The sequence below is a fragment of the Streptomyces flavofungini genome, assembly GCF_014650815.1.
GTDB classification, from domain to species: Bacteria; Actinomycetota; Actinomycetes; order Streptomycetales; family Streptomycetaceae; genus Streptomyces; species Streptomyces flavofungini.
On the sequence record NZ_BMVR01000026.1, the window covers coordinates 1 to 43,697 of the forward strand.

Below are 43,697 nucleotides of genomic sequence, written 5' to 3' on the forward strand. Positions count from 1 at the left end.
CCTGCCTGATCACCCACCGCCACGTCGAACGCCTTTGTTAGCACCTCTTAGAGCTGAGACCCCATGGAAGGTTGCTCCGGCAAGGCGCGCTGTTGAGCATCGGGGTCTGTCCGGCTAGCGTACGGGCTCTTTTTCGCTCAGCTAATGTGCCTGGTCAGTTCCTGTGGTCCCCGCACCCGCGGGGGTGGCCCCAAGATGACTATCTTTGCCATCGACCCCAACGCGTGGTCCCTGCGCCTGCAGGGGGTCCCGAGGCCGCTCTCAACGGCGACCGAGCCGCGCCGTGGTCCCCGCGCACGGGGGTGTCCCCCCGACTGAGGTCGGACTCGACGTCTGCCTATCGGTGGTCCCTGCACGCGCGGGGTGTTCTTACGTCCGTCTGGTGCCAACTTCGCCCGCCGGGCCTCGGAGGTAAGCACCGACGGGCAGGGGATGGGTGGGTGGTGGGATGGATACTGCTCAGGCGTATGGCGGCACGCGGTGTCGGGGGTGGTCGAGCCATAGGACTTGGTCCTCGGGAGTGACCGTGATGCCGAACCGGGTGCGTGCGGGTTGTCCCCAGGACACCCATTGCAGGTACGCGTCAGACACCTGCGCCCACAGGTTGTGGTCGCCCCACCAGGTGACTGTGTAGGCGTCGAGTCCGGCGGAGTAGTCGACTGCGGCCCATGCGCCTTCGGGGGTGTCGGCCTGGGACAGCAGCAGTGACACGTCGCCGCCGGGTTCGGTGATCACTGTCTGTGTGACGCCGGGTGCGAGCGCGGCGATAGCGAGTGCCGCTCCTTCGGGGGCGTTGATGATGGTGCGCGGGTCGAGGGTTGTCAGCTCAGCGGTGGCGTCCTCTGCGTCGTGCGGTGTCCAGCCGATCGCCCGCTGTTGTGTGCGCAGCATCATGAACGATGCCGTGCGTTCGAAGCGGCCGATGGCCTGGCCGTTGTTGTTGACGACGAGGCGGGCGAGTAGTCCGTGGCCGTAGGTGGGGCGCCAGGGGAGGACGATGACGCCGCCGGGGCGCGTGTCTCGTACCCATGCGTAGGGCACTCGTTCGACTGCGCAGGTGGCGTGCACACGGTCGTACGGGGCGTTCGGCGTGTAGCCGTCTGCTCCGTCGGCGGTGATCAGCTGGGGTGTGTATCCGGCTCGCGCCATGGCCTCGGCGGCGCGTGCGGCGACGTCTTCGTCGACCTCGATGGACGTCACGCGGTGGGAGCCGAGGCGTGCGGACAGCAGGGCTGCTGTCCAGCCGCTGCCCGTACCGATCTCCAAGACCTTGTGGCCGTCGAGCAGGTCGAGTGCGCGGAGCATCGGGAAGACGATTCCGGGGGCCGAGCAGCTCGACGTCGGGGTGCCCTTGCCGGTGCGCAGGTCGCCGGTTCCGGCGTCGAGTTGGATGACGATCGATGCGTCGGAGTAGACGGCCTGGAACCACCGGGGCGTGTCCTGGTTGCGGTCGATGGCGTACGGCTCGGCGCCGGTTTCGTCGGGGACCACCCATGCCACGTCGGGGATGAAGTGGTGTCGGGGTACGACGGTGTAGTGCTCGTGCCAGGGGGCGGTGAGGTTGCCGGATGCGGCGAGGTGGGCGGCGAGTGCGGAGGCGAGGTGTTCGCTCATGCGGGGGCCTTTGCGGTGAGCACGTCGGCGAGGGCTTCGGCCACGGGGATGCCCGTTTCGGAGATGAGCCAGTCCCATTCGCCGGACTGGTTCGTCTCCAGGAACACCCATTGCCCGTCGGGTCGGCGGATGAGGTCGACGGCGCCGAAGACGAGGCCGAGGTCGCGGTGCAGTGCGACGAGCTTGTCCGCGACGTCTTCGGGGAGGGTGATGACGCGGTAGGACAGGTGGTCGTAGTCGGAGCGCCAGTCGCCTAGTCCGCGTGCGGTCGCGGCGTCGATGGCGACGGCGAAGACCCGCTGCCCGACCACGATGGCCCGTGCCTCGTGGTCCTTGGGTACCTGTTGCTGGAACAGGTGGGCGGTGTAGCCGAGGGACGGGGCGAGCAGGGAGCCGAGGTCGTCGACTGCGTTGGTGTAGATGACGCGCACCTTGTCGTCGTCGGCGTGCCAGATACCCGAGAGCGGCTTGTAGATGATCGGGCCGTCTTGCTGCTTGGCCCACTGGTAGGCGCGATCGGGCTCGGACGTGATCAGAGTGTGGGGGATCGTGAGACCGAGGCGGGATGCGGTCGCGAGTTGCAGGGGCTTGTACTCGGCGCGGGCGGCGGCGACGCGGTCGTTGACCCACCGGGCTGAGTCGAGGGCGCCGAGGACTCCGCCGAAGCCGCGCCGGGCCTCGCCGTAGGCGAATGCCTGCTCGGCGCGGTTCATGCCGTCGGGTAACCGGAACTGTGTCGGACGCCGGTAGTAGACGGCGCCGACGGCGGCCAGGTCGATGGCCGTTCGGCCTTCGGCAAGGTCGGTGAGCGCGCCTGACCACGTCGCGCCGGTGGCGATCTGGGCGGACATGCTCAGGCGTGTGGGGAAGTCGGCCGGGTCCACTCTTACGAGCGGTACGCCACGGACGGCGAGTTCGGCGGCGACGCGACCGGCGGTGATGTCGGTTTCGTCGGTGAGGATGAGAACGCTGCTCGTCATCGTCGGCGGCCCCTAGTCGTCCTGCGTCTCTTCGCCGTGCGGCGCGTTGCCGTCGGGCGTGTCGCCGGTCGTGGTCTTGCTGCCGCCTTCGTGCTTGCCGCAGGACGGGCGGGCGATCTCGGCGAAACGCAGCCCCCACGGGCGGACGGGGGATGGGGCATCGGTGATCGCGGTCAGGATGTGGCCCATGGGGTTGAGCGGGAACAGGCTGCCCGTGCGCTCGAACACGCCGCGGGACTCTCCGTCGGGGGAGTGCGTGACGAGGTCGAGTTCGGTTGCCGGGGTGTCGGTCGTCGGTATGGACACTGCTGTCTCCTCGTTCCGTGTCGGTAGCCGGGCGCCCCTTCGGGGTCTGGGAAGGGACGTCCGGTGCTGAGGGTGCCGTGCGTTGCGGAACTGCGGCGGGGGGTGTGCCTCGTGCCCGATTGCTCCTTTCAACGAGAGCACAGGCGGCGTGCAGTTGGTGCTTGTCGTACGAGGTTGGCGGCCGTACGGCGCTGACCTGCGTCTGCCGGTGGTCGCTAGGCGGGGCGTCTGCGTGTGGCGAGGGTGGGGGAGCCGGAGGCGCGGTTCGCGCGCTGGTGTTCGGGGTGGTCTGCGGGCGCTCCGCGGGGCGGGTAAATGCCAGTGACCGCAGGTTTCGCGCTGTCCTCGCTGGATGCCGTGGTGATGCTCCAGATCAGGCCGGAACTGTCCTGCACGAAGTGGTGGCCGGGGGTGGTCTCCCAGCGTCCGTAGACGGTCAGGGCTTCGTCAGCCATGGCGTGGAAGGTGTGGGCGAAGGTCGCGGCGCCGACGTCCTGGTGTCCGAAGTGGTACCGGCCGTAGAAGGCGACTGCGGGAGGCAGGAAGGCGAGAGGGAGGGAGGCCGCCCGGCGGAGGATGCCGCGCCATCCGTGCGGCGTGCCGGACGGGGGGAGGGGCGGGCGGTTGTCGAAGTGCGGGAGCCACGCGCTGGTTTCACGCGGAGGATCAGTGAGCTTGGGGCACTGGTCGTCGGCGTGGCCTGCCTTGTAGTGCTCGACGATGGCGCCGGTGTTGTTCCATTCGAAGGTGTGGCACTGGCCGTCGGTGAGCCGGTAGTAGCCGTGCGTCGTGTGGCGCTCCCACAGGCCCGTGCTGGCGAGGTCGTAGAGCATGGGGCGTAAAAGGCGTGGAGCGACAGCGAGTTGTATGTCGTGGTGGTGGTTGAGTTCGTGGGTGACACGGCCGCGGATGGGGCTGTTGAACGCCTGCTGCGGACTCATGGGCGCGCCGGTCAGTTCCCAGCGGGGGTACCAGGCGTTGCCCTTGGAGCGCTTCAACGGAGAGTTCCCTTCCGGGGAGGTGTGGGCCTGTTGGGGCCCGTGCGACGGGGTGGGAGGTCTGCGGCCAGGGGACCCGAGGCGATGTGGGGTGCGCAGTCCGGGCACGCATAAAGGGTCAGGGCCTGGCCGCTGGGGCTGACGATGTCGCGCACGGGCACCGCGGCGGCAGTGATGCGTCCGCATCTGCAGCAGGTGGCGCTCATATCGCGACGGCGGTGATGTCGTAGTCGATGCCCATGCTGGCCAGGGCCGCCGCCGTGCGGCGCTCCCGCTGGAGGTGTCGGTGCATGCAGTGTTCGTGAGCGAGCAGGTAGGGCCGGACGAGGACGACCTCCTCGCCGGTGAGGTGGCCGTGCCGCTCCTGCACATGCCGAGGCAGAGACAACTTGGCGGGGGCCGCTGTGGGCGGGAGGCGAGCTGCCGTATGCGCCGGGGCGCGGCGCCTGGGGGTACGGGGCCTGATCAGGGCTCTTAACGTACAGTAGAGCAGGGCGATAAGATCGCGCATTGTGTCGTCAGTTCCTGTGTAGCTGGTGGCCTTGCCTCGGCGGCCGGTCCTACGCGGTCGCCGAGGCTCTTTCTGGTGGACCCGCACCCCTACCGCGGGCTATCCGGCCGCGTGGGGAGAGCTGAGACAGGGCGTCCGCGGCAGGGGGCGGGGGCATAGCGCGCGCAGCCGTGGGCTTCGGCGCGAGTCAGGAGCGGGCGGGCCGAGAGGCTGTAGCAGCCATGCCGGTCCATGACCGTGAGGCGGAAGACAGCTCCCTCGCAGAGAGCAGCGAGGGCCTGGTCGTGCAACTCAACGTCGGACGGCCACGCGCGCAGCGGAGTGGCAGGGTCGCACCGTTCGTGCTCGACCACACGTATGGCGCCGATCTTGTGGGGGCCTTCGAACCATGCGATGTCGAGGGGCGGGTCGATGTGGTTGGCCAGGCGCGGCGCCCACACGTCGAACCACCTCATCGCCAGGCGCGGGGAAGGAGCGGTGTAGCCGTCGAGAACCCATTCCCGAGCCGCGGTGTTGTCGCGTGCCGCGCCGATCGTGCACTCGCACCACACCGCTACGGGCCGCACCATGGGCGCGGGAGGCGGTAGCAGGCTGGCGCGGTTCATAGCCACGGCCCGGGGAGGACGAGGTAAGGCAGCGTGACGTGCTCCCGGTAGTCGAGGTGCGCGGGAAACTCGCGGACGTGCCCCAAAGTCCAGTCCTGGGGTTCGACGTGGTCTTCGCTGACCGGGCTCGTCTCACCACACACCGTGCACTCCATGGACCGGGTAATCGGCTCGGCGTCCGGCTCCCGGTTCGGTGCGATGGTGTGCTCGCGCGGGCGGTAGACAGTGCCCATCACTTCCGCTCCTCGCCACGCAGAACCGCCTCGTGCTCAGCAAGCCGACGCTGCAACTCGGCTGAGCGGGATAAGAGTTCGTCGGTGGTGGCGGAAGTAGCCGCGGTGGGAGGGCTGGCCCTCGGGGTGTCATCGGGAGGCGTGGTCGTGGGAGCCTTGACGTGCGCCTGAGACACGCTTCTGTGGCGACTGTTGCTCATGGTTCTAACTCCGCGACTCATACGGTTAGTTCGTCCATCAAGGCAACAGCGCTGGCAGACCTGGGGGTACCGTCGGTAGGGGTGTCGAAGGGTGTTACTTCCACTACCGTCCGTGGGCTAGAGGTAGGGCAGACATGAAACCAGCCAACACGCGACTCGCTCATTGGTTGATGCGGAGCGGACTCAGCAACAAGGAACTTGCACGCAGGGCGACACGCGCAGCTCAGACCTGGGGGCAGCCGCACATCACCCCGAACGCAAGCGCCGTACGACGCTGGCTGGCAGGCGACGAACCGCGCCAACCGACACCCGAAATCATCGCCGATGTGATCTCGGCAGAGGTTGGATATCGGGTGACAACCTACGATCTCGGCTTCGGTGAGAGCCGCACGGCCGAGCGCTCCCTCGTCTACAACCGCTCATTCACGGCTACCGTGGAAGCAGTTGCCGACCTGGGGAGAGCCGACGTGGAACGTCGTAAGTTCATGGCAGCAGCACCCTTCGCCGCAGTGGCGGCGGTAGGCCCTTCACGTGACTGGCTGCTCAGCACCCTGGATCAGGAGCCCAACACAGGGGGCCGCGTCCGGCTGGAAGACGTCACAGCCGTGCGGAACATGTTCGGCGAGTTCCAGAAAATGGATGTTCTACAGGGAGGCGGCTCCGGGCGCCTCATTCTCGCCGAGTACATGAACCAGCACGTGTTCCCGCTGCTCCGACGTGCGAACACCGAATCCGTTCGCCGAGCCCTGTGCGAGGCCGCCGCCGAGCAGACGTACTTGCTCGGGTGGATGGCGTACGACAGTGGTGAACACGGGACTGCGCAGCGCTACTTGATTCAGTCGTTGCGGCTGGCGGAGGAGTCGAAGAATTCCGCACTGGGCGCGCACGTGCTCGCTGGGATGGCAGATCAGTCAACCCTACTGGGCAACCCGGAGGAGGGGCGGCGCCTAGCTCAGGCTGGCCGCGCCGGTTTGGGCAAGAGGACGTCCCCGGCTTGCCTCGCTGATCTGTGGGCTTTGGAGGCGCGCGCCCTGAGCAAGTTGGGCGATAGGACCGGTGCCGAGCGCGCAGTCGTTCAGTCCGAGACAGCAGCAGAGCGTGTTCGGCCGGAGGAAGAACAGGAGTGGGCGGCGTTCATCGATGTCGCCTACCTGCACGGCGAACATGCCAACACCTTCCGGGATATGGGTGAGGGCAAGGCGGCGGAGCAGCACGCCCGACGGTCGATCGACCATGCTCGTAGGCAGAAGAGGGCGCGACGTGGCGCCATGTCACAGGCCGCCCTCGCAGCGTCGTTCTTGCAGCGAAAGGACTTGGACGCCGCGTACTCGGCGGGTCTGCGCACCTTGACCCTGTCGAAGCAGGTGAAGAGCACGAGGTGTGTAGAGGCCGTACAGGACTTGCAGCGACGCATGGAGCCGTTCGGCAACAACCGACTTGTGGCCGACTTCAACGAACGGGCGCGGGAACTCGTCGCTGCGTAGCGGCGCAAGGAAACGCGTGCCCCTGTCCGGCCCGAATGGGCCGGACAGGGGCCACTATTCGACTAGAGCGTGTCTCTTTGATCGGTTGGTCACTTGATCGGATGTGTCCGTCCGGTTAGTGATCACTGATGCGATGTGGGGCCGGATCGAGCCGCTGATGCCGACTGAGCCGGTCCATGGTCGGCGGTGGGCAGATCACCGCCGGACTTTGGAGGCCATCGCATGGAAGTACCGAACCTGCTCGCCTTGGCGGGACCTGCCCGACGAGTTCGGCTCGTTCCAGACCGCCCGCAAACGGCTGATCAGGCGGGCCGTGGACGGCACCTGGGAACGCATCCTTGGCGCGGTCCTGGAAGCGGCCGAGGGTGCTGACGACATCAGCTGGACCGTGTCGGTGGACTCCACCCGTCTGCCGGGCTCACCAGCACGCCGCCGGAGCCAGGAAAAGGGGGCTCCAGGCCGGGCCGAACCCGACAACCACGCGCTCGGACGCTCCCGCGGCGGCCTGAGCACGAAGGTCCACCTCTCCAGCGACGGCCCTGCACGACCCCCTAGCACTCCGCATCACCGCAGGCCAGGCGGGCGACGCCCCAGTCTTCGAGACGGTCATGGCCGGTGTCCGTGTTCCGCGAAGCGGCCCCGGAAGACCGAGGACCCGACCGGATGCCGTGCTGGCGGACCGTGCGTACTCATCCCGCGCGATCCGAAACCACCTCCGCCGACGCGGAATCCGCGCTGTCATCCCCAGCCGTCCGACCAGATCGGCCACCGTCTGCGGCGAGGCCGCGCCGGCGGTCGCCCACCGGCTTTCGGCACCGAGGCGTACAAAGCAGTGCAACGCGGGCGAGCGATGCATCAACCGGCTCATACAGTGGCGCGGCCTGGCCATGCGAACGGACAAGCTCGCCATCGCCTACCAGGCCGCACTCCACCTCGCCGCCATCCTTATCTGGGCACGGCGATAGCCCGCTCAGCGATCGACCACCCAGCGCGCGTCCATCGGCTAGGATCCCGTGTCAACGATCTGCCTCACGAGCCTGAACGCCTCACGGATGGGGACGGTGTCCTCATTCGGGTACTTGTCGTCCTGCCCGTTGGAGAGGATGAACCCGTCGCTCGACCCCTGAGCCCCGGGGTCCACGGCATGCTTGCCAGGAACATCCTCGCCTTCGAGCAGCATCACCATCGCGCGCTCGGTATTCGTCACGAAGGCCAGCGATCGTCCGGACGAACTGGTCAGCCACGTCTCAAGCTGCCCGCTGTCGAACCTCGACTGAAGGGCCTCCAGCACCATCTCGGACGACACAGGGACAGCGCTGTTGTCGTTGACCACCCAAGACTCGATCACAAGCACGACGATCTCGCGGACGGATCTAAGAGACAGTCCCTAGTGCTGGATTCCTCAAACGATGTACACATATCGGCGCCGTAGCGAGCGGGGTGGTGGTGCGGGTCTGCCCCAGACCCAGGGGCTGGCACGGGAGTTGAGCTGGTTGGTCGCAGGGGTGGTGGCGTGTTCGATGTCGTCGCGGTTGGCGAATGACCGGCCGGCGAGGGCGGCTTTGCGGAAGATGCGCCACCAGCCTTCCCGCAGGTTGAGCCAGCACGCACCGACGGGGATGAAGGCGTGGTGGATACGGGGATGGTCCTCGAGCCAGGTCCGGGTGGACAGGCTGTTGTGACTGGACAGGTTGTCGGTGACGATCCAGATCTCCCCGTCCGGGTTGGCCTCCTCGACCAGTTGCAGGAACTGCTGGTAGAAGACGCTGTTGCGGGAGGACGCGGTCATGGCGATCTGCTGGCCGTCCCGGACGAGTAAGGCCCCGTAGACCCAGGTCTTCTCCGGCCCGCGGCTGTAGTCGATCTCGGACTTGATCCGGTGCCCGTCGGGTGACCAGGCGGGTGCGGGCGGGAAGGTCCGTGGGATCACCGGCCCCAGCTCGTCGGCGCAGATCACCGTCGCACCGTCGGGTGGCTGTGTGTAGAGGCCGACGATCCGCGTCCTTTTGGGACGAAGTCCGGGTCCTTCGAACGCGTCCAGGACCGAGTGCGGCGCCAGCGCACGCCTTCGGCAAGCAGGATGCGCCGCACCTGTGAGCGCCCCACCTCGATCCCCTCGGCCCGCGCTGCCGCGGCCAGGGAATCCAAGGTCCACTCGGCCGGCCCGGACTCGTCGAAGGCCCACAGCTCCCCGACGGGCTCCCACCTCAACCGCCCCGGCGGCACGGTCTTGACCAGGGCGATGATCCTGGAGCGTTCCTCCTCAGTGATCTGCCGCTTACGGCCCTGCCCACCCAGATCATCCAGCCCTTGCACGCCCGAGCGGTTGAAACGGTGCAGCCAGCAGCGGACCGTTTTCTGGCTGCAGCCCAGCTCCTCGGCTATCGCCGGCACCCGCGGCCCCGACCAGCTCAACTCGATCATCCGGGCCCGCATCACCACATCCCGCGGAGCCTTCCGTGCCCGCGACAGCCGACGAACGAGGGCCCGTTCGTCCTCATCACGCCCCGGCCGTGCCCATAACACCATTGCCCAGCACCCGCCCCCGAACACCACCAACTAACCCGCCACCAGCACATATACCCAACGAAAGCGGAATCCAGCACTAGGGCAGCACCTTAGATTCTGCACAGAGTCCAACTGCCGCTCTGGATAACGTCGTCGCGGTTATAGCTCACCCACCTACCGCGCATTTCGCTCCCGGTTCTGGTCAGGAGAAATTGGAATACGCCGTGGTACTGACGCCCCGCTAGAGACGTCTCCTCCCACTCGCCTGAGAGGGCACCAGTAGCTGAGACAGCCCCCTGAAGGCGAAATCGCGACGGCGTAGCACTATCGGGATCTTTGGCCGTCACGCGCCTGCCCCGTTGCGATACGCGGAGCGTCCGCTCCTCGACGATCACGCTTCCGTCGTCGTCGGAGATGTACTCAAAGGCGCTGCGCCACTGGCCCCTGAGGTTGACAGCAGCAGTACGACGGCGGATCAGTAGCGAGTAAACGATCGTTTCGATGGACTCACCGAAGACGACATCGCAGATTCGCTGCACGGTGGCGCCGGCGATGGCGAGCAAGAGCCAGATGAGCACTTGATCGAGCATCGTCCCCTCCCCGCGCCCCGAGCTAGTCGCTACGGTGTTCCACTTCCCCCTCGGTGAGAGGCTGTTCGTCAGAGCGACCTATAGGCCCCCGTCGACTGGCGTACAGCTACGCTCTCAGCGTCCTACCGCAGGAGGACGCGATGGAGGGGCAAAGACTAGGGAAACTCGTATGGGCGAGACGCATGGTGGGGCGGTCTCCCGTGGCCGTTCGGCCGCAGTGTGGCCATCCGAGGTGAGATTCGGCCACGGGATCTGAGATCCCACAGATGTCTGTGGGATCTCAGTGGGCGTTGTGTGAGTCGCCGGTGGTGTTGTCCGGTTTGAGGGCTTGCGGTCGGCCGGGTCTGCGGTCTGCTGGTAGGCATGGGCGGGCGGCAGCCGTACCCGAGTGATCTGTCGGACGAGGCGTGGTAGCTGATCCGGCCGGTCATCACGTCCTGGAAGGGGCAGCACTGCTCGGTCAGCGGTCATGAGGGCCGGTACGAGATGCGGGAGATCGTCGACGCGATCCTGTACCAGGCCCGGGTGGGCTGCCAATGGCGCCACCTGCCGCATGACTTCCCGCCGTACACCGCGGTGTACTACTACTTCGGCAAGTGGCGCGACGACGGCACCGACCAGGTGATCCACGACCTGCTGCGCTGGCAGGTGCGCGAGAGCCGCGGCCGCCGTGAGGACCCGTCCGCGATCGTGATGGACACCCAGACCGTGCACGCCTCCGTCAACGCGCCCAAGGCCACGACGGGGCTGGATCCCGGCAAGAAGAGCCGGGGCCGCAAGCGGGGCATCGCCACCGACATCCCCGGCCTGCTCATCGCGGTGATCGTGGTTGCGGCGGGCGTGCACGACAATGCCATCGGCATCACGCTGCTGGACCAGGTCGCCGCGGACAACCCGTCCGTGACCAAGGGCTGGGTGGACGCCGGGTTCAAGAACGCGGTCATCGACCACGGCGCCGCCCTGGGCATCGACATCGAGGTGGTGCGGCGCGATGCGGGCGCGAAGGGCTTCGCGCCGGCACCGAAGCGGTGGATCGTCGAGCAGGCCTTCGGCACGCTGCTGCTGCACCGCCGTCTCGCCCGTGACTACGAGACCCTCCCGGCCAGTGCGGCCTCGTGGATCCGCTGGTCGATGACCGACGTGATGACCCGCCGACTCACCGGCCACGCCGCGCTGACCTGGCGCGATCCGCCGCCGACCGGCGAGGCGGCGCATGCGTGAACTCCTGGCCCAGATCGACGAACGACAGGCCGCCGGCCGCGAGGAAGCAGCCCGCCTGCGCGAGCAGATCACCCAGCTCGGCGAGCAACTCGCCGCCTTGGAGCACCGGCTGGAGCGCCTCGAAATCACCCGGGAGACCGTCCTGGAGATCGCCGAGGACAGCGATCCCGGCGGCTTGGAGCCGCTGCCGTCCACATACCGCCAGATCCTCGCCCTGTTCGAGGACGACGAACACGGCCTACGGGCCAAGGACATCTGCGAAGCCTTGGGAACCGGCACCGAGAACCGCCACGTCGAAGGCGCCCAGGCCAAGCTCAAACGCCTTGTGAGTCGCGGCATCCTCCCGAAACCGAACCCGGCCTGTTCACCATGCCCCGACCGACAAGGTGAACCCGCGCGAAGGCTCACACAACGCCCACTCAGGAGTAGATTTGCCCTCAGGCGGATCCGTCTCGCCGGAGAAGTTCAGGATCAGGAGACTGAACTGAGGGGTCTCCTAATCGATCTGCGAAATGCACTCCTCGTTGGACCGGCTTGATCTCGCTGTTCAGCTCGCTGAGCAGCCCTTGGTCGTGGGTCAGGGGGGGCGCACCCGACCTCGTCGAGCGAACGGCTCGGACCGCCGGATCCGGGCGCATAGCGGCGTCTCCGTGTGCGGGTCGACGGGGGCCAAGTACCCGACGACTGATCACCGTGCGGAGGGGCAGACTTGACCATGTCTTCGGGGCGACCATGGGGCATGACGTACTGGCGGCGGGTGTGTTGGTGGGGGCTTGCTCTGCTGGGAAGCGGTGCGGCGGTGGGGTTGCTGGTGTGGGTGACAGCCACGCACCCGGAAGGGTCCAGTCAGACCTGGGGCGTCGCCGGAGCGGTGGCCGGGGTCGCCGCTCTGGGGGTGTCGCTGCGCCAGCTGCGCGCGCCAGCCCCCGGCCCCGCCCCGGCGGGCGCCCCCCCTGAGGCACCATCCGTCCTCCCTTCGTCGCCCGCATTGGTGGAGCCGGCAACCGGAGAGCGGGGGGCGATCGTGGCACGGGGGAACGTGACCTGCTCCTCGACCCAGTACACCGGACTGGCACCCACCGCCGCCGCGACGCCGCCGCCCGGTGGGCCACCGGGGCTGACGGGCAGCGGCGGAGCCATCGTCGCGGGCGAGGACGTCAACGACTCCCACACCGAGTACCGGCCATGACCGGGGAACCCGTGCCGAGGCGGCCGGTAGCACCCGACGGGCTCCACGGGAGCGAAGGCGCGATCGTGGCTGGCGGCGACGTGACCGCCTCGTCGGTGCAGTACATCAGGGCGGAGCAGGCCTTTACGGTCCCGCCTGAGGCGTATGCGCCGATCCCTGACGACGCTGCGGAGCTCGGAGTGTCGAACATCGGGACCGGGATGTTCGTCGGCCGCAGCAACGAACTCCTAGTGCTGGACGAGGCGTTCGCCCGCCACGACGAAGCCGTCGTGCACGCGGTGCACGGGCTGGGCGGGGTCGGCAAGTCGGCACTCGCCGCGCATTGGGCGGCCCGACGACACGAGAAGGTGCGGTGGTGGGTCACCGCCGACAATGCGACCGCGGTCGACGCGAGGTTGGCCTCCCTGGCGCAGGCCCTGCAGCCCGGATTGGCCGCACTGCCCGCCGAATTGCAGACTGAACGCGCGGTGGCTTGGCTCGCCAGCCATGATGGATGGCTGCTCGTGCTGGACAACGTCGAGGACCCCCGGCACATCCGCCTGCTCCTGGACCGTGTGCCGGGCGGCCGATTCTTGATCACCACCCGCCGCGCGACCGGCTGGCACCACGACGCCACCGCTATCCGCCTCGGCGTGTTCGACCCCGCCGAAGCGGTCGACCTCTTCACCCGCATCCTCACCCACCACGGCCCCCGCAGCACCGACGGCAGCGATGCCGTTTGCGAGGAACTCGGGCACCTGGCCCTGGCGGTGGAACAGGCCGCCGCGTACTGCGCCGAAACTGGCACAGACCCTCTCGACTACCTGGACATGCTGGCCCAGTGGCCCGCCACGATGTTCGCTGCCAGCGCCACGGGGGGCGACTCCGAGCGCACCATCGCCCGGATCTGGCACCTCACCCTGAACCGCCTGGACGACACCCCCCTGGCTGGAGACCTCCTGCGGATCCTGGCCTGGTACGCCCCCGACAACATTCCCCGCGACCTGCTTCATAGTCTCGCCCAGCCACCCCACCTCGCCACGGCGATCGGCCGGCTCACCGCCTACAACATGATCACCGACAACCACGACGCCACACTGACCGTCCACCGCCTCGTCCAGGCCCTCGCCCGCACCCCCGACCCAAACGACCCCCACCGCCAGCCCGGAGCCGTCGATCACGCCCGAGACCAGGCCACCGCATGCCTGTCAGATGCCTTCCCCACCGGCGGCATCGATCAACCCGAGACCTGGCCCCGGTGCGCGGCACTCCTCCCGCACGCCGACGCCCTTACTCACCACCACATTCCTGACCACGACACCATCCAAACTGCCCGTGTCCTCTACCGCGCCGCCGCCTACCGAACGGGGCAGGGCTCACTCACCCCCGCCATCCAGGCCCTTCAACGCGCCCTTATTACCGAGACGCGGCTGCTAGGCGGGGACCACCCCGACACGCTGGCCTCGCGCGGCAACCTGGCCTATGCGTATGGGGCGGCAGGGGATCTGGGGCGGGCGATCTCGCTGCACGAACGCACCCTGCAAGAGACGGAACGGGTGCTGGGCGAGGACCACCCCGACACACTGACCTCGCGCAACAATCTCGCCAGCGCGTATGGGGCGGCAGGGGATCTGGGGCGGGCGATCTCGCTGCACGAACGCACCCTGCAAGAGCGGGAACGGGTGCTGGGCGAGGACCACCCTTCCACGCTGACCTCGCGCAACAATCTCGCCAGCGCGTACGAGGCGGCGAGGGACTTAGGCCGGGCGATCCCAATGTTCGAACGCACGCTGCAGGACTACGAGCGGGTGTTGGGCGGAAGCCACCCCGACACACTGACCTTGCGCAACAATCTCGCCGGTGCGTATGAGGCGGCAGGGGATCTGGGGCGGGCGATCCCGCTGCACGAACGCACCCTGCAAGAGGCGGAACGGGTGCTGGGCGAGGACCACCCCAACACGCTGACCTCGCGCAACAACCTCGCCACCGCGTTTGCTGCGACGGGAGACCTGGGGCGGGCCATCCCCCTGCTCGAACGCATCCTGCAGGACCGCGAGCGGGTGCTGGGCGGAAGCCACCCCGACACACTGACCTCGCGCAACAATCTCGCCGGTACGTATGAGGCGGCAGGGGATCTGGGGCGCGCGATCCCGCTCCACAAGCACACCCTGCAAGAGCGGGAAGAGGTGCTGGGCGGAAGCCACCCCGACACGCTGATCTCGCGCAACAATCTCGCCTATGCGTATGAGGCGGCGGGGGATTTGGGCCGGGCGATCCCTCTGTACGAGCAGAACCTCCAAGATCGGCAACGGGTGTTGGGCGGAAGCCACCCCGACACACTGGCCTCGGGCTACAATCTCGCCTGCGCGTATGAGGCGGCAGGGGATCTGGGGCGCGCGATCCCGCTCCACAAGCACACCCTGCAAGAGCGGGAAGAGGTGCTGGGCGGAAGCCACCCCCACACTGTGGCCTCGCGCAACAATCTCGCCTATGCGTATGAGGCGGCGGGGGATTTGGGCCGGGCGATCCCTCTGTACGAGCAGAACCTCCAAGATCGGCAACGGGTGTTGGGCGGAAGCCACCCCGACACACTGGCCTCGGGCTACAATCTCGCCGGTGCGTATGAGGCGGCAGGGGATCTGGGGCGCGCGATCCCGCTCCGCGAGTACACCCTGCAAGAGCGGGAAGAGGTGTTGGGCGGAAGCCACCCCGACACACTGCTCTCGGGCAACGCCCTAGCCGTCGCGTACGCAACGGCGGGAGACCTAGGTCGGGCGATCCTGCTACTCGAACGCATCCTGCAGGACTGCGAGCGGGTACTGAGCCCGGGCCATCCGACCATCGGGCTGGTACGTGCGAACCTCGAACAGGTGCGATGCATGTGACGGCCTAGCAACGCCCGCGTACAGCGCGGGTGTTGGCGGCGATCCAGGGTTAGTTTGGGTCGCCCTGGGTGCTGACGATGACGGTCACGTCCCGCGAGAAGCCCGAGGCGGGGAGCTCGGTGTCGGCCCGGCGAGCCACTTCGGCTGGAAGCGCTCGCGTCGAAGATCGCCTTCGCTGGCATGCTGACTGGGCCGAGCATCAGACGGAACCCCAGGGGGACTGCGTGATCGTGAACCGGTACTGCGGCAGCAAGCAGCCTGATGAGTACGATGAGTTGGAACAGCACCTCGTTCAGAACCTCAACACCCCGCTCGACTGGCCCGAGGACGGCGGTCTCACCGTCAGCCACGTCGCCAACATCGCCTCTGCCGCAACCTGCGACTCCGCTTACAGCCGAGCGGCCAATGGCCACTTGATCGACCTGTTCGCAGCTCTCCCGTTGCCGGGCACCCCGGAGGGGAGCACCTTCTGGAGGCGCATCCTCGACGCCGCAGGCGAGGCCGCATGGAACATCGTCCCGGCTAGAGGGTGTCTGAGAAGCCCCGTTCAGGGCAGGGCTCTTGCGGAACGGTGCAGCAGGAGCATGATCGTGGCCAGGTAAATCGCGTTCTCCTGGCTGGCGGCCAAGTACTCGTAGTCCCTGGAGAGCCGTCGGTAGCGGCCTAGCCAAGCAAAACTCCGCTCGATCACCCAGCGGCGTGGAACCACCGCGAACATCGGAACCTCGCGCGGGGGCGCGTCGACCTTGGCCCAAGTGCCGCGGAAACCGCCGTCCTTGCGCTGCACGATCTCGATGGTGATCCCGATCTCCTCGCGTACCCAGTCCAGGAAGTCCCGGCCGCGATAGCCCTGGTCAGCCCACACCTGCCGCAGCCGGGGGAACTTCCCGGCACACCGGGCCAGCAACACCGAGGCGCCATCTCGGTCGCTGACGTTCGCCGGACTGACGCAGACCGCCAGGACCAGGCCGAGCGTGTCGACCAGGAGGTGGCGCTTGATGCCCAGCACCTTCTTGCCGCCGTCGTACCCGTGCCAGCCGCCGCGCTCGGTGGCCCTGACACTCTGGCTGTCCACCACGCCGGCGCTCGGGGTGGGTTCACGGCCCTGGCCAGTACGCTCCCTGGCCCGCAACGCCGCGAGGATTTCCTCCCACTGCCCCTCGATCCGCCACTTCCTCCAGTAGTGGTAGACGGTCTGGTACGGCGGGAAGTCGTGCGGGAGCAGCCGCCAGGCGCAGCCGGCCCGCACCCAATACGCCAGGGCGTCGATGATCTCCCTGTGAGGGTGCTTCGGCGGCCGCCCGCCCGGTTTCGGCGGCGGCACAAGCGGCGCCAGCACCGCCCACTCCACGTCGGACAGATCAGTCGGATACGCGCGCCGTTCCCCGGCCATCTCGGCCTCCATCAGCGCATGGACTATCAACTCGCCTGCCCTGAACGGGGCTTCTCAGACACCCTCTAACCGGCCTACAGACGTGCCGTCGCGTCTTCGGTGCCTTCCACCGAGCCGCAGTTCCCGGCGTGCGCACGGTATGTCCGAAGGGTGGGTCGCACAGGAAGAATGCCGACTATGGACGCCTGGGTGACGTTGCTCGCGACGGTTGTCGGTGCTGCCATCGCGTTGATGGGGCAACACTTCATGAAGCGCGCTGAAGACAGATCACGCCTATCGGAGTTGCTCTTGGAACAGTGCGCCTTGGTCGCCGCCTCTGCGGCGGACTTCGAGGGTCGCATCTGGGAGGAGCGGGTCCTCGGCCTAGAGGGCCGCGTCAGTGGCTTTGATCTCTCGGCTAACCAGTTGGCGTTTGTTCGGCTACGAATCCTTTCTCGGGACCGGGCTTTGTCCTCGGCCCTTGAGGAGCTGAACGAGGCCGGCGAAAAACTGGGAAGCTACTGGAGGCGTGGCGGCGGGGACGACGCCGAGGTCACCAGGCGCTGGACCCGGCACCACAGCGCCCTGGTCGAGTTCATCGCGGTGAGCGGTGAGGTGGTACCCCGCCGTCTTGCCTCGGCCTAGAGGTTGTCCCGCATGGGGTGTGAGTTATCGGGTGAGGGCCAGGTTGTGTAGCCGGGCGATGCCGAGCATGGCCTGGTGAACGCCGTTGCCCTTGAGGCGGCAGTCGCGCTGGATCTTCCAGTTCTTCAGCCTGGACAGGGCGTGTTCCACGCGGGCTCGCGCCCGGCGATGGACGGTGTTCTCCGCCTCCTGCTGCGGGCTGAGGTGCGTCTGGCCACGTCGTCTGCGGTGCGGGATGAGAAGGCCGGTGCCCTGGTAGCCGCCGTCGGCGATGACCGGGGCACCGCGGCAGGCCCGGTCCACGCCGGACTCGGTGAATGCCCGGCAGTCGTTGCGGCTGCCGGGCAGCGGGAGGCCGATCGCCACTACCAGGCGGCTGTTGGCGTCGATGACGACCTGCATGTTCGTCGAGTAGCGGTAGTTCTTGCTGGAGGCGGCGACGTTCCGGTCTCGGGTGGGCACGAGGGTGCCGTCGACGATGTAGACGGTGTCCTTGCGCGGCCGGCGAGCCGGCGAGATGGCCAGCAGCGGTGCGAGGTGATCGAGGATGCGGTCGGCCGCAGACTTCGAGACCCCGAACAACGGCGCTACCTGCCGCAACGTCAGGTTCGTGCGCCAGTACGTGGCCACCAGCAACACCCGGTCCTCCAGGGGCAGCCGCCAGGGACGGCCGCGCTGAATGTCACCACCGCGACGTCGTACCAACGCGACCAGCCTGGTGAACTGCGACTCGGTCAGCCCGGAGAACGGCTCGATCCACTTCGGATCATCCGCTGAGATCACCCCACCCATGCCCAGCTAACGCACCAACCGCCCCACCGGTTGCGGGACAACCTCTAGTCCCGCGCACTCTCGCGTCCGAGGCCAAGCCCGGCCGTCCCTCAGCAGCTCAACTTCGAGGAAGCCGCGCAACCAACGTCATGAGATACCACATCTAGGCTCCCTGCATGCAAGGAGTCCGGAGCATTCACACCTTGTCATTCGGCGCCCTGCTGACAGGTTCCAACGGTCAGTGCGTGTTTGAGAACAGAGCAGAATTCGAGAACTGGCGCTGTCAGTGGGCAATGCCAGGGTGTGCGTCGTGGACGAACTGGTGGAGCGTGTCGATGATCGGGATCGTGTCCTGGGTGTGGTGAGCCGCCGGCAGGCGGTTCGGGAGGCTTGGCTGCACCGGGTCGCCGTGACGGTGTGTCGTGATGAGGGTGGGCGGATCATCGTCACCCGGCGGTCGGAGCAACTGTCGCGTTTCCCCGGGCTCTATGAGGTCGTGGTCGGTGGCGCTGTTGGTGTCGGTGAGTCTTATGAGCAGGCCGCCGCGCGGGAGCTGGCCGAAGAGCTGGGCGTTCGCGTGCAGCCCCGCTTGCTGTTCACATTCCTCAACCGCAGCGGTTTGAGCCCTCACTGGCTCGGCGTTCACGAGGCCGTGATGCCGAACGCCGTGGCCTCCGATCCTGATGAGATCGCTTGGCATGGCTGGCTGACCGAGCCGGAGCTGCGGTCGGCCCTGGTGGAGTGGCGCTTCGCCCCCGACAGCCACGAAGCCTTCAACCGGTATCTCGCGTTCCGACTCCGTCCCAGAAATGCAAGGTCGTAAGCCAGGAGGTAGGCAGGACAACCGTTGTAGAAACAAGACTGCCGGGCATCGAGGAGCCCATGGGGGACCGGGCCTGTCGGGCTCTCGAAGTACAGGGCGCTGCCGGAGAACTTCGCGCAGGGCCCGGCCGACCGGTGCGCTACGTCAGGTTCGGGGTCGAGCATCCCGCGCACTTCCAGGTCATGTTCGACCCGGACTTGCTGCGCGGCGACGACTCGGCCCTGCTCGCCGCCCGCGCCCGGGCCGGGGCCGAACTGCGGGCCGGGGTCGCCGGGGTACCGGCAAGCGGGCGCGGTGAGGACGCCCGACTCGCGGGGATCGCCGCGTGGTCGCTCGCCCATGGGTTCGCCACGCTGCTGCTGAGTGAGAACCTGCGGGATCCTGTGGGCGAGCGGGATCCTGAGGATGTGTTCCGGGCGCTGGCCGAACTGCTGTTCAACGGCGATCAGTAGCTGGGCCGGGTGATTGCAGGAATGGGCCGAGCAGCAGATACGGCTCCCCGGCACCGATCAGCGCAAGGAGGTGGGAGCCAGGCGAATTGTCTGTGGCTGCTTCCGGATTCGGATCGGTGTGGGCTTGCCGGGCGTTTTAGCGGACCGCGCCGTCCCCGACGACCTGCATCACGCGATCAGTCAGGCGAGCCGCGTCGGCCGCCACACGGAGGCCGCGTCCATCGCGGCCGCGTGGGAGCAGACTGCCCTGCGCCAGCACGGCACGTGGCTGCCCGAGCATCGCGGCCTTTGTCGCCGTGGTGTTGGCCTTCGTTTCTCGACGCGTTCTCCCTCACCGGCGCACGCACACAGCGCCTCGTGCGCGGCCTACACCCGCGCGCCCGCCTGGGGCTGCGGCCCCTCCGATTAGGAGGTGTCCTCGAACAGCGGCGCCCGATGCTCGAGCGCCGGCTTTCTCTGTTGGCGACGCGCGAGCGGGGCACCTGCCGGAGCTGCCTCTCCGGCCCCGGGCGCACGTCGCACCGAGCCGCTACGCTGTCCGCCGTGCGCGAGCGTACTTGCGGACCTTCCTGGCATCCATTTCCCGGCCCGAACGCCGCCGCGCACCGGCGTAGAACACGGCCGTCACCGTGATCGCGAACATACCTCCCGTGGCCGACAGGCTGACGGTGTCGAGACCCCGGTCCCTCGTGGCCTCGGCCCACGGATCGAGTCCGCCGTGCGGGTCCTTGAACAGCGTGATGTGCTGTTTGGACTTGAACTGTCCGTAGCAGTTCTGCCGCTCGCCGAGATCCGTCACCGCGCCCGAGGTGTCGACCACGCGGCAGATGTCCCGCTCATGGCCCTTGGCGTTGTACCGCTTCGCGGTGTCGACCACCAGGGCGTCCGTCCTCTCGCCGAACTGCTTGAGGTAGGTCTCATGCAAGGTCGGCCCCGAGAAGAAGCCGGTCCCCATGACGGCCGCGACCGCCAGGAGGGCGGCGCCCGCCCGGTTCCAGAGGCCGCCGACCAGGATGCCCGCGACGGCGGCTGCGGCCAGGACAGTGACGACGCTGGCCCAGATCCCGAGATACAGGCCGATCACCGTGCCCGCGACGGTCCCCAGCGGAATCAGCACAGCCCACAGCAACGAGTTCAACGTGCGTGGGCGCGTGTACGCGGGCACCGAAGCGGGCGCTGCCGGTACTGCCTGAGTTGTCTCGTCCGTCCCGGCAGCCCCGGTCGAGCCCACAGTTCCCCCTGTCACAGCCAGCTGACGAATTCGCCTCAGCAACCCTACGGGGTAGCTGAACCTGGCACCTGAACGGCCGTCTCATCGTGCGCCCGCTCGCCTCGGAATGGGTGAGGGTGCCGTCGCGTCCTGGTCCTGTCCGGCGATCGTGGGTCGCAGGGTGCTGTGCGCAGCCGGCCTGCGCTGGCTCGGGCGGTCGGTTGGGCACACGGACAGCGCCTGGGGGATCCAGGTGGGCGGGGTGGGGTCAGAGATGTCCCAGCCACACCATCGTTCGTCGAAGAGTTCACCGGTGTCAGGGGCGACGACGCCTGCCGGGACGAGGACGGGACGCGGCCTGACGGGGCGGAACCCCTTTGGCACGTTCAGTGAGCCAGCGCTGGTAGTTGGCGCGTTCGAGGGCGTGCCGCGCGCCTGTGCTCTCCTATGCCGGTGGCGCCCTGCTGTTCGACGGCTTCGTCGAGGACCTGGTCGTCGGGGTGCAGGCGGACCTCGCTGGCGAGGTAGGAGCCAGGTAGTACCGGCCCTCGCACTCGAGGGCGAGGCCGTGGGCGAGGAGCCTCTCCAAGCGGCGGGTGACGGTGGTGCGGTGCAAGGTGGTGGCCTGCTGCAGGACCGCCAACGGCGACCTCGACGCCTACTGGAAAGTTCATCTCGCCAGAGAGCATCAACGCCTCTACCCAACCAGTGACCAGGACAGATACGTCCTCACGGCCTGACGGCTGCTGTTCCTTCCGGAGATCGGACCCACCGGGAATTCCCCAGGCTGGCCCACCCGGCTCACCCCCGCCCTGGCATGCCATGATCCCGAGATGACTGACAACGACCTTCTCCTTCAGCAGTTCACAGCACCGCACCAGGTCACGCCTCAACTGAGGCAGGCGCTCGTCGAATGCTGGGTCGAGGTCACCAACTCCGGAGGAGCAGCAGGGTTTCCGTTCCCTCCGATCGACGAGAAGCAAGCAGCACCGGCGGTGGACCGGATCGTCGGCTCTCTCGCACCGCAGACCAGCCGCTTGCTCACCGCAACTGTTGAGGGGGAACTGGTCGGCTGGCTCAACGTCCGCCGGGATACCTTCGAGCTCATCGCGCACTGGGGCACGCTCCACCACGTCCAGACGCGACCCGCACGGCGGGGACGAGGCTTCGGCGTCGCTCTCATGAGCGAACTCCGCAAGATCGCCCGCGACGAGATGGGCCTGGAGCAGCTCCATCTCGCCGCCCGGGGCGGCGTGGGCCTCGAAGAGTTCTACGGACGCCTCGGCTGGAAGGAGGTAGGCCGATGGCCCGCCGCACTCCGCCTTGCCCCAAGCGACGACCGTGACGAGATCCTCATGCTCCTCGCCCCGCTCTGACACCTCACAAACTGATCGACACGGTCACTCAGGAGGAGCCGCACCCGTTGCTGCAGCAGCCCGCCCTCGCTCGTGAGCTGCAGGCCCTCAGACCGGTCCCGGTCCACGAGCATCCCGATGAGCTGGTCGTCGACCGCAGCTGCGGCCTCAACCTCGGGTATCTCAGAGCCCTTTGTCATCACGTCAGTCACTTGGTGGCTCCACTTCTCCAAGCCAGCGATCAACCCAACCTGACATAGGTAGGCGATCCGCCGTTAATCAGACACTCCCTCGCTGGTCGGAGTGGGCGCCGAAGTTCGGCTCTCAGGCAGCGGCTGCAAAGGTGGCCGGCAGCACCTCGATCTGGCGGCGGGTCGGGCCAGGCGACCGGTCATGAGGGTGATGAACGCCTACTGGCGAAGGCGCGGCCGCGCCCCACGGACCGTCGTCTCTGAATGCCTTGGCGAGCCGTACGTCGCCTTCGACGACGCGGGCGAGGAAGCCCAGCTGGTTGCCGGTCTCGCGCACGATCGCCGCGGTGGACCGCAGAGAGTCGATGACGTCCGCGAGCTCCGCCGCCCAGCGGGCAGGCACCTGCCACCTCGCTTCGCTGTGAGTGGTGGCAGCGACAATCCAGGCATGACTTCACCCGAGCGCCTTGACGCTTTCCTCACCGGATTCGGACTTGAGCAGGCGGCCACGTTCACGGCCGTGCGCGGCGGCGACGAGGACGCCGTGATCCGGCTCTTCGGCGGTGACCCCGGAAGGGCCCGCCCCATGAACCTGGAGGAACTGCGCGACCACTACGACAGGGACTACATCCTGGTCTCCCGTTCGGGACCGGCGGTCGTCGTCGTGGAGAACAACGCCTATCAGGGGTCCCGCGAGGAGGTGCTGCGCCCGCTCTCCCGCCTGGGCCGCACTGCTAGTGCGTACTGGAACGTCAACGCGGTGTCCCGGCTGAGTCTGGCCGAGGACGGACTCGTGCTGTCGGGGCTTGACATGGTCGTGCCCGAGGACCCGTACGGGGCTCGCCCCGAGGCCTGGGAACCCCTGCTGGAGGGCCTGACCCTGGGGGTCGGCGGCAGCTGGGGCTCGGGCCTCGCGGCTGTCGAGCGCGCGACGGGTGCGCGGTTCGACGACGCGTGGATATCCGGTCCGCACCGTGTCGTGGAGATCACGCCGGTACCCGAGTACCTGCTGGGTCAGGGGCTCGTCGATTCACCCCTGCTCCAGCGGGAGCCCTTCGTCGGCTACCTGGCGGACCTGGGACCCGCGCTGCTGGGTCGGATGCGCCGCCATGCCCTGGAACTGGCCCTGGCTCACGCCGGCTTACGCGATCACCCCTTGGCCGTCGCGGCCCTCACGGCGGACGAAATCCCGGCCACCGCGAGAGAGCGGCTGCGGGACGCACTCACCGCCGCGGACGACACGGCTCTCTCCCAGTCCCACGCACTGAGGGCCGAGGAGGCTACGGACTTCGAACCCGAGTGGGAGCGCCCCTCCCACCTCGCCTTTCGGCAGGCCATCGTCTTCGGCGTCCTCGCGTGGTGCGTCGAGGCGCACTTGCCCACCCCGACGGACTGCCTCCCGGACATCACGAGCTCCCTGGTCATGGCGATGACAGGGGACAGCGAACGGGTCGTGGAGTTCTGGATGGTCGACCATCTGCACGACGCGGTACGACGTGAAGCCTGACTGGTTCCAACGGTCAGTCAGAGGCTGATCCCGGAGAGCCGAGTGAGTCGCAGCAGCTGGGGGTTTGAGCGTCGGTTTCTCGCGGATCTGGGACAGGGAGGTGGCCCCGCCGTGGCGTCGGCAGTATCGACGCCGGACGGGGCGGCTGGACTGTCGCCTGGTGCGGTACGCCGACGACTTTGTCGTGCTCGTGCACGGCACCAAGTCCGAGGCGGAAACCAGGGCCGCGGCATCCGGGAGATCGCCCGGGAACTCCACATGGGTGGCAACACGGTCCGCCGGGCCGCCCGCGCCGAAACGCCTGAGCAGATGTTCAACGGCCGTCACCAGCCCCGCCCCAGTCAGCTGGACCCCTTCAAAGCACACCTGGACCGGCGCTGGGCGGAGGGCCACACCAACGCCATTCATCTCCATGCTGACCTCAAGGAACGCGGCTATCAGGGCAGTTACCAGACCATCAGCGACTACCTGCGGCCCCGCCGCCGACGGCGCATCCTCATCGTCGGTCCGGCACCACCGGGCGTCCGCCAGGTCACCGGCTGGATGATGCGGCACCCCGACCATCTGAGGGAGGAGGATCGGGAGCAGCTCGCCGACATCCTCGCCCGCTGCCCCGGGCTGGCCGCCGGCGAACAACTCGTCCGGTCCTTCGCCGGAATCCTCACCACCCGCTCCGGCCAGCACCTCAAGGACTGGGTCATCGCCGCCCAGGCCGAAGACCTCCCCGGACTCCACACCTTCGCGCACGGCCTGGAGAAGGACTGGGACGCAGTGCTCCAAGGACTGACCACCCGCTGGAACTCCGGCCCCGTCGAGGGCCGGGTCAACCACAACAAAATGATCAAGCGTCAGATGTTCGGCCGAGCCAAGCTCCCCCTGCTCCGCAAGCGGGTCCTGCTGACCGCCATCCGGCATCCGGCACGAGCGGTCACCGACTCGGGCACCCGGTGATCGTCCTCACGGAATGTGTGCCTGATCTCGTTTGCAGTGAACGACGCCACCCTGGGCATCCCCCGCACCACGCTCAACGCCCGGCTGAAGATGCTGGAGACGGCCGCCGGATTCGCCGTCTTCCAACACCGCACCCGCCCCGTCACCGCGACACCGCGCGGACAGGCGCTCCTCGACGAGGCGCGCCTGCTGTTCGACCGGATCGACGGCGCCGCCCGGTAGCCGCTGCGTCGGCTGGAGATCCCCGAGGACCGGCTCCACCAGGAACGCTGCACCGCCATCCAGGCGCTGGCTGGCGCGGTGAGGCAGCCGCAGGAGATGACCGTCTCGGACGAGGGACAGCCGCCGGTCACCACCACGGTCCAGACGCTGCTGGAGGCAGGTCTGGCTACGGGCGTGGCCATGGAGCACTCCTGCACGGTGGGCACCTGCGGCGAGTGCATGGTGCGCCTGCGCGCTGGCCAGGTCACCCAGGCCGAACCCCACTGCCTGACCGACCGGCAGAAGGCGGACGGGTACGTCCTGGCCTGCACCAGCTGCCCGCTCTCCACCATGGTCGTCGACATCGCTCCGGAGCAGCACGGCACCTGAGACGGCTCGCCTCCCGGCCGCCGGGCCGGACCGCTCACTCCACGGCCGCTTGGCACGCGCCCGCCAAGGCGCGTGCCGAGCAGCCGTTCGCCGTTCCCGCGCCGGCATGCGGCGCGGCGCGCTACGGTGCCGGGCCGGTGCGCGGGCGGGCGGGGGGCGGCTGTGGCACGCGGGCGAAGCCGGTCCGGTAGGCGAGGGCGACGAGCTGCCCGCGGTGATGGGCGCCGAGCTTGTGCATGATGCGCTGGACGAAGGTGCGGACGGTGAGCGGGCTGACGCACAGGCGCTCGGCGATCTCGTCGTTGGTCAGGCCCTCGGCCGCGCACAGCAGGACCTCCTGCTCGCGGGGGGTGAGGTGGTCCATCTCGCGCGGGGTGGCCTGGGGGCGGTCAGGGCTGGATGCGGCGAGGTAGCGGGTGACCACCGTGTGGGTGGCGAGGGGGGAGAGCACCATGTCGCCGGCGGCGACGGTACGGATGGCGGCGAGGAACTCGGCGGGTCCGACGCCCTTGCCGAGGAACCCGCTCACCCCCGCGCGCAGGGCGCGGGTGATGTAGTCGTCGGTCTCAAAGGTGGTCAGGATCAGCACGCGGGTGCCGTTGAGCTGCGGGTCGGTGGTGATCTGCTCGGCGGCGGACAGGCCGTCCTGGCGGGGCATGCGAATGTCCATGACCACGACGTCGGGCGTGGTGCTGCGGGCCAGGCGCACGGCCTGTTCGCCGTCGCCCGCGGTGGCGACGACTTCGAGGCCGTCGGCGGCGTCGATGAGGACCTGGAAGGTCCCGGCGAGGAGCGCCTGGTCGTCGGCGAGCAGCACGCGGGTGGTCACGGGGCGTCCCTGGGTGTGGTCGGCGGCGGGCCGTGAGCAGTGAGGGTGGGCAGGTCGGCCCGCACTTCAAAGCCGGCCCCGCCGCGGGGGTGGGCGTGCAGGTGTCCGCCGACGGCGTGGGCCCGCTCGCGCATGCCGATCAGCCCGTACCCGGATACGCCCCGCGACCGGGGGGATGTGGGGGCGGGGCCGTCGTCGGTGACGGTCAGGGTCAGCCGGTCGGCGGTGTAGTGGAGGTGGACGGCGGCGGCGGTGGTCAGGGCGTGCTTGGAGACGTTGGTGAGTGCCTCCTGGGTGATGCGGTAGGCGGTGAGACCGACGCCGGGCGACAGCGGCCGGGCCGCGCCCTCGCGGGTGAGGGTGACGGCCAGGCCGACGCTCTCGAAGGACGCGAGCAGGTCGGGCAGCTGCGCCAGCCCCGGCGCGGGATCGGTCGACCCGGTGGGGTCGTCGTGTTCGCGCAGCAGGCCCACGGTCGCCTTCAGTTCGCCCAGAGCGGCGGTGAGGGTGGCGGTGAGGTTGCCGGTGACCTCGGCCGCCGCATCGGGGCGGGTGGCGAGGAGATAGTCGGCGGTGGCGGCCTGGGCGTGGGCGAGGGTGATGTGGTGGGCGACGACGTCGTGCAGCTCGCGGGCAATGCGCATCCGCTCGGCGCCCACCCGGCGGCGGGCCTCCTCCTCGCGGGTGTGCTCGGCCATCTCCGCGCGGGCCTCGACAGCCGTGACGTAGTCGCGGCGGCTGCGCAGTGCGTCAGCCACGGCCGCCGGCAAGAGGGTGAAGGCGGCCAGGCCCACCTGCTCCGGCCGCAGCTGCGCTTGGCCCGGCGGCCACAGGACGGACGCGGCCAGCAGCACCGCCACTGCGGCGGCGGTGCCACGGGCTGCGGTACGGCCGTCGGTGCGCCAGGCCAGCGAGGCGAGCGCCGCCATCACGGGGCCCGTGAGGGTGGAGCCGAACTCGTAACCGTGAGAAGGGCCGAGCACGCCGAGGACCGCGGTGCACCCGGTCGTGATGATCACGGTCAGGCGCGGGTGGGTACGGCCCAGCAGCAGCGCGGTGCACGCCAGGACAGCGACCGCGGCGGGGGCCGGCGGAGGCCAGCGCACGATGCGGGGCGGCTGCGCCATGGTGGTGGTCAGCACCGCCAGCACGCACAGGGCCGCCGCGACGGCCATGTCGAAGGCGCGCGGGTGGCACCGGGCCCACGACCGGATCTCAGCGATCATCCGCTCCTCCTTTCTCAACAGGTCCTCGACGGTTGGCGGCGGGCACCGGCCCCCGGGCACCCGCAGGGTCCGCGGGCGCCCGGGGGCCGGTGCGGCTGGTCAGACGTTCACTGACTCCTCCCGGGCCGAGGCGGCCCGGGCGGTGGTGGGTTCTGCGGCGAGGGTGCGGGTGAGCTTCTCGCCCTCGATGTCGAGGTCGGGCAGGATCCGGTCCAGCCACCTCGGCAGCCGCCACGCGGCCTTGCCCAGCAGGGCGAGCGCGGCGGGGACGATGGTCATGCGGACGACGAACGCGTCGAAGAGGACAGCGGCGGCCAGGCCCAGACCGAGCATTTTGATCATGGAGTCGGTCATGCCGATGAATCCGGCGAAGACGGCGATCATGATGACGGCTGCGGCCACGACGACGCGGGCGCTGTGACGGAAGCCGGTGACGATGGCCTGGGCAGGCGATGCGCCGTGGACGTACGCCTCGCGGATGCGGGTCACGAGGAACACCTCGTAGTCCATGGCCAGGCCGAAGACCACACCGATCAGGAAGATCGGCATCATGCTCATCACCGGGCCGGTCTGGGCGACGCCGAGCAGGTCGGCGAGCCAGCCCCACTGGAAGACCGCGACGATCACGCCGAAGGACGCGACGACCGAGAGCAGGAAGCCGAGTGCGGCCTTGAGCGGGACGAGGACGGAGCGGAAGACGACCATCAGCAGCAGGACTGCCAGGCCCACCACGACCGCGAGGTAGGGGATGAGGGCGGCGGTGACCTTGTTCGAGACGTCGATGTTCATCGCGGTCTGCCCGGTCACCCACATGGACGCGCCAGCATCGGCCTTCAGACCGGGGGCCTGGGCGCGGATGGTTTTCACCAGGTCCTTGGTCGCGCTGGCGGCCGGCCCGGTGCTGGGCACGGCGGCGATGATCGCGGTGTCGCCGACCTTGTTGAACGTGGCCGGGGACACCTCCACGATCCCCTTGGTGGCGGACAGGGCGGTGCGGGCCCTGGCGGCGGCGTCCTTGGCGTCGTCGGCGTCCTTGGCGTCGACGACGACGGTCAGGGGGCCGTTGAAGCCGGGGCCGAAGCCGTCGGCGAGCGCGTCGTAGGCGCGGCGCTGGGTGGTCGAGGTGGGCTGCGCCTCATCGCCGGGCAGGCTGAGCTGCAGGTCCAGGGCCGGGACCGCGACGATGCCCAGGCCCGCCACGCTCAGCAGGAGCGTCGCCAGCGGGCGGCGGATGACCAGGCGGGCCCATCGGCTTCCCGCGGGCTCCTTCCCCCGCCCCGGCGCGAGCACGGTCGTGGGTGTGGTGGGGGTACGGCGCTGGGCGCGGGGCAGGACGGCCTGCGGGAAGAAGCCGAGCAGGGCGGGCAGCAGCGTCAGGGCGACGAGCACGGCGATGACGACGGTCCCGGCGGCGGCCAGCCCCATGTCGGTCAGCATCGGCACCCCGGCCACCGACAGGCCGACCAGCGCGATGACGACGGTGGCGCCGGCGAAGACGACGGCAGATCCGGCCGTGCCCACCGCCCGGCCCGCGGCCTCCTCCGGGCCCTGCCCCTCGGCCCGCTCCGCGCGGTAGCGGGAGACGATGAACAGGGCGTAGTCGATGCCCACGGCCAGGCCCAGCATCAGCGCCAGAGTGATCGTCGTGGTGGACATGCCGACGGCAACGATGGCGCACACCCCGGCGCCCAGCCCGATCAGCGCGGTGACCAGGGGAAGCCCGGCGGCGACCATCGCACGGAAGGTGATGAACAGCACCAGCGCGGCGACCGCGATGCCGATCAGCTCGGTGATCCCGCCAAGTTCGGGTCCGCCGTCGACGGCGGACCCGCCGACCTCCACGGTCAGCCCCGCCGCCCGTCCGTCCTCGACCGCGTCCATCAGACCGTTGGTCGTCGCCTCGCTCAGGTCGTCGCTGGAGGCGCTGTAGGTGACGGTCGCGAATGCGGTGCTGGCGTCCTTGCTGACGGCCTCCGGCGCGAACGGGCTCGAGGCGTCCTTCACCTGCGTGCCGCGCGCCACGGTGTCGACGACCTTCTCGACGGCCGCCCGGTTCGCACGGGCGGTCACCTTCTGCCCGTCGGGCGCGGCGAACACGATCCGTGCGTCCGCGCCCTCCGCGTTGTCACCGGGGAAGCGCTCGTCGAGCAGGTCGAACGCCTTCTGCGACTCGGTGCCCGGGATGGAGAACCCGTCCTCCTCCGCGGCCGGAGCGCTGAGTGCGGCGAACGAGCAGGCTGCCAGGATCGCCACCCACAGCAGAGCGAAGTAGCGGCGTTGCCGGAAGGACAACCGGCCGAACCGATAGAGCAGGGAAGCCATGAAGGCACTCCAGTCGATGAGGAAGAAGAGGTCGCCGCGGCCAGCCGGTGCGCGCCGAGCGCGCAGGGGGCCGAGGCTCGCCCTCCATCGTTCGCGGCGAGCACCCCCGCGTCGTCCCGCGCCTGCCGACACCCGCCCGTACTGCAGCCGCAGTACGGCAGCCCCGCGACGAGACCCCGGCAGGACCGGCCGGGATCACTTCCGCCCCGGGCGGGCCGTACCCCTCAGCCGCAGTGCCGGCTCAGGCGGCGTCGGTGTAGGCGGGGAGCTGCCAGTCGCCGCCGCGGTCCTCCTTGGACATGCGCGCGACCAGGTCGGGGATGCGCAGGAAGCAGGCCAGCGCGGTGACGTTCTGGAACGCGGCGATCGCGTGCTTGTTCAAGGGCATGCCCACCCGCAGGATTCGCGGGTTGACCTCGCCCTGGATCTCGTCGACGAACGGGCGCAGGACGCGCTCGTAGTCGGCCAGCGCAGCCGGCAGGTCACCCGGGCTGCGGTTGATCTCCCCGGCCAGGACGTAGGCGCCGACCAGGCCGCCGGAGATCCCCATGCCGCTGTAGGGGGAGGCGCAGTGCGCGGCGTCCCCGGCCAGGGCCACCCGGCCCTTGGACCAGCTGTCGATGCGCACCTGGGCGATCTCCTGGGAGTAGAAGAACGGGCTGTCCTTCATACCCTCGACGAACCGCTCGGTCTGCCAGCCCGCGTCACTGAACCGCTCGGCCCAGAACTTCTGCTGCTCCTCGATCGGAGCGCGGTGGATCGCGGAGGCTTCCGCCGACTCCTCGCGCATCACGAAGTACACCTGCGTCTCAGTCGCGTTGTGGCTGCGCCGCATGATCTGCCGCCCGCCCGGAACCATGTAGGTGTCGCGGATGTTGGTGTCGGAGGCGATGCGCGGGACGAACCAGTACGCCATGTGGATGCCCACGCGCCAGTACGGGTCGAAGCCCTCGGGCAGCAGTGCCCGGCGGGTGCGCGACCCCTGCCCGTCGGCGCCGATCAGCAGGTCGTACTCGCCCGAAGTCCCGTCCGAGAAGTGCGCGGTGACCCTGTCGGAGTGCTGGTCGAAGCCGTCAACGCTCTTGCCGAAGACGTACTCGGCGTCGTCCTTCGTCGCCTCATGCAGGATGCGCACCAGGTCACCGCGCATGATCTCGTACTCCGAGGTCAGGGTCTGACGCCCCGTGCCGGAGGTATTGGCCATGATCGTCGCCTTCGGACTCCCGCGGGAGTCGACGAACGCCACGCCCGCCTCGTCCACCAGCTGACTGCGCACCTCCTCCAGCAGCCCCATCCGCGCCACCGCGTCGATGCCCTGCCCGCGCAGGTCCACCTGCGCCCCCGCGGCGCGCAGCGCCGGGAACCGCTCGACGACCGTCACCGCATGACCACCGCGGGTGAGCCAGAAGGCCAGCGCCTGCCCCGCGACACCGCCGCCGGCCAGCAGGATCCGCAGGGAACGCTTCGCGATCTTGTTCGTCATGACCCCACCCCAAAATCTATCGGTGATTGAATCCTCTCCAGATTCTTCTATCACCGATAGATTGTCAATGTGACCAAGATGAACCGCGAGACCGTCGTCACCGAGGCGCTGGACCTGCTCGACGACGTGGGCCTGGAAACCGTCAGCACCCGGCGGCTCGCCAAGCGCCTCGGCGTAGAGCAACCGTCGCTCTACTACCACTTCAAGACCAAAAAGGACCTGCTGGCCGCCATGGCCAAGGCGGCCATGGCCCCGCACGCCCACGCCCCCCTGCCGAAAGACGAGGACGACTGGCGCACCTGGTTCCTGGACAACTCCCGCAGCTTCCGCCGCACCCTGCTGATGCGCCGCGACGGCGCCCGCCTGCACGCCGGCAGCACGCCGACCGGCGACCTGGACCGGATCCTCCACAAAATGGCCTTTCTCGTCGCCTCCGGCGTACCCGAGCGGCAGGCACAGATGGCGATGCTGGCCGCCAGCCGCTACACCGTCGGCTGCGTGCTGGAGGAGCAGGCCGACGCCGACGCGCCGGACCCAGCGGACCTGCCGGACGACGTCCCCGCACTCGATCACGAGACGGCGTTCGAGGCGGGCCTCGCGCTCATCCTCGGCGGCCTCGAACAGCACACCGCCGCCCCCGACGCCGCCCACTGACCGCCGGCGGGCGAGGCCAGGACACGGCGCCTCGGGGGCCCCTCTCGTCGCAGGTGAGGCGCCCCAGGTAATCGCGCAGCCCCCACACGGCCGCCGCGACGAGCAGCCACACCACGGTCCCCGCCGGAAGCCGCCCGCCGAACGCACCGGTGAACAGGGCCACCGCCGACGGCGGCAGCGAGTGCGTCAGCAGGGCGCCCCAGCGCAGCCCCGCACCGGCCGCGGTCTGCGCGGCCACCGCTCCGGCCAGGCCGACGAGCACGTACACCGCGAAGCACGCGCACAGCAGCCAGCGCACGCTCGCCGGAAGCTCGTCGTGCCGGTGCTCCGCCAGCGCGCCCAGCCCCGCCGCCAGGGCGCCGAGCGCGCCGTTGGTCACGCTGTGCAGGAGCAGCACGATCCGCGGCGGCAGCGCCGACGCACGCAGGTTGGGCACCCCAAACGACCACCGCAAGACGGGCTCCGTTCGCGAGAGCCCACCGTCGCCCGCGGGATAGCCGGAACGGGCAGGGCGCAGCCGCCCGGAGCAGCATGCCGCCTGGATCGGGGACGGTCGAGCATTTCCCCGATCCAGGCGGCAACCGTGCCCGCACCGGCCAGTACGGGATCTGGGCCTTCAACTGCACAGAACCGCAGGTGGTCCTCGACCGCCCGCCCGTACGCGTCGATCGTGTGGGAAGCTCGACCGGTGCTCGCCATGAACTGCAGCCCCTGTCAGCCCAGTTGATGTTCAGCGAGAATGTTGATGTTCAGCGAGAGTGCGGAACTTGCCCCATGGGACGGGGGCGATGACAGCAGGCTAGTAGTTGCGACCGTGCCTACTTGCGCACGCGGAAGCGCAGCATGGTGACCCTGCCCGACTGGACGTTGCTGAACGGTTCCAGGTCGATCCGGTCGAGGCCCGGCGGCGCGAACCGGACGCCGTCGCTGAGCACCACCGGCAGCACGTACACCAGGATCTCGTCGACGAGGCCGCGCTGCAGGCACTGGGCGGCCACGTCGGCGCCGAGGATCTCCAGGTTCTTGTCGCCGGCGGCTCGACGTGCCGTGGCCACGGCTTCCTCGATGTCACAGGTGAGGAAGGTGACGCTGGGATCCGGCTCATCGGGCGGACGATGGGTGAGGACGAACTGCGCCCCACCGTCGTAGTCGGGGTTCTCGTCGGACATGCGCTTGCCGACCTCGTACGTGCCCCGGCCGATGAGCATGGCGCCCGTGGCCTCCATGACCTCCGGGAATGTCGCTGACGTCATGTGCTCGAAGATCCAGTCCATCGTGTGGCCGGGACCGGCGATGAACCCGTCGAGGGACATCGCCCTGTTCACGACCACTTTGCCGGTGCTCGCATCCGTCATGCGTCTTCTCCAAGCAGGTGGACGGCCGGGATCGCATCATAGGTCGGTGAGCAACATCTTCTCCGGCGGTAGCCACGACCTGGACCTGTCCAATGGCGCCACCGCGGTGTTCATCGACGTGCTGATGCTGGCCGTGTCCGATCTCGCCTCCGGGGGCGAGAGGAACCTCATCCCCCCGACCTGGACCGGGCATCCTGGTGTTGGCCGTTCGTCCCCTGTCAGGTCTTGCTCCGCGCCCGTCGGCGCCAGTCTGGTGGCCCTCCGGACCGGGGGGCGATGTCACGCAGGGGCGCCGAGCGGCGGGTGCTCGAGCACGCGGGGCTTGTACTCGACCAGCTGGATGCGGCCGTCGAATGTGCGGTGCTCGATCATCTCGAGGGCGACGTCCGGATAGCCGTCGTAAATGCGCTCCTCGCCCGTAGCCCCGGTGATCACCGGGAACATCACGACCCGGAAACGGTCGACGAGTCCGGCTCGCAGCAGGGACCGGCACAGGCTGAGGCTGCCGAGCGTACTGAGGAGCCCCGAGCCGCTCGCCTTCATGGCGCGGACCGCCTCAACGGCGTCGTCGGGGACGAGCGTGGAGTTGGCCCACGTCAGTGGCGCCTCCAGCGAGGAGGAGAACACCACCTTGGACGCTCGCGTGAGTTCGTCGACGGACGCCTCTTCTTCGGGCCTGAACTCGTCTTGGCCATCCGGGACCTCGCCTGCGGCGAAGCCCGACATCAGGCGGTAGGTGTTCGCTCCCATCAGGTAGGTGGCCGCGGGCTGCTCGCCGAGCCAGGCAAGGTACTCCGGGCCCTCGAGGCCCCAGAACCCGGGCCATCCCTCTCCCGATGCGTAGCCATCAAGGGAGGTGATGAAGTCGACGAGAAGTTCCGACATGGCGGCGTCCTTTCCTGGGGTGTCACGAGCTTGGACCGGCCGGGAGCCACAAACTCATCGCCGCGCCGTGTCAGAGCCCCACCGCAGCCCGTTCGTCACGTCCGCCCTCCCCGCAGCCGGCACGCCACGTCGCAACGCAGCCGAGCAGCCCCACCCGGGGAACGATCACTTCACAAAGGGGAAAAGATCTTCAAGGCCCCAGGAAACTGCAGGTCATCCCTCTTCGAGAACGCCCCCGCCGTCGGCGTCCGGCCAAGCTCCATGCCGACAAGGGCTACGACTACGATCACCTGCGCAAGAGGCTTCGTGAGCGTCGCATCCGCCCGGATCACATCTTTTACCTGGACGAACTGACCATGGAACTGGCTATCGCCTGGATCGCCGAGCGATATCGGGGCGGCTTGGCAAGGTCATTGACGTTGGCGTGTCCGCGCACGCCAGCTGACCGCAGCGGCCATCACGGCAAGGACAGGGACGGCAACAAGGGCCGTTCTGCTTCCTTTCGAATCGGCGAGCTGGGCGAACACTGCCGCCCCTGCAGCACCGCCAGCCATGTCGAAGGTGCTGAGCCAGGACATGGTCTCGGTGACACGCCCCTTCGGCGCCAGATCACCTCCTCTGGTGCGGAGAACGGCGAAGAGTGAGCCGATGAGCAGGCCGGCAACAGGGCAGGCCGTAAGCACGGCCACGGGCGAGAACTGTGTGGCCACAGCCAGGGCGGCAGCGCCGATCGCGAACACGCCCAACAGGACGGGAAGCTCGAGGCTGCGCGACGGCAGCTGCGGGACCGCGCCCAGAGCGAAGCTCCCCAGGACGCTGCCGACTGCGAGGCTACCCAGATACAGGCCAGTGAGCTCGACCGCGTGCTCCTCCCGCGCGTAGATCGGCAGTACTACGTCCACGGCGGTCACAGCCATGACGAAGAGAGCATCAGCGACCAACAGGCGGCGCAGCGACGGTGATGCCAGAGGCCCCAGCCAGTGACCGGTCCGTCCCGAACGCGCGGGCACGGCAGGGGATTTGATCACCAGAGTGACGGTAGTGGCCGTCATCGCCGTGATGGCTGCGTAGGACATGACAGGTGAGAGCGACAGGCTGAGCCAGCTGGCGAGCACCGGGCCGACGATCAAAGCGGCGCCCATCATGGAGGCGTCGAGAGCCATCGCCGTACTCAGTGTGGTACCGGTCGTGGCGCTGTGCCAGAGCGAGCGCATCATGACCGCGACGGGAGGAGCAGTCGAGCCCATGGCCGCGGCGAGTGCGCACACCACGGTGGTGTTCCCGCCGCCTCTTGCCGACACGATCAGGGCTGCGGTGACGGTGAGATGAGCGAAGAGACAACCCAACAAGACCGGGCCGACTGGGTAGCGGTCGATCAGCCGTCCGCGCAGCGGGGCGGTCAAGCCCTGGCCAAGGGTGGAGCAGCTCACCGCCACCCCGGCGGTTCCATACGAGTACGTGCTGCTGACCAGGAGCAGCAGGCTCAGGCCAGCCATGCTCGATGCCAGCTTCGATGTCATGCCGATGGTGGCCATGCGCCAGAAGCCGGGTACATGAAACAGGGCCCGATAGTCGGCAAGGAAGCTTGGCGAGGCGAGGGGAGACGAGTCGGTGGGGGCGCGCACGGTGCGCGGTCGGCTCACCGCTGCGGCACCCGGGTGCGCAGTGCCGCGGCGGACCAGACCAGCGTGGGTGCCAGACTCTCCGGCGCCGGCCAGCCGTTGATGACAGCCAGCAAGGAGAGGTACTGGTCCCGGCGTGGATCGTTCATCTGGTCCAGCCGGGCAGCAAGACGCAGATAGAGATCGCAGGGGCCGGACGGGGGCGGGCTGCCGACGATGTGCGCATAGTGTGCAGCGAGCGCCGTGACGATCGGCTCTGCTTCGGGTGAGTCCGGCTCGACACCGGCTTCGATTGCCGGAGTCACCTGGGCTCGGACGGCTTCGGCGAGGATCCGGGGCAGGCCCGTGGTGTCGCTCGGGGCCCTGTCGTCCGCCAGGTCCTTGGCCATGCCGTGCAACGTGGTGCGGAAGCCGTCGTCCTGGAACAGCTCGGCCAACTCCACCCACGCCTCGATCTGTTCAGGTACTGGGTCGTCGGGCAGTTCGGGAGTCAGCGAGCGTGTGACCGCCGCGAACGCGGGGTGATCATGCAGACCGTCGAACACGGCGTCGAGGAAGTCGTCGATCAGGCACTGCCGTTCGGTCTCGGACAGTCGTGCCAGCTTGTGCATGAGATCCATCTCCTGGGGAGTCGAGCCGCGCCTGGCCACCGCCGTCAGCACGGCGCGACGCTGTCGCAAGACCCGGATCTGCACATCCAGCGCCTCGGCATGCATCGCTGCGACGTCCGCCAGCGAGACCTCCCGCTCCATGACCTTGCGGATCGTGGCCAGGTCAATTCCCAGCTCGCGCAGGGTGCGTACGAGGTCGATGCGGGCGATGGCATCGCAGTCGTAGCGGCGGTAGCCGGCCGGGGTGCGGTCGGTCGGCGGCACGATCCCGGTATCGGCGTAGAACCGGATGGCTTTCACCGTCAGGCCTGTCCGCTGCGCCAGATCGCCGATCGAGTAAAGCGTCTTGCCGTTCATGCCCCTCACTCTCACGTCTCCCCTTACAGGAGACTCAAGCACCATCGAACATCGAGGTGGCGCTCGGCGGGCGTGCGATAGGTTGCCCGCCATGGCTGAACTCGGACCCATCGCCTGGCCACCCGCCCCGATATGGACCGAACGGCTCGTGCTCCGTGAGTCCGAGGCCCGGGACCGTGCGGCGTTCATCGAGCTGATGGCGTCGCCAGAGGTGCACACCTACCTCGGTGGCCCCCGGCCGCGTGACGAGCTTGAGCGTGAGATGCCCGGGGTGCCCGAGCGGTGGCCCGGGAGTTTCGTCGTTGATCTCGACGGGGCGATGATCGGTCAGATCCTGCTCAGGAGAGCACCGGGCCATCATCGTCCGGCTGCCGCGGGGAAGGCCGATCTCGGCTACCTGTTCCTGCCGTGGGCGTGGGGATGCGGGTACGCCGCCGAGGCGTGCGCGGCGGCACTCGACTGGTTCGACGGCGTCCTTCCCGGCGAGCCGGTGGTGCTTGCCACCCAGACCGCCAACGTCGGCTCGATGCGCCTCGCGGCGAAGCTGGGGTTCATAGAGGTAGAGCGGTTTCATGCCTGGGACGCCGAGCAGTGGCTCGGCCTGCGGTCCCCGGTCACGCCGTCCGGTTGAGCCTGGGCAATCCGTCGAACGTATTTGTTGTTGGGTGTTCCGTCGCGTGTCCCGTCCATTCGGTCGGTGGGCATGGAGGGCACGTTCCACTCGAGTGACGGCTGGCAGTCATGGGCGCTGCCAGCGAAGCCGGTGATCAGAGTCCAGGACCGCGACCGTGGTGCGCACGGTCGCGGCGGGGAGACCGCTCGAGTCGGCAGGGGGGGGGCAACAGCACGGTGTGCAACGCCCGCCGCCCCGACGGGACTACGGCGCTGTCAACGTCGAACGCCCAGGCCCGCGCATGGGGCGGATCTATCCCGGGGAGCTGTTCGGCGCCGGTGGCTCCTGGGCGGGGCGGCCGTCGGGGCCCTGCGCGAGGGGGGCTCGACGCGGCTGCACGCGCCTGGCGATCAGCATGCCCGCCGCCAGCGCGTGCGGCGCCAACCACGGCTCCGCGATGCCCCGCTCGTTGAAGGACCGGGTGATGTGCTCCTTCAACGTGAAGAAGGTGAGCGCCCGTTGAGGGTTGCACAGCGCGTGGGAGGTCTCTTCGTCCACGCCCCAGCGCCGCAGCGCGGACGCCGGTTCCCCGGCGGCGGCCAGCCGCGCTCCCTCGCCCAGCCAGGCGGTGTCGGCCGTGGCGTGCCGTTCCAGCCAGGCGACGTGGAAGTCCTCCGTTTCGCACTGCAGCGCGTCGAGATCGCCGACCGCTTCCAGGTACGAGCGGGGCATAGGGCTGAACACCAGGTCCGGGTCCAACGCCTGCCAGGAGAAGGGCCGGGCATGCTCTGACAGATCGGTGGCGGCCTCCGTGGCTTTCATCGGTACGCGCAGGAGACGGCGTGTGGACCGCTGTTTGCCTGGCTTGAGCTGCTCCAGCAGCCAGCCCGTCCGGACCGCGGCCGGGGGATGCGTGCAACCGCGGTGGACGAACAGCGTCCGCTCCGCCACGTGCAGGGCCATCATGGCCATCAGCGCGGCCATGGTGGCCCGTTCCAGCATGACCATCGTTTCCCACCGGCTGTGGCTTTGCCTGTCACTGGCTCGTCTGGTGGCCTGGAAGGCGAGCCGGTCCGCGTCCCGTTCCCTGCGGTCGTCCGCGGAGCAGGCCGGGAGGTGCTCGCCCGGCGCGAACGCGCTCGGGCCGTGGGAGTGCCCGAGAACGTGGTGGGCCATCTCATGGCCGACGACGAAGCGATAGGCGAGGTGACCGAGCTGCGCGGCGTACCGCTCGCCCTCCGGGCTGAGCCGCACCCCCAACTGCATCGACACGGCCAAGGCCCGCTGATGGGCGGTGTGGTAGCGCAGCAGGGCGGTGAGCACGTCCTCGTACCCGAAGACCTCCCCCTTGCCGAGGTCGCGCAGCAGCCGCCAGAAGGCCGTGGGCCGCGACGTGGCGTGGGACCTCTTGTCGGCGCAGAGAGCGAGGTACTGGCAGTAGCTGGAGCACATGCCGAAGATCCCGTCGGCCACGATGACCAGGCCCGAGCCGTCGTCGAAGGGGGTCATCTGGGCCGACACGGCTTGGTCGAGCGTGGTGACGACGCGTACCGAGTCGAGCCGGGCGGCGCTCGCCCCGAGGTCGGCCATCGCGGCCCTCAACTCCTCGCCCACCATGTCCACGAAGACGCCGGACGGGTCGGCGCCCGGCTTGTACCAAGGGCTTTGTCGCCAACTGGTGGAGTCGTCGTCGAGCTGTCGTACCAGGTCATGGGCCCCGAGCTCCCGCAGTTGCCGCCTCTTTTCCGCCAGCGCCGCCTCGCGGTCCGCCTGGAGGAGCGCGCGCTTGCGGTCCGCCAGGGTCTTCATGGGCGCGCGGGCGCGTTGCGGCAGAAGGTGCCGAGTCCCACCCTGGCGACGAGGACGGCAATGAGGGCGGCCGTCGTGGGGTCGCCGATGGACTGCTGGAGCAGTTCCTGGAGGGCGTAGGCGTCGAGGAGCCGGTCCGAACCGGTGGTGCCCATGAGCGCCTGGGCCCGTTCGTGATGACAGATCTTGCTCTGCAGCTCCCGGTGCTTGTTGGCGAACCACTGCTGCCCGAACCGGCGTTTGTCCTCGTCGTCAGCGGGGGAGAGCGGCACGCCCTCACCCAGGAGCTCCGCCCCCAGCAAGGCGTACAGCTCGTCGTCGCTCCTGTGCCAGTACTCCTCGACGGTCATGTGGTCCCGTTCCCCCCGCCGCCCCCGAGCGGTCACTCGCCGTGACCCGCTGTCATCTGCTCCGGGAGCATAAGGCCCGCCGCTTCCGTGCGGTGCGCGGGAACGACGAACTGTGCACGGGTGCGGCCGGAGCGACAGCAGAGGTGCGTGTGGGGGACGCCGCGCTCAGCCGTCGGGGGCGTCGTGGCGGCGGAACGTGGCGCGGTACACGCTCGGCTGCGGCCCCGTGTGCCGGGCGAAGAGGGCGCCGAACGTCCCGGCGTCGCGTTACCCGACGTCGGCGGAGATGCTCGCGATGGTCCTCTCGGTTGTTTCCAGCAGGTGCCTGGCCCGGCGCACCAGGACGGTATGCAGATACTCAGCGGTGTGCAGATACTCAAGGGGCGTCTGGCTCGCCTCGTCGCGGAAACGGCGCAGCATGGTCTTGATGCTGACCTGGAACGCCAGGGCGAGGCCGGGCAGGTCTGAGCGCTCCGTGAGGTTCTGGTCAAGCCACCGATTGACGCCGAGCGAGAAGCCGCTGCCCACGGCGGACAGGCGTTCCAGGTCGACGCAGGCGGACTGCGCGGAGCGCGCGTCGTCGAGGAGCGTGTCGCGCGCGGTGGCGCGGGCCACGCGGGGGCCGTCATGCTCGCGGACGAGGCGCAGCGCGAAGTCGTACATCGCGCTGGAGGCCGCCGTGGTCGTCACGCCGCCGTCGGTGACGACGAGTTGCTCGGAGCGGATGCGCACGTCGGGTACCGGCGGGCGAGCCGGTCCGCGTACAGCCAGGACGTCGTCTCCTCGCGCCTGCGCAGCAGACCCGCCTCCGCCAGCAGGAACGCGCCGACACAGACGGCGACGACCGCCGTGCCCGCCGTGCCCCGCGCGCGGATTACGGCCGCCGCCGGTTCGAGGCGCACCAGGGCCGCGCCGACGTCGAGCGCGGGCGGCACCTCGAAGCCCGGCAGGACGAGCAGGTCCGCCTCGGCTGCCGCCCATACCCGAAGCGTCCGGATCCCGCGCCCGCCCTGTCTTGAGCTCCGGACGCAGCACCGTCTACGAACGAGCAGCTCCCTTCCCACGCTGGCCTCGGCGGCGAGACGATGCCCCTGGTGGTGTCGTTCGCGATGGCACGATGGAGGGAGCCGTCTGGTGTCCAGCCCTCATGGCCAGGGTCCGGCGCCGCAGGACCTGGAGGAGATCCCGCAGCCTGCCCAATCTCAGCCCCCATCCGCCAACGGACACGAGGACGACGATCAGCCACCGCCCTCCGAGCCCGGCACGGACGAGCAGACGTGAGTCCCGAGCCCGGCTTCCTTTCACTGCGTGCCGAGTGCGCCCGAGCGCTCGCCGCGCAGGGGTACTTCGTCGGCGGTGATTGGCTGTGCGAGCTGTTTGAGGCGGTGCCGCGCGAGGCGTTCGTACCGGACGGGGTGTGGCTGGACGATGCGGATGATCAGCAGCGCTGGCTGTTCCTCGACCGCCACCGCGAGCTGCGGCCTTGGGCCGACGCGGTCTATGACCTCCACACGCCGCTGGTCACCCAACTCGACGACGGAAGCGTCCCCGCGACCGGCCCGGCCAAGGGGACGTTCACCTCGTCGCTGTCCGCACCGTCGGTGGTTGTGCGCATGCTGCGTGAACTGAGCCCGGAGCCTGGGGCGCGAATCCTTGAGGTCGCCACCGGCAGCGGATACAACGCGGCCCTGCTGAGCGCCCGCTGCGGGGAGGAGAACGTCACCACCGTGGACATCGACGCGCACCTCGCAGCCAGGGCAGCGAAACGGCTGGCCGATGCCGGATTCCACCCCACCGTGGTGACCGGCGACGGCGAAAAGGGCTACCTCCCCGGGGCCCCTACGACGTGGTCATCTCCACTGCCTCCACCTACCGCCTCCCTCCCGCCTGGGTCACCCAGATCCGGGCTGGCGGCGCCGTTCTCACCCCGCTCGCCACGCCGATGGGCACCGACGCCCTGCTCAAGCTGACCGTGGACGGCCGCGGAGGCGGGAAAGGCGGCTTGGTCTGCGCCCTGCGGTTCATGCGCATGCGGGGCCAGCGTCAGCCTGGCCCATGGAGCGCGTACGGATGGCCGCGCCTGCCCGACTTCGCCGTGGCAGTCGAGGGCGGGGGACAGTCCATCACCCTGAATCCGGGTGAGCCGCGCCCCCGGGGCTGAGTGGTTGTCTCTCTTCCTAGTCGTCCTCCCGTGGACAGTGACCGCTGGTCATGGGCGGTAAAGAGGGCTGGCAGAGCTTGGACGTGGACGTCGGCCTGCGCTGGGTGGCGGACGCTCCTGTCGAGGTGAAGGGTGAAGGGTGAAGGGTGAAGGGTGAAGGGTGAAGGGTGAAGTGCGTGCGTCGTCCGAGGCGTTCCCCGCTGAGGTAGCCGACCTGGTCGAGGCTGGCGATGACGGGCGGTCCGGCGAACCCTCAACTTCACCGGGACTCCCCGGGGCAGGTACCAGGTGACCGGCGCCGAGTAGCTGGTGACGAGGCCCAGCTACTCGGCGCCGCCGACGTCACCTCAGCCCTGGCAGGCTCCGCAGCTCACTGATCTTGAGGACACGGGCAAGAAGCAGGAACAGAAGTGCCATCGTGGCGCCGCCTGCGGCCAGGGCCAGGCCGGGAGTCCAGGTGGCCGACACCAGGTTCGTGGAACAGGTGCGGGCGACGAGCCAGCCGAGGGCACCGGCGGTGAGGGCGGAGGCCGTCAGTTTGCCGTAGGTACGGCACAGCCGCTTGCCGTCCAGTCGGCCTTCGAGGCGTCGTCGCAGCCGCAGGGCCGTGAGCAGCAGGCCGAAGGCGTAGGAGGCGGTGTACGCGGCGGCCATCCCGGTGACTGCCCAGCGTGCGGGCAGCAGCAGATGGCAGCCGGTGGCCAGGGAGATGTTGACGGCACTGATCCATACCGCCATCCAGAACGGCGTGCGGGTGTCCTCGAAGGCGTAGAAGCCGCGCAGCAGCAGGTACTGAGCAGAGAAGGGGATCAGGCCGAGCCCGAACGCCTGGAGCATATGGCCCAGTGGCTGGGCGGATGCGGCGTCGGCGGCGCCGTGGGCGAACAGCAGTTGCGCTATCTGCGGGCCGAAGGCGAGGAAGAAGAAGGAGGCGGGGACGATCACGACGCCGCTGATCCGCAGTGCGCGGGACAGGTCGCCTCGTACGTCGTCCAGACGCCGCTCGGCGACGGCCCGGCTCACCCGGGGCAGCAGGGCTGTAACCAGCGAGACCGTGATGATCGCCTGGGGCAGCATCCAGATCGTCTGCGCGTTGGAGTAGGCGGTGAAGCCCACACCGTCCTCCGGCAGGCTTTGGTCGGCCACCGAGGCGTAACGGGTCACCACGGTGCTGGCAACCAGGTTGGCCAGCACGAACAGCAGGGTCCAGCGGGCCGCACTGATGCTCTTCCGCAGGCCGGTGTGGCGCCAGTCGAAGCGGGGGCGGAAGCGGAAGCCCGCGGCGCGGACGAAGGGGATCAGGGCGAGTGCCTGGATGGCCAGGGCGAGTGTCGTGCCGACGCCCAGGAGCGTCACCTGGGTCTGGGCGATGTCCTGCACGCGGTCCGGGACCGTCATGAGCCCGACGTAGACACCGAACACCGCGATCAGGACGAGGTTGTTGAGGACGGGAGTCCACATCATCGCCCCGAACCGGTTCCGGGCGTTGAGGACTTGGCCCAGGATGCTGAACAGGCCGTAGAAGAAGATCTGTGGCAGCAGGAACCGGGCGAACGTCACCGTCAGCTCGAACGCCGCGTGGTTGTCGGGCGTATCACTCTGGTAAAGGCTGATGATCTGCGGTGCCGCCCACACCGCCAGCGCCGTGCCGACTCCGAGCACGCACAGCACGAGGGTGACCAGGCGCTGCTCGAATGCCCTGCCGCCGTCCGGCTGCTCGGTCCGGGCCCGTACCAGCTGCGGCACCAACACTGAGTTCAGCGCCCCGCCGATGAACAGGAAGTACAGGCTGGTCGGCACCGTGTTGGCCTGGTTGTAGGTGGTGGCCAGCAGCCCGGTACCCAGTGCGGCCGCCTGCAAGACCTGTCTGATCAGACCCGTCGCCCGGGACACCACCGTCCCCGCCGCCATCAGCAGGGACGAGCGCAGCAGCCCGCCCCTGACCGCCCCCGATTTCGGGGCAGCGTGCCGCCCCCGCTTCTGTCGTCTCCGTGACCGTACTGTCGCCTCGCTCGGCGTCCCCTCCGTCATGAGCCCAATCTACGACTCGAAGATCATCACAGGGTCGGCTGCCCCAGCAGACCGGGCCGCCTGTGCATCCGCTGGGAAACCCGCGACGACATCCACGAAGCATTCCGCAAACTCGCCTGCTCACTGATCTGCTGGCGACGCCTGCGAACCACGTTGCCCTAGGAGCTCTAAGAGGTGCTAACAAAGGCGTTCGACGTGGCGGTGGGTGATCAGGCAGG

The 43,697-nt window shown here is 68.9% G+C and carries 44 protein-coding genes and 5 pseudogenes; 20 read left to right on the forward strand and 29 right to left on the reverse strand.

Annotated elements, in window-relative coordinates; all coding sequences use genetic code 11:
• Positions 1-459: 459 nt before the first annotated feature.
• The 6 genes from IE274_RS37830 to IE274_RS37855 all read right to left on the reverse strand — a co-directional run bounded on the left by IE274_RS37830 (position 460) and on the right by IE274_RS37855 (position 5,247).
• Positions 460-1,614: a methyltransferase domain-containing protein gene (locus tag IE274_RS37830; RefSeq protein WP_190120489.1), complete on the reverse strand. Its 1,155-nt coding sequence runs from the start codon at positions 1,612-1,614 to the stop codon at positions 460-462.
• A complete protein-coding gene (gene tgmB / locus IE274_RS37835; RefSeq protein WP_190120490.1) occupies positions 1,611-2,594 on the reverse strand; it encodes an ATP-grasp ribosomal peptide maturase in 984 nt (327 codons plus the stop codon). The genes IE274_RS37830 and tgmB overlap by 4 nt, the downstream gene beginning before the upstream one ends.
• Before the next feature lie 12 nt (positions 2,595-2,606).
• On the reverse strand, positions 2,607-2,900 hold the full coding sequence (locus IE274_RS37840; protein WP_190120491.1) for a hypothetical protein: 294 nt from the start codon (positions 2,898-2,900) through the stop codon (positions 2,607-2,609).
• A 215-nt stretch (positions 2,901-3,115) separates the two neighbouring features.
• Entirely contained in the window at positions 3,116-3,898 is a 783-nt protein-coding gene (locus IE274_RS37845; RefSeq protein ID WP_190120492.1) for a hypothetical protein, read from the reverse strand.
• Between the two features lie 202 nt (positions 3,899-4,100).
• Complete coding sequence (locus IE274_RS37850; RefSeq protein WP_190120493.1) at positions 4,101-4,268, reverse strand: hypothetical protein; 168 nt, start codon at positions 4,266-4,268, stop codon at positions 4,101-4,103.
• A gap of 742 nt (positions 4,269-5,010) precedes the next feature.
• Positions 5,011-5,247 (reverse strand): DUF7848 domain-containing protein, encoded by a 237-nt coding sequence (locus IE274_RS37855; RefSeq protein WP_229910091.1) that lies wholly within the window; start codon positions 5,245-5,247, stop codon positions 5,011-5,013.
• A gap of 334 nt (positions 5,248-5,581) precedes the next feature.
• Here IE274_RS37855 and IE274_RS37860 point away from each other — a divergent pair, with 334 nt between their 5' ends.
• From IE274_RS37860 to IE274_RS40515, 3 genes and pseudogenes are all read left to right on the forward strand, one after another.
• Positions 5,582-6,931, forward strand: a complete 1,350-nt coding sequence (locus tag IE274_RS37860) for an NsdA family TPR-like regulatory protein (protein ID WP_190120495.1) — start codon at positions 5,582-5,584, stop codon at positions 6,929-6,931.
• A 157-nt stretch (positions 6,932-7,088) separates the two neighbouring features.
• A pseudogene (locus IE274_RS40510) lies at positions 7,089-7,208 on the forward strand (transposase); the annotation flags it as partial.
• Between the two features lie 286 nt (positions 7,209-7,494).
• The gene (locus IE274_RS40515; RefSeq protein ID WP_373305810.1) at positions 7,495-7,896 is read left to right on the forward strand and encodes a transposase; all 402 of its coding nucleotides are present in this window, start codon (positions 7,495-7,497) and stop codon (positions 7,894-7,896) included.
• A gap of 38 nt (positions 7,897-7,934) precedes the next feature.
• Here IE274_RS40515 and IE274_RS37870 read toward each other — a convergent pair whose 3' ends face one another.
• From IE274_RS37870 to IE274_RS37885, 4 genes are all read right to left on the reverse strand, one after another.
• Positions 7,935-8,279 (reverse strand): hypothetical protein, encoded by a 345-nt coding sequence (locus IE274_RS37870; protein ID WP_190120496.1) that lies wholly within the window; start codon positions 8,277-8,279, stop codon positions 7,935-7,937.
• 54 nt (positions 8,280-8,333) lie between these two features.
• Positions 8,334-8,888 (reverse strand): transposase, encoded by a 555-nt coding sequence (locus IE274_RS37875; protein WP_190120497.1) that lies wholly within the window; start codon positions 8,886-8,888, stop codon positions 8,334-8,336.
• Positions 8,885-9,460 carry a helix-turn-helix domain-containing protein gene (locus IE274_RS37880; protein ID WP_190120498.1) on the reverse strand — a complete coding sequence of 192 codons (576 nt, stop codon included), beginning with the start codon at positions 9,458-9,460 and terminating at the stop codon, positions 8,885-8,887. The genes IE274_RS37875 and IE274_RS37880 overlap by 4 nt, the downstream gene beginning before the upstream one ends.
• Before the next feature lie 89 nt (positions 9,461-9,549).
• Positions 9,550-10,029, reverse strand: a complete 480-nt coding sequence (locus tag IE274_RS37885) for a hypothetical protein (protein ID WP_190120499.1) — start codon at positions 10,027-10,029, stop codon at positions 9,550-9,552.
• 414 nt (positions 10,030-10,443) lie between these two features.
• Between IE274_RS37885 and IE274_RS37890 the strand changes: the two genes are divergently transcribed.
• The 4 genes from IE274_RS37890 to IE274_RS37905 all read left to right on the forward strand — a co-directional run bounded on the left by IE274_RS37890 (position 10,444) and on the right by IE274_RS37905 (position 15,303).
• Positions 10,444-11,250 carry an IS5 family transposase gene (locus IE274_RS37890; protein ID WP_229910098.1) on the forward strand — a complete coding sequence of 269 codons (807 nt, stop codon included), beginning with the start codon at positions 10,444-10,446 and terminating at the stop codon, positions 11,248-11,250.
• A complete protein-coding gene (locus IE274_RS37895) occupies positions 11,243-11,788 on the forward strand; it encodes a hypothetical protein (RefSeq protein ID WP_190120500.1) in 546 nt (181 codons plus the stop codon). Before IE274_RS37890 ends, IE274_RS37895 begins: the two co-directional genes overlap by 8 nt.
• Positions 11,789-12,274: 486 nt before the next feature.
• Positions 12,275-12,439: a hypothetical protein gene (locus tag IE274_RS37900; protein WP_190120501.1), complete on the forward strand. Its 165-nt coding sequence runs from the start codon at positions 12,275-12,277 to the stop codon at positions 12,437-12,439.
• 65 nt (positions 12,440-12,504) lie between these two features.
• On the forward strand, positions 12,505-15,303 hold the full coding sequence (locus IE274_RS37905; RefSeq protein ID WP_229910093.1) for a tetratricopeptide repeat protein: 2,799 nt from the start codon (positions 12,505-12,507) through the stop codon (positions 15,301-15,303).
• Between the two features lie 547 nt (positions 15,304-15,850).
• Here the strand turns inward: IE274_RS37905 and IE274_RS37910 are convergent.
• Positions 15,851-16,696, reverse strand: a complete 846-nt coding sequence (locus IE274_RS37910; protein ID WP_190120527.1) for an IS5 family transposase — start codon at positions 16,694-16,696, stop codon at positions 15,851-15,853.
• A 177-nt stretch (positions 16,697-16,873) separates the two neighbouring features.
• Between IE274_RS37910 and IE274_RS37915 the strand changes: the two genes are divergently transcribed.
• The gene (locus IE274_RS37915) at positions 16,874-17,320 is read left to right on the forward strand and encodes a hypothetical protein (RefSeq protein WP_190120502.1); all 447 of its coding nucleotides are present in this window, start codon (positions 16,874-16,876) and stop codon (positions 17,318-17,320) included.
• A 24-nt stretch (positions 17,321-17,344) separates the two neighbouring features.
• Here IE274_RS37915 and IE274_RS37920 read toward each other — a convergent pair whose 3' ends face one another.
• A complete protein-coding gene (locus IE274_RS37920; protein ID WP_190120503.1) occupies positions 17,345-18,112 on the reverse strand; it encodes a transposase in 768 nt (255 codons plus the stop codon).
• 289 nt (positions 18,113-18,401) lie between these two features.
• Between IE274_RS37920 and IE274_RS37925 the strand changes: the two genes are divergently transcribed.
• Both IE274_RS37925 and IE274_RS37930 read left to right on the forward strand, forming a co-directional pair.
• The gene (locus IE274_RS37925) at positions 18,402-18,914 is read left to right on the forward strand and encodes an NUDIX domain-containing protein (RefSeq protein ID WP_372447293.1); all 513 of its coding nucleotides are present in this window, start codon (positions 18,402-18,404) and stop codon (positions 18,912-18,914) included.
• A gap of 128 nt (positions 18,915-19,042) precedes the next feature.
• Positions 19,043-19,366, forward strand: a pseudogene (locus IE274_RS37930) (TetR-like C-terminal domain-containing protein); the annotation flags it as partial.
• Between the two features lie 529 nt (positions 19,367-19,895).
• On the opposite strand, the gene IE274_RS37935 reads toward IE274_RS37930, so the two are convergent.
• Positions 19,896-20,483 (reverse strand): hypothetical protein, encoded by a 588-nt coding sequence (locus tag IE274_RS37935; RefSeq protein ID WP_190120505.1) that lies wholly within the window; start codon positions 20,481-20,483, stop codon positions 19,896-19,898.
• A gap of 926 nt (positions 20,484-21,409) precedes the next feature.
• On the opposite strand from IE274_RS37935, the gene IE274_RS37940 reads away from it, so the two are divergent.
• The gene (locus tag IE274_RS37940; RefSeq protein WP_190120506.1) at positions 21,410-21,952 is read left to right on the forward strand and encodes a GNAT family N-acetyltransferase; all 543 of its coding nucleotides are present in this window, start codon (positions 21,410-21,412) and stop codon (positions 21,950-21,952) included.
• Between the two features lie 29 nt (positions 21,953-21,981).
• On the opposite strand, the pseudogene IE274_RS40580 reads toward IE274_RS37940, so the two are convergent.
• Positions 21,982-22,131, reverse strand: a pseudogene (locus IE274_RS40580) (IS256 family transposase); the annotation flags it as partial.
• Positions 22,132-22,255: 124 nt separating this feature from the next.
• Positions 22,256-22,525: a hypothetical protein gene (locus IE274_RS37945; protein WP_190120507.1), complete on the reverse strand. Its 270-nt coding sequence runs from the start codon at positions 22,523-22,525 to the stop codon at positions 22,256-22,258.
• Positions 22,526-22,570: 45 nt separating this feature from the next.
• Here IE274_RS37945 and IE274_RS37950 point away from each other — a divergent pair, with 45 nt between their 5' ends.
• The 4 genes from IE274_RS37950 to IE274_RS37965 all read left to right on the forward strand — a co-directional run bounded on the left by IE274_RS37950 (position 22,571) and on the right by IE274_RS37965 (position 25,171).
• Positions 22,571-23,629 carry a DUF6461 domain-containing protein gene (locus IE274_RS37950; protein WP_190120508.1) on the forward strand — a complete coding sequence of 353 codons (1,059 nt, stop codon included), beginning with the start codon at positions 22,571-22,573 and terminating at the stop codon, positions 23,627-23,629.
• Between the two features lie 258 nt (positions 23,630-23,887).
• On the forward strand, positions 23,888-24,580 hold the full coding sequence (locus IE274_RS37955; protein WP_190120509.1) for a transposase: 693 nt from the start codon (positions 23,888-23,890) through the stop codon (positions 24,578-24,580).
• Positions 24,581-24,616: 36 nt separating this feature from the next.
• A complete protein-coding gene (locus IE274_RS37960; protein WP_190120510.1) occupies positions 24,617-24,802 on the forward strand; it encodes a LysR family transcriptional regulator in 186 nt (61 codons plus the stop codon).
• A 78-nt stretch (positions 24,803-24,880) separates the two neighbouring features.
• On the forward strand, positions 24,881-25,171 hold the full coding sequence (locus tag IE274_RS37965; protein WP_198898051.1) for a 2Fe-2S iron-sulfur cluster-binding protein: 291 nt from the start codon (positions 24,881-24,883) through the stop codon (positions 25,169-25,171).
• A gap of 121 nt (positions 25,172-25,292) precedes the next feature.
• Here the strand turns inward: IE274_RS37965 and IE274_RS37970 are convergent, their stop codons facing one another.
• From IE274_RS37970 to IE274_RS37985, 4 genes are all read right to left on the reverse strand, one after another.
• Positions 25,293-26,000, reverse strand: a complete 708-nt coding sequence (locus IE274_RS37970; protein ID WP_190120511.1) for a response regulator transcription factor — start codon at positions 25,998-26,000, stop codon at positions 25,293-25,295.
• Positions 25,997-27,226, reverse strand: a complete 1,230-nt coding sequence (locus IE274_RS37975) for a sensor histidine kinase (RefSeq protein WP_190120512.1) — start codon at positions 27,224-27,226, stop codon at positions 25,997-25,999. The genes IE274_RS37970 and IE274_RS37975 overlap by 4 nt, the downstream gene beginning before the upstream one ends.
• A gap of 99 nt (positions 27,227-27,325) precedes the next feature.
• Positions 27,326-29,548 carry an MMPL family transporter gene (locus tag IE274_RS37980; protein ID WP_190120513.1) on the reverse strand — a complete coding sequence of 741 codons (2,223 nt, stop codon included), beginning with the start codon at positions 29,546-29,548 and terminating at the stop codon, positions 27,326-27,328.
• A gap of 241 nt (positions 29,549-29,789) precedes the next feature.
• On the reverse strand, positions 29,790-31,031 hold the full coding sequence (locus IE274_RS37985; RefSeq protein WP_190120514.1) for an FAD-dependent monooxygenase: 1,242 nt from the start codon (positions 31,029-31,031) through the stop codon (positions 29,790-29,792).
• 78 nt (positions 31,032-31,109) lie between these two features.
• Between IE274_RS37985 and IE274_RS37990 the strand changes: the two genes are divergently transcribed.
• The gene (locus IE274_RS37990) at positions 31,110-31,685 is read left to right on the forward strand and encodes a TetR/AcrR family transcriptional regulator C-terminal domain-containing protein (RefSeq protein ID WP_190120530.1); all 576 of its coding nucleotides are present in this window, start codon (positions 31,110-31,112) and stop codon (positions 31,683-31,685) included.
• Here IE274_RS37990 and IE274_RS37995 read toward each other — a convergent pair.
• The 3 genes from IE274_RS37995 to IE274_RS38005 all read right to left on the reverse strand — a co-directional run bounded on the left by IE274_RS37995 (position 31,633) and on the right by IE274_RS38005 (position 33,925).
• Positions 31,633-32,121, reverse strand: a complete 489-nt coding sequence (locus IE274_RS37995; RefSeq protein ID WP_190120515.1) for a hypothetical protein — start codon at positions 32,119-32,121, stop codon at positions 31,633-31,635. The genes IE274_RS37990 and IE274_RS37995 overlap by 53 nt on opposite strands.
• 382 nt (positions 32,122-32,503) lie before the next feature.
• On the reverse strand, positions 32,504-33,040 hold the full coding sequence (locus IE274_RS38000) for a dihydrofolate reductase family protein (protein WP_190120516.1): 537 nt from the start codon (positions 33,038-33,040) through the stop codon (positions 32,504-32,506).
• A gap of 279 nt (positions 33,041-33,319) precedes the next feature.
• Positions 33,320-33,925 (reverse strand): dihydrofolate reductase family protein, encoded by a 606-nt coding sequence (locus IE274_RS38005; protein ID WP_190120517.1) that lies wholly within the window; start codon positions 33,923-33,925, stop codon positions 33,320-33,322.
• A gap of 239 nt (positions 33,926-34,164) precedes the next feature.
• Between IE274_RS38005 and IE274_RS38010 the strand changes: the two are divergent.
• Positions 34,165-34,251: pseudogene (locus IE274_RS38010) on the forward strand (IS5/IS1182 family transposase); the annotation flags it as partial.
• A gap of 84 nt (positions 34,252-34,335) precedes the next feature.
• Here IE274_RS38010 and IE274_RS38015 read toward each other — a convergent pair.
• Together IE274_RS38015 and IE274_RS38020 are read right to left on the reverse strand one after the other, a co-directional pair.
• On the reverse strand, positions 34,336-35,460 hold the full coding sequence (locus tag IE274_RS38015) for an MFS transporter (protein ID WP_190120518.1): 1,125 nt from the start codon (positions 35,458-35,460) through the stop codon (positions 34,336-34,338).
• Positions 35,461-35,564: 104 nt separating this feature from the next.
• Complete coding sequence (locus IE274_RS38020; protein ID WP_190120519.1) at positions 35,565-36,515, reverse strand: MerR family transcriptional regulator; 951 nt, start codon at positions 36,513-36,515, stop codon at positions 35,565-35,567.
• A gap of 91 nt (positions 36,516-36,606) precedes the next feature.
• Between IE274_RS38020 and IE274_RS38025 the strand changes: the two genes are divergently transcribed.
• Positions 36,607-37,146 carry a GNAT family N-acetyltransferase gene (locus IE274_RS38025; protein WP_190120520.1) on the forward strand — a complete coding sequence of 180 codons (540 nt, stop codon included), beginning with the start codon at positions 36,607-36,609 and terminating at the stop codon, positions 37,144-37,146.
• A gap of 294 nt (positions 37,147-37,440) precedes the next feature.
• Here IE274_RS38025 and IE274_RS38030 read toward each other — a convergent pair whose 3' ends face one another.
• From IE274_RS38030 to IE274_RS39905, 4 genes are all read right to left on the reverse strand, one after another.
• Positions 37,441-38,937, reverse strand: coding sequence for a phage exclusion protein Lit family protein (locus IE274_RS38030; protein ID WP_190120521.1), 1,497 nt, complete (start codon positions 38,935-38,937; stop codon positions 37,441-37,443).
• Positions 38,934-39,287 carry a hypothetical protein gene (locus tag IE274_RS38035; RefSeq protein WP_190120522.1) on the reverse strand — a complete coding sequence of 118 codons (354 nt, stop codon included), beginning with the start codon at positions 39,285-39,287 and terminating at the stop codon, positions 38,934-38,936. Before IE274_RS38035 ends, IE274_RS38030 begins: the two co-directional genes overlap by 4 nt.
• Positions 39,288-39,554: 267 nt before the next feature.
• A complete protein-coding gene (locus IE274_RS39900) occupies positions 39,555-40,019 on the reverse strand; it encodes a helix-turn-helix domain-containing protein (protein ID WP_229910096.1) in 465 nt (154 codons plus the stop codon).
• On the reverse strand, positions 39,974-40,351 hold the full coding sequence (locus IE274_RS39905) for a DJ-1/PfpI family protein (protein WP_229910097.1): 378 nt from the start codon (positions 40,349-40,351) through the stop codon (positions 39,974-39,976). Before IE274_RS39905 ends, IE274_RS39900 begins: the two co-directional genes overlap by 46 nt.
• 70 nt (positions 40,352-40,421) lie before the next feature.
• On the opposite strand from IE274_RS39905, the gene IE274_RS38045 reads away from it, so the two are divergent.
• Positions 40,422-40,568: a hypothetical protein gene (locus tag IE274_RS38045; protein ID WP_190120523.1), complete on the forward strand. Its 147-nt coding sequence runs from the start codon at positions 40,422-40,424 to the stop codon at positions 40,566-40,568.
• Between the two features lie 332 nt (positions 40,569-40,900).
• Positions 40,901-41,448: pseudogene (locus IE274_RS40520) on the forward strand (protein-L-isoaspartate O-methyltransferase family protein).
• 342 nt (positions 41,449-41,790) lie between these two features.
• On the opposite strand, the gene murJ reads toward IE274_RS40520, so the two are convergent.
• On the reverse strand, positions 41,791-43,479 hold the full coding sequence (gene murJ, locus IE274_RS38055; RefSeq protein ID WP_190120525.1) for a murein biosynthesis integral membrane protein MurJ: 1,689 nt from the start codon (positions 43,477-43,479) through the stop codon (positions 41,791-41,793).
• Between the last annotated feature and the right edge of the window lie 218 nt (positions 43,480-43,697).

What these genes read in the sequence shown, in the direction of transcription:
- IE274_RS37830 (WP_190120489.1), bottom strand. Translation starts at nt 1,614, where the DNA reads ATGAGCGAACACCTCGCCTCCGCACTCGCCGCCCACCTCGCCGCATCC.
- tgmB (WP_190120490.1), bottom strand. Translation starts at nt 2,594, where the DNA reads ATGACGAGCAGCGTTCTCATCCTCACCGACGAAACCGACATCACCGCC.
- IE274_RS37855 (WP_229910091.1), bottom strand. Translation starts at nt 5,247, where the DNA reads ATGGGCACTGTCTACCGCCCGCGCGAGCACACCATCGCACCGAACCGG.
- IE274_RS37860 (WP_190120495.1), top strand. Translation starts at nt 5,582, where the DNA reads ATGAAACCAGCCAACACGCGACTCGCTCATTGGTTGATGCGGAGCGGA.
- IE274_RS37880 (WP_190120498.1), bottom strand. Translation starts at nt 9,460, where the DNA reads ATGGTGTTATGGGCACGGCCGGGGCGTGATGAGGACGAACGGGCCCTC.
- IE274_RS37885 (WP_190120499.1), bottom strand. Translation starts at nt 10,029, where the DNA reads ATGCTCGATCAAGTGCTCATCTGGCTCTTGCTCGCCATCGCCGGCGCC.
- IE274_RS37895 (WP_190120500.1), top strand. Translation starts at nt 11,243, where the DNA reads ATGCGTGAACTCCTGGCCCAGATCGACGAACGACAGGCCGCCGGCCGC.
- IE274_RS37910 (WP_190120527.1), bottom strand. Translation starts at nt 16,696, where the DNA reads ATGGCCGGGGAACGGCGCGCGTATCCGACTGATCTGTCCGACGTGGAG.
- IE274_RS37915 (WP_190120502.1), top strand. Translation starts at nt 16,874, where the DNA reads ATGGACGCCTGGGTGACGTTGCTCGCGACGGTTGTCGGTGCTGCCATC.
- IE274_RS37920 (WP_190120503.1), bottom strand. Translation starts at nt 18,112, where the DNA reads ATGGGTGGGGTGATCTCAGCGGATGATCCGAAGTGGATCGAGCCGTTC.
- IE274_RS37940 (WP_190120506.1), top strand. Translation starts at nt 21,410, where the DNA reads ATGACTGACAACGACCTTCTCCTTCAGCAGTTCACAGCACCGCACCAG.
- IE274_RS37950 (WP_190120508.1), top strand. Translation starts at nt 22,571, where the DNA reads ATGACTTCACCCGAGCGCCTTGACGCTTTCCTCACCGGATTCGGACTT.
- IE274_RS37955 (WP_190120509.1), top strand. Translation starts at nt 23,888, where the DNA reads ATGGGTGGCAACACGGTCCGCCGGGCCGCCCGCGCCGAAACGCCTGAG.
- IE274_RS37975 (WP_190120512.1), bottom strand. Translation starts at nt 27,226, where the DNA reads ATGATCGCTGAGATCCGGTCGTGGGCCCGGTGCCACCCGCGCGCCTTC.
- IE274_RS37980 (WP_190120513.1), bottom strand. Translation starts at nt 29,548, where the DNA reads ATGGCTTCCCTGCTCTATCGGTTCGGCCGGTTGTCCTTCCGGCAACGC.
- IE274_RS37985 (WP_190120514.1), bottom strand. Translation starts at nt 31,031, where the DNA reads ATGACGAACAAGATCGCGAAGCGTTCCCTGCGGATCCTGCTGGCCGGC.
- IE274_RS37990 (WP_190120530.1), top strand. Translation starts at nt 31,110, where the DNA reads ATGAACCGCGAGACCGTCGTCACCGAGGCGCTGGACCTGCTCGACGAC.
- IE274_RS38000 (WP_190120516.1), bottom strand. Translation starts at nt 33,040, where the DNA reads ATGACGGATGCGAGCACCGGCAAAGTGGTCGTGAACAGGGCGATGTCC.
- IE274_RS38005 (WP_190120517.1), bottom strand. Translation starts at nt 33,925, where the DNA reads ATGTCGGAACTTCTCGTCGACTTCATCACCTCCCTTGATGGCTACGCA.
- IE274_RS38015 (WP_190120518.1), bottom strand. Translation starts at nt 35,460, where the DNA reads ATGGCCACCATCGGCATGACATCGAAGCTGGCATCGAGCATGGCTGGC.
- IE274_RS38020 (WP_190120519.1), bottom strand. Translation starts at nt 36,515, where the DNA reads ATGAACGGCAAGACGCTTTACTCGATCGGCGATCTGGCGCAGCGGACA.
- IE274_RS38025 (WP_190120520.1), top strand. Translation starts at nt 36,607, where the DNA reads ATGGCTGAACTCGGACCCATCGCCTGGCCACCCGCCCCGATATGGACC.
- IE274_RS38030 (WP_190120521.1), bottom strand. Translation starts at nt 38,937, where the DNA reads ATGAAGACCCTGGCGGACCGCAAGCGCGCGCTCCTCCAGGCGGACCGC.
- IE274_RS38035 (WP_190120522.1), bottom strand. Translation starts at nt 39,287, where the DNA reads ATGACCGTCGAGGAGTACTGGCACAGGAGCGACGACGAGCTGTACGCC.
- murJ (WP_190120525.1), bottom strand. Translation starts at nt 43,479, where the DNA reads ATGACGGAGGGGACGCCGAGCGAGGCGACAGTACGGTCACGGAGACGA.